The 55,081-nt window shown below is 67.1% G+C and carries 57 protein-coding genes and 4 tRNA genes (1 of these 61 cut by a window edge); 34 read left to right on the forward strand and 27 right to left on the reverse strand.

Annotated features, from left to right (window positions below; translation table 11 throughout):
- Positions 1-132 precede the first annotated feature (132 nt).
- From ABE422_RS16065 to ABE422_RS16110, 10 genes are all read right to left on the reverse strand, one after another.
- Positions 133-209: transfer RNA gene (locus ABE422_RS16065), tRNA-Arg, on the reverse strand.
- 82 nt (positions 210-291) lie between these two features.
- A tRNA-Arg gene (locus ABE422_RS16070) sits at positions 292-368 on the reverse strand.
- Between the two features lie 54 nt (positions 369-422).
- Positions 423-499 (reverse strand) — tRNA-Arg (locus ABE422_RS16075).
- Between the two features lie 62 nt (positions 500-561).
- Entirely contained in the window at positions 562-1,401 is an 840-nt protein-coding gene (locus tag ABE422_RS16080) for an alpha/beta fold hydrolase (RefSeq protein WP_346483318.1), read from the reverse strand.
- Positions 1,398-2,207, reverse strand: a complete 810-nt coding sequence (gene thiD, locus ABE422_RS16085; RefSeq protein ID WP_346483319.1) for a bifunctional hydroxymethylpyrimidine kinase/phosphomethylpyrimidine kinase — start codon at positions 2,205-2,207, stop codon at positions 1,398-1,400. The genes ABE422_RS16080 and thiD overlap by 4 nt, the downstream gene beginning before the upstream one ends.
- Positions 2,208-2,250: 43 nt before the next feature.
- Positions 2,251-2,922, reverse strand: a complete 672-nt coding sequence (locus tag ABE422_RS16090; RefSeq protein ID WP_313212560.1) for a YoaK family protein — start codon at positions 2,920-2,922, stop codon at positions 2,251-2,253.
- A 30-nt stretch (positions 2,923-2,952) separates the two neighbouring features.
- Positions 2,953-3,432, reverse strand: coding sequence for a hypothetical protein (locus ABE422_RS16095; RefSeq protein ID WP_313212566.1), 480 nt, complete (start codon positions 3,430-3,432; stop codon positions 2,953-2,955).
- 23 nt (positions 3,433-3,455) lie between these two features.
- Positions 3,456-4,853, reverse strand: a complete 1,398-nt coding sequence (locus ABE422_RS16100; protein ID WP_313212561.1) for a PhoH family protein — start codon at positions 4,851-4,853, stop codon at positions 3,456-3,458.
- Positions 4,854-4,934: 81 nt separating this feature from the next.
- On the reverse strand, positions 4,935-5,414 hold the full coding sequence (locus ABE422_RS16105) for a peroxiredoxin (protein ID WP_176989669.1): 480 nt from the start codon (positions 5,412-5,414) through the stop codon (positions 4,935-4,937).
- A 78-nt stretch (positions 5,415-5,492) separates the two neighbouring features.
- The gene (locus tag ABE422_RS16110) at positions 5,493-6,053 is read right to left on the reverse strand and encodes a glycine cleavage system protein R (protein ID WP_019183297.1); all 561 of its coding nucleotides are present in this window, start codon (positions 6,051-6,053) and stop codon (positions 5,493-5,495) included.
- A 163-nt stretch (positions 6,054-6,216) separates the two neighbouring features.
- Between ABE422_RS16110 and dapA the strand changes: the two genes are divergently transcribed.
- Together dapA and ABE422_RS16120 are read left to right on the forward strand one after the other, a co-directional pair.
- Positions 6,217-7,110: a 4-hydroxy-tetrahydrodipicolinate synthase gene (gene dapA / locus ABE422_RS16115; protein WP_346483353.1), complete on the forward strand. Its 894-nt coding sequence runs from the start codon at positions 6,217-6,219 to the stop codon at positions 7,108-7,110.
- Positions 7,111-7,136: 26 nt separating this feature from the next.
- Entirely contained in the window at positions 7,137-7,661 is a 525-nt protein-coding gene (locus ABE422_RS16120) for a hypothetical protein (protein WP_313212562.1), read from the forward strand.
- Positions 7,662-7,846: 185 nt separating this feature from the next.
- Here the strand turns inward: ABE422_RS16120 and fdxA are convergent, their stop codons facing one another.
- Positions 7,847-8,170, reverse strand: a complete 324-nt coding sequence (gene fdxA, locus ABE422_RS16125; protein ID WP_137189155.1) for a ferredoxin FdxA — start codon at positions 8,168-8,170, stop codon at positions 7,847-7,849.
- Positions 8,171-8,374: 204 nt separating this feature from the next.
- Entirely contained in the window at positions 8,375-9,283 is a 909-nt protein-coding gene (locus ABE422_RS16130; protein ID WP_313217902.1) for an SMP-30/gluconolactonase/LRE family protein, read from the reverse strand.
- Positions 9,284-9,611: 328 nt separating this feature from the next.
- On the opposite strand from ABE422_RS16130, the gene ABE422_RS16135 reads away from it, so the two are divergent.
- Positions 9,612-11,042: a sugar porter family MFS transporter gene (locus ABE422_RS16135; RefSeq protein WP_346481846.1), complete on the forward strand. Its 1,431-nt coding sequence runs from the start codon at positions 9,612-9,614 to the stop codon at positions 11,040-11,042.
- Positions 11,043-11,193: 151 nt separating this feature from the next.
- Here ABE422_RS16135 and ABE422_RS16140 read toward each other — a convergent pair.
- Positions 11,194-11,268, reverse strand: a tRNA-Glu gene (locus tag ABE422_RS16140).
- A gap of 50 nt (positions 11,269-11,318) precedes the next feature.
- Between ABE422_RS16140 and pcnB the strand changes: the two genes are divergently transcribed.
- The 6 genes from pcnB to pgi all read left to right on the forward strand — a co-directional run bounded on the left by pcnB (position 11,319) and on the right by pgi (position 16,962).
- Positions 11,319-12,686, forward strand: coding sequence for a polynucleotide adenylyltransferase PcnB (pcnB, locus tag ABE422_RS16145; RefSeq protein ID WP_070427115.1), 1,368 nt, complete (start codon positions 11,319-11,321; stop codon positions 12,684-12,686).
- 3 nt (positions 12,687-12,689) lie between these two features.
- A complete protein-coding gene (gene folK / locus ABE422_RS16150; protein ID WP_346483321.1) occupies positions 12,690-13,178 on the forward strand; it encodes a 2-amino-4-hydroxy-6-hydroxymethyldihydropteridine diphosphokinase in 489 nt (162 codons plus the stop codon).
- A 31-nt stretch (positions 13,179-13,209) separates the two neighbouring features.
- The gene (gene panB / locus ABE422_RS16155) at positions 13,210-14,025 is read left to right on the forward strand and encodes a 3-methyl-2-oxobutanoate hydroxymethyltransferase (RefSeq protein WP_121041839.1); all 816 of its coding nucleotides are present in this window, start codon (positions 13,210-13,212) and stop codon (positions 14,023-14,025) included.
- On the forward strand, positions 14,022-14,864 hold the full coding sequence (gene panC, locus ABE422_RS16160) for a pantoate--beta-alanine ligase (RefSeq protein ID WP_019183274.1): 843 nt from the start codon (positions 14,022-14,024) through the stop codon (positions 14,862-14,864). Before panB ends, panC begins: the two co-directional genes overlap by 4 nt.
- A gap of 206 nt (positions 14,865-15,070) precedes the next feature.
- Positions 15,071-15,451: an aspartate 1-decarboxylase gene (panD, locus tag ABE422_RS16165; RefSeq protein ID WP_019183273.1), complete on the forward strand. Its 381-nt coding sequence runs from the start codon at positions 15,071-15,073 to the stop codon at positions 15,449-15,451.
- Positions 15,448-16,962 carry a glucose-6-phosphate isomerase gene (pgi, locus tag ABE422_RS16170; RefSeq protein ID WP_346483322.1) on the forward strand — a complete coding sequence of 505 codons (1,515 nt, stop codon included), beginning with the start codon at positions 15,448-15,450 and terminating at the stop codon, positions 16,960-16,962. The genes panD and pgi overlap by 4 nt, the downstream gene beginning before the upstream one ends.
- Positions 16,963-17,308: 346 nt before the next feature.
- On the opposite strand, the gene ABE422_RS16175 is transcribed toward pgi, so the two are convergent.
- Together ABE422_RS16175 and ABE422_RS16180 are read right to left on the reverse strand one after the other, a co-directional pair.
- Complete coding sequence (locus ABE422_RS16175) at positions 17,309-17,893, reverse strand: response regulator transcription factor (protein WP_019183269.1); 585 nt, start codon at positions 17,891-17,893, stop codon at positions 17,309-17,311.
- Positions 17,890-19,116, reverse strand: coding sequence for an ATP-binding protein (locus tag ABE422_RS16180; protein ID WP_346483323.1), 1,227 nt, complete (start codon positions 19,114-19,116; stop codon positions 17,890-17,892). Before ABE422_RS16180 ends, ABE422_RS16175 begins: the two co-directional genes overlap by 4 nt.
- Positions 19,117-19,260: 144 nt before the next feature.
- Between ABE422_RS16180 and ispG the strand changes: the two genes are divergently transcribed.
- From ispG to ABE422_RS16195, 3 genes are all read left to right on the forward strand, one after another.
- Complete coding sequence (ispG, locus tag ABE422_RS16185) at positions 19,261-20,526, forward strand: flavodoxin-dependent (E)-4-hydroxy-3-methylbut-2-enyl-diphosphate synthase (protein ID WP_313212901.1); 1,266 nt, start codon at positions 19,261-19,263, stop codon at positions 20,524-20,526.
- Positions 20,507-21,214, forward strand: a complete 708-nt coding sequence (locus ABE422_RS16190) for a phosphatase PAP2 family protein (protein ID WP_313212900.1) — start codon at positions 20,507-20,509, stop codon at positions 21,212-21,214. Before ispG ends, ABE422_RS16190 begins: the two co-directional genes overlap by 20 nt.
- A 221-nt stretch (positions 21,215-21,435) precedes the next feature.
- Positions 21,436-22,083 (forward strand): response regulator, encoded by a 648-nt coding sequence (locus ABE422_RS16195; RefSeq protein WP_019183265.1) that lies wholly within the window; start codon positions 21,436-21,438, stop codon positions 22,081-22,083.
- Positions 22,084-22,137: 54 nt separating this feature from the next.
- Here ABE422_RS16195 and ABE422_RS16200 read toward each other — a convergent pair whose 3' ends face one another.
- The 5 genes from ABE422_RS16200 to zwf all read right to left on the reverse strand — a co-directional run bounded on the left by ABE422_RS16200 (position 22,138) and on the right by zwf (position 28,123).
- The gene (locus tag ABE422_RS16200; protein ID WP_313212899.1) at positions 22,138-22,797 is read right to left on the reverse strand and encodes a bifunctional 4-hydroxy-2-oxoglutarate aldolase/2-dehydro-3-deoxy-phosphogluconate aldolase; all 660 of its coding nucleotides are present in this window, start codon (positions 22,795-22,797) and stop codon (positions 22,138-22,140) included.
- Between the two features lie 201 nt (positions 22,798-22,998).
- Positions 22,999-24,915, reverse strand: a complete 1,917-nt coding sequence (gene edd / locus ABE422_RS16205; protein WP_346463688.1) for a phosphogluconate dehydratase — start codon at positions 24,913-24,915, stop codon at positions 22,999-23,001.
- A 45-nt stretch (positions 24,916-24,960) separates the two neighbouring features.
- The gene (gene pgl / locus ABE422_RS16210) at positions 24,961-25,683 is read right to left on the reverse strand and encodes a 6-phosphogluconolactonase (RefSeq protein ID WP_346483325.1); all 723 of its coding nucleotides are present in this window, start codon (positions 25,681-25,683) and stop codon (positions 24,961-24,963) included.
- Positions 25,680-26,687 carry a glucokinase gene (gene glk / locus ABE422_RS16215; RefSeq protein WP_313217922.1) on the reverse strand — a complete coding sequence of 336 codons (1,008 nt, stop codon included), beginning with the start codon at positions 26,685-26,687 and terminating at the stop codon, positions 25,680-25,682. The genes pgl and glk overlap by 4 nt, the downstream gene beginning before the upstream one ends.
- The gene (gene zwf / locus ABE422_RS16220; protein WP_346483326.1) at positions 26,684-28,123 is read right to left on the reverse strand and encodes a glucose-6-phosphate dehydrogenase; all 1,440 of its coding nucleotides are present in this window, start codon (positions 28,121-28,123) and stop codon (positions 26,684-26,686) included. Before zwf ends, glk begins: the two co-directional genes overlap by 4 nt.
- Positions 28,124-28,477: 354 nt before the next feature.
- Between zwf and ugpC the strand changes: the two genes are divergently transcribed.
- A complete protein-coding gene (ugpC, locus tag ABE422_RS16225) occupies positions 28,478-29,569 on the forward strand; it encodes a sn-glycerol-3-phosphate ABC transporter ATP-binding protein UgpC (protein ID WP_346483328.1) in 1,092 nt (363 codons plus the stop codon).
- 12 nt (positions 29,570-29,581) lie between these two features.
- Here the strand turns inward: ugpC and ABE422_RS16230 are convergent, their stop codons facing one another.
- A complete protein-coding gene (locus ABE422_RS16230; protein ID WP_346483329.1) occupies positions 29,582-29,791 on the reverse strand; it encodes a hypothetical protein in 210 nt (69 codons plus the stop codon).
- A 48-nt stretch (positions 29,792-29,839) separates the two neighbouring features.
- Positions 29,840-30,709 carry a folate-binding protein gene (locus tag ABE422_RS16235; protein WP_346463684.1) on the reverse strand — a complete coding sequence of 290 codons (870 nt, stop codon included), beginning with the start codon at positions 30,707-30,709 and terminating at the stop codon, positions 29,840-29,842.
- A gap of 39 nt (positions 30,710-30,748) precedes the next feature.
- On the opposite strand from ABE422_RS16235, the gene ABE422_RS16240 reads away from it, so the two are divergent.
- From ABE422_RS16240 to ABE422_RS16285, 10 genes are all read left to right on the forward strand, one after another.
- The gene (locus ABE422_RS16240) at positions 30,749-30,922 is read left to right on the forward strand and encodes a DUF1674 domain-containing protein (RefSeq protein WP_102788321.1); all 174 of its coding nucleotides are present in this window, start codon (positions 30,749-30,751) and stop codon (positions 30,920-30,922) included.
- 56 nt (positions 30,923-30,978) lie between these two features.
- The gene (gene sdhC, locus ABE422_RS16245) at positions 30,979-31,371 is read left to right on the forward strand and encodes a succinate dehydrogenase, cytochrome b556 subunit (protein ID WP_313211464.1); all 393 of its coding nucleotides are present in this window, start codon (positions 30,979-30,981) and stop codon (positions 31,369-31,371) included.
- Positions 31,368-31,754, forward strand: coding sequence for a succinate dehydrogenase, hydrophobic membrane anchor protein (gene sdhD / locus ABE422_RS16250; RefSeq protein WP_313211466.1), 387 nt, complete (start codon positions 31,368-31,370; stop codon positions 31,752-31,754). The genes sdhC and sdhD overlap by 4 nt, the downstream gene beginning before the upstream one ends.
- Before the next feature lie 31 nt (positions 31,755-31,785).
- Positions 31,786-33,576: a succinate dehydrogenase flavoprotein subunit gene (gene sdhA, locus ABE422_RS16255; RefSeq protein ID WP_121041870.1), complete on the forward strand. Its 1,791-nt coding sequence runs from the start codon at positions 31,786-31,788 to the stop codon at positions 33,574-33,576.
- A gap of 163 nt (positions 33,577-33,739) precedes the next feature.
- Positions 33,740-34,525, forward strand: coding sequence for a succinate dehydrogenase iron-sulfur subunit (locus ABE422_RS16260; protein ID WP_088432210.1), 786 nt, complete (start codon positions 33,740-33,742; stop codon positions 34,523-34,525).
- Between the two features lie 105 nt (positions 34,526-34,630).
- Positions 34,631-34,879 (forward strand): succinate dehydrogenase assembly factor 2, encoded by a 249-nt coding sequence (locus ABE422_RS16265; protein ID WP_019183252.1) that lies wholly within the window; start codon positions 34,631-34,633, stop codon positions 34,877-34,879.
- Positions 34,830-35,279: a hypothetical protein gene (locus tag ABE422_RS16270; RefSeq protein WP_313211471.1), complete on the forward strand. Its 450-nt coding sequence runs from the start codon at positions 34,830-34,832 to the stop codon at positions 35,277-35,279. Before ABE422_RS16265 ends, ABE422_RS16270 begins: the two co-directional genes overlap by 50 nt.
- Before the next feature lie 23 nt (positions 35,280-35,302).
- Positions 35,303-36,544, forward strand: coding sequence for a lipoprotein-releasing ABC transporter permease subunit (locus ABE422_RS16275; protein WP_088432207.1), 1,242 nt, complete (start codon positions 35,303-35,305; stop codon positions 36,542-36,544).
- On the forward strand, positions 36,537-37,250 hold the full coding sequence (lolD, locus tag ABE422_RS16280) for a lipoprotein-releasing ABC transporter ATP-binding protein LolD (RefSeq protein WP_121041874.1): 714 nt from the start codon (positions 36,537-36,539) through the stop codon (positions 37,248-37,250). Before ABE422_RS16275 ends, lolD begins: the two co-directional genes overlap by 8 nt.
- A gap of 105 nt (positions 37,251-37,355) precedes the next feature.
- Positions 37,356-37,820 carry a DUF6491 family protein gene (locus ABE422_RS16285; protein ID WP_088432205.1) on the forward strand — a complete coding sequence of 155 codons (465 nt, stop codon included), beginning with the start codon at positions 37,356-37,358 and terminating at the stop codon, positions 37,818-37,820.
- A gap of 63 nt (positions 37,821-37,883) precedes the next feature.
- Here the strand turns inward: ABE422_RS16285 and ABE422_RS16290 are convergent, their stop codons facing one another.
- The 3 genes from ABE422_RS16290 to ftsY all read right to left on the reverse strand — a co-directional run bounded on the left by ABE422_RS16290 (position 37,884) and on the right by ftsY (position 40,911).
- Entirely contained in the window at positions 37,884-38,153 is a 270-nt protein-coding gene (locus ABE422_RS16290) for an oxidative damage protection protein (RefSeq protein ID WP_019183247.1), read from the reverse strand.
- 4 nt (positions 38,154-38,157) lie between these two features.
- Positions 38,158-39,297, reverse strand: coding sequence for an A/G-specific adenine glycosylase (gene mutY / locus ABE422_RS16295; protein ID WP_346483330.1), 1,140 nt, complete (start codon positions 39,295-39,297; stop codon positions 38,158-38,160).
- Between the two features lie 132 nt (positions 39,298-39,429).
- Entirely contained in the window at positions 39,430-40,911 is a 1,482-nt protein-coding gene (gene ftsY, locus ABE422_RS16300) for a signal recognition particle-docking protein FtsY (RefSeq protein ID WP_346483331.1), read from the reverse strand.
- A 165-nt stretch (positions 40,912-41,076) separates the two neighbouring features.
- Between ftsY and ABE422_RS16305 the strand changes: the two genes are divergently transcribed.
- Positions 41,077-41,373, forward strand: a complete 297-nt coding sequence (locus ABE422_RS16305; protein WP_313211481.1) for a hypothetical protein — start codon at positions 41,077-41,079, stop codon at positions 41,371-41,373.
- 91 nt (positions 41,374-41,464) lie between these two features.
- Here ABE422_RS16305 and htpG read toward each other — a convergent pair whose 3' ends face one another.
- A complete protein-coding gene (htpG, locus tag ABE422_RS16310; protein WP_313217930.1) occupies positions 41,465-43,363 on the reverse strand; it encodes a molecular chaperone HtpG in 1,899 nt (632 codons plus the stop codon).
- Between the two features lie 445 nt (positions 43,364-43,808).
- On the opposite strand from htpG, the gene rsmD reads away from it, so the two are divergent.
- The 6 genes from rsmD to ABE422_RS16340 all read left to right on the forward strand — a co-directional run bounded on the left by rsmD (position 43,809) and on the right by ABE422_RS16340 (position 48,639).
- Positions 43,809-44,411, forward strand: coding sequence for a 16S rRNA (guanine(966)-N(2))-methyltransferase RsmD (gene rsmD / locus ABE422_RS16315; protein WP_313211486.1), 603 nt, complete (start codon positions 43,809-43,811; stop codon positions 44,409-44,411).
- A 7-nt stretch (positions 44,412-44,418) separates the two neighbouring features.
- Positions 44,419-44,928: a pantetheine-phosphate adenylyltransferase gene (gene coaD, locus ABE422_RS16320; RefSeq protein WP_313211488.1), complete on the forward strand. Its 510-nt coding sequence runs from the start codon at positions 44,419-44,421 to the stop codon at positions 44,926-44,928.
- Between the two features lie 47 nt (positions 44,929-44,975).
- Positions 44,976-45,467, forward strand: coding sequence for a hypothetical protein (locus ABE422_RS16325; protein ID WP_019183240.1), 492 nt, complete (start codon positions 44,976-44,978; stop codon positions 45,465-45,467).
- Positions 45,468-45,592: 125 nt separating this feature from the next.
- Positions 45,593-45,877, forward strand: a complete 285-nt coding sequence (locus ABE422_RS16330) for a YfhL family 4Fe-4S dicluster ferredoxin (RefSeq protein ID WP_070427136.1) — start codon at positions 45,593-45,595, stop codon at positions 45,875-45,877.
- Positions 45,874-47,610: a gamma-glutamyltransferase gene (ggt, locus tag ABE422_RS16335; protein WP_346483332.1), complete on the forward strand. Its 1,737-nt coding sequence runs from the start codon at positions 45,874-45,876 to the stop codon at positions 47,608-47,610. The genes ABE422_RS16330 and ggt overlap by 4 nt, the downstream gene beginning before the upstream one ends.
- A 96-nt stretch (positions 47,611-47,706) precedes the next feature.
- Positions 47,707-48,639, forward strand: a complete 933-nt coding sequence (locus ABE422_RS16340) for an MBL fold metallo-hydrolase (protein ID WP_346483333.1) — start codon at positions 47,707-47,709, stop codon at positions 48,637-48,639.
- 139 nt (positions 48,640-48,778) lie between these two features.
- On the opposite strand, the gene upp is transcribed toward ABE422_RS16340, so the two are convergent.
- On the reverse strand, positions 48,779-49,414 hold the full coding sequence (upp, locus tag ABE422_RS16345; RefSeq protein WP_070470290.1) for a uracil phosphoribosyltransferase: 636 nt from the start codon (positions 49,412-49,414) through the stop codon (positions 48,779-48,781).
- Between the two features lie 368 nt (positions 49,415-49,782).
- Here upp and ABE422_RS16350 point away from each other — a divergent pair, with 368 nt between their 5' ends.
- The 4 genes in view from ABE422_RS16350 to ABE422_RS16365 are tightly spaced (at most 49 nt apart) and all read left to right on the forward strand, a layout consistent with a single transcriptional unit that may run on beyond the window.
- Entirely contained in the window at positions 49,783-52,353 is a 2,571-nt protein-coding gene (locus ABE422_RS16350; RefSeq protein WP_346483334.1) for a TonB-dependent receptor, read from the forward strand.
- On the forward strand, positions 52,353-53,477 hold the full coding sequence (locus ABE422_RS16355) for a phytase (RefSeq protein WP_313211501.1): 1,125 nt from the start codon (positions 52,353-52,355) through the stop codon (positions 53,475-53,477). Before ABE422_RS16350 ends, ABE422_RS16355 begins: the two co-directional genes overlap by 1 nt.
- A gap of 32 nt (positions 53,478-53,509) precedes the next feature.
- Positions 53,510-54,859, forward strand: coding sequence for a metallophosphoesterase family protein (locus ABE422_RS16360; RefSeq protein WP_346483354.1), 1,350 nt, complete (start codon positions 53,510-53,512; stop codon positions 54,857-54,859).
- A gap of 49 nt (positions 54,860-54,908) precedes the next feature.
- A protein-coding gene (locus ABE422_RS16365) for an inorganic diphosphatase (RefSeq protein ID WP_313211503.1) crosses the window boundary here: on the forward strand, positions 54,909-55,081 show its start. It continues 463 nt past the right edge of the window; only the first 173 of its 636 coding nucleotides appear in the window; its start codon is at positions 54,909-54,911; its stop codon lies beyond the right edge, outside the window.

Consider the following 55,081-nt stretch of genomic DNA (forward strand, 5'->3'; position numbering starts at 1 on the left):
GGGCCCGCCGGCGGCCCCCCCGACCCCTACTCTTAGACCCCCCGCGCCCCCGCCGCCCCCCACTACCGCGTGACAGCTGGCACCCACGCAAAAAAAAACAGCAACCGATGGCTGCTGTTTTCGTCGATGCAATGGTGCGCCCGGAGAGATTCGAACTCCCGACCGCCTGGTTCGTAGCCAGGTACTCTATCCAACTGAGCTACGGGCGCATTTGCATTGTCTGGTTGTGTGTCCTGCCGCGCGTGTTGCCACGTTCGACGGGAAGGCAAGCAAGCTTGCCGTTCGATGTAATGGTGCGCCCGGAGAGATTCGAACTCCCGACCGCCTGGTTCGTAGCCAGGTACTCTATCCAACTGAGCTACGGGCGCATTTACATCGAATTTTTACTACTGATACCGACGGCGAAATCGATACCCTGTTGATGGTGCGCCCGGAGAGATTCGAACTCCCGACCGCCTGGTTCGTAGCCAGGTACTCTATCCAACTGAGCTACGGGCGCGTCAACAGGAGCGGAATTATGCGGATCGGCGTCGCATTCGTCAACGGTTTTTGTGAAGGTCTTCATTCAAATGAACGAAGAAGCTGCTCCACCACGGCTTCCGGCGTTTTCATCCAGGCGAAGTGATCGGCACGCGCACCCAGCATCTGCGCACTGACCACGCTGAGCTGCGCACGCATGCCCGGCATCTTGGCCAGCAGGCCCTGCATCGAGCCCGTCGGTGCCAACCAGTCGTGGTCCATCACCACGGCGGCCGCCTGGCCGCGCAGATCGCGCATCGCGGCCTCCAGATCGGTCGCCATGCCAGCGGCCGCGTAGTGATTGTTGAGGCCCACGCGCGACCAGTCGCGGATCAACCCGCGCGCCTCGGTGCCACCAAAGCCGAGCTTCTTGCCGTGCAGGACCCCTTGGCGCTGGGCCAGCCAGGGCAGGAAGCGATACACCAGCGGCAGGGTCCAGCCACGCGGGGCCGGGAAGGTGCGCCAGTACGGCGTGCCGCTGGCGACCAGCCACACGCGGGCGAAGCGCTGCGGATGCAGACCGGCGAAGCAGCAGGCCAGCTGACCGCCGAGACTGTGGCCGCCGATGATCAAGTGTGTTGCAGCGTCTCCGGCCACGTTTGCCAGGCTCGCCGGCAGGTCCTGCTCGAGGAGGTCGCGATAGCCCCAGTCCTGCGTGCGCGACGGGCGCAGGCTGCTGCTGCCGTTGCCGCGCCACTCGTGCAGGTACACCGCAATGCCACGCGCAGCGAGCGCCTCGGCGAACGGCAGGTAATGGCGCGCGGCCACGCCCAGCGCCGGCAGCCACAGCAGGCGTGCGCGTGGCTGCGTCGGCACGCGCGCCAGCAGTTCGAAGCGATGCCCGTCTTCGGCCTGCACAGGCAGGGGCGAGGCGTCGATCATGCCGGGCGTGCCGCACCGAAGTGGTCGATCACCAGCACCTCGCTGCGGCCCGGGTAATAACCGCTCTGCAGGCCACGCGCGACGTAATCGATGGCCGCTTCGCAGGCATTGGGCAATGACAGCCCCTGGCACAGCTGCGCGGCGATGGCCGAGGCCAGCGTACAGCCGGTGCCGTGCGCATCCACCGGCAGGCGGGTATGGATGAATTCTTCGCGGGTCACACCGTCGAAGTAGCGATCGATCACGCGACTGCCTTCGTCCAGATGCCCGCCCTTGAGCAGTACCGCGCCGGCGCCCAGCTCCAACAGCGCGTCGGCGGCATCTTCGGCCTCCTCGGCGGTGAAGATGCGGCGGCCGAGCAGCAGCTCCGCTTCGGGGGTGTTGGGCGTCAGCAGCGTCGCCAGTGGGATCAGGCGCGTGCGCATCGCCACCAGTGCGCTGTCTTCGAGCAGCTGGGCGCCGCTGGTGGCGACCATCACCGGATCCAGCACCACGTGCGGTGGGCGGTGCTTTTCCAGTGCGTCTGCCACCAGTGCGATCACCTCGGCGTTGGCCAGCATGCCCAGTTTCACCGCATGGATATCGAAATCGGCGAAGCAGGCATCGATCTGCGCCTGCAGGAAGTCCAGCGGCGGCACGTGTACGGCGGTAACGCCGCGTGTGTTCTGTGCGGTCAGTGCGGCGATCGCCGACAGGCCATGCACGCGATGGGCGGCGAAGGCCTTCAGGTCGGCCTGGATGCCGGCACCACCGCCGGAATCGGAGCCGGCGATGGTCAGGGCGGAAACGGGGCTGGAAGGCGTCATGCCCCAATTGTGCAATGTTTGTCGCGGCAGTGCTGCCGCGCCCTCAGCGCGCCCGAAGCAGTGCCCACTGCCGGTACAGCACGTAGCCCACCCCGGTGCCGCCGGTGAGCAGTGCCGGGGCGAGCAGGGCGTCGTAGCCGAAGCGCAGGAACAGCATGGCGCCCATCACGCCGCCGGCCAGGAAGCCGCTGACGATCAACCCGCTCAGGGTCAGTCGACGGATCGGCAGCGGCAGGCCGCGCATCAGGTGGCCCAGCCCGATCCCGAGATCGGTGAACATGCCGCTGAGATGGGTGGTGCGCACCACCGCGCCACTGAAGGTGGTGGCCATCGCGTTCTGCAGGCCGCACGCCATCGCCGCGGCCAGTGCCCCCCAGATCTGCTGCTGTTTGAACAGCGGGATCGCGATCAGCAGCAACAGCGATTCCAGTGCCAGCACTGCGCCATAGCGGCGGCCCAGTTGCAGGCCGCTGTCCTGGATGATCACTCCGCTGAGCGTGGCGCCCACGCAGAACGCGATCAACAGCCCCCACAGGTGCCCGACCACGCGCCAGTCGCGTTGGGCCAGCGCCATGCCGAGCTGGCTGGTGGTGCCGGTCATGTGGCTGACGGCCTGGTGTTCGAACCCCAGGAAGCCGACCACGTTGACCATCCCGGCCACGCAGGACAGGGCGATCGCCCCGATCCAGACCCAGGTGGGCAGCCGGATGCTCATCCGGCGTGCGCGGTGGTGGTCACGGCACGATCAACGGCCCGCGGGCGGGCCGTTGAACTGCACATCCGAGAAGCTGCCGCTGGCCGGATCGAACAGCGCGCCCCAGAACTGCGCACCGCCATCGCAGACCCGGATTGCATCGCGCGCTGGATCGATGTCGGCATCGTCAGGCAGATGGAAGGCGTTGAGATAGATCAGCTGCCGGCCGTCCATCTCGATGCCGACATATTGGCGGTCGAAATCGGCAGCCTTGGGCACCTGCGTCTCCAGCGACGGCAACCGGGCTTCCAGCTGCTCCACCTGTTGGCGGCTGGGCGCCCAGTAGCCGGTGACGCGCCCCGGCTCGCGGCCGGGGCTGGAACGCGAGCAGGTATCCAATACCTGGGCGGCGACGACGGGGCGGGTCACCACCCAGGACTGGCCGGTCTTGATCGCGGTCGGGACGCTGGCGCCCGGCCGCGTATTGGCAGGCGTGCAGGCGGCCGCCAGCGCAGCAAGCGCCAGCGGCAGGACGGCACGGGACAGGGAACGGCTCACAACACCTCCGAGGCGTAATCGGCCAGGCGCGAACGCTCGCCACGGCGCAGCGTCACGTGCGCGCTGTGCGGCCAGTTCTTGAAACGGTCCACCGCGTAGGTCAGGCCCGAGGTGGTCTCGGTCAGGTACGGGGTATCGATCTGTTCGACGTTGCCCAGGCAGACGATCTTGGTGCCCGGGCCGGCACGGGTGATCAGGGTCTTCATCTGCTTGGGGGTGAGATTCTGCGCTTCATCCAGGATCAGATAGCGCGACAGGAACGTGCGCCCGCGCATGAAGTTCAGCGAGCGGATCTTGATCCGGCTGGCGATCAGGTCGTTGGTCGCCGCTCGGCCCCATGCGCCGCCTTCCTGGGTATGCGTGAGCACTTCCAGGTTGTCGGTCAGCGCGCCCATCCATGGGGTCATCTTCTCTTCCTCGGTACCGGGCAGGAAGCCGATGTCCTCGCCGACGCTGACCGTCGCACGGGTCATGATGATCTCGCGGTAGCGCTGCTGGTCCATGGTCTGGGCCAGGCCGGCGGCCAGCGCGAGCAGCGTCTTGCCGGTGCCGGCGGTGCCGAGCAGGGTGACGAAATCGATCTCCGGGTCCATCAACGCATTGAGCGCGAAGTTCTGCTCGCGGTTGCGCGCGCTGATGCCCCAGACCGCATGGCTGCCGTGGCGGAAATCGTTGACCAGCGACAACGTGATCTTGTCGCCGTCCACCTTGGCCACGCGCAGTTCGACTTCATCGTCGCCCGGCAGGTAGGCGTACTGGTTGGGGTGCCAGCTCTCGTCTTCGCTGGCGATGATTTCGTAACTGGTGCGGCCCTTGTCGCTCCAGCTGCGCAGGTTGTCGGTGTGCTTCTTCCAGAAGTCTTCCGGTAGTTCGGTGGCGCCGGTGTAGAGCAGGCTGAAATCGTCCAGCGCGCGGTCGTTCTCGTAATCCTCCGAGACGATGCCGGCAATCGCCGCCTTGATCCGCAGGTTGATGTCCTTGGAGACGAACACCACCGGAATCTCGGGCACCTGTTCCTTCAGCGCCAGGATCGCGCCGAGGATGGCGTTGTCCGGAATCACCGCGCCGAAGCTCTTGCCCGCATCGAAATGACTGGTCTGGAATCGCAGCAGGCCCACGCTCTGCTTGCCGCGCAGCTGCAGCCCGTTCGGGCGTTGCAGCGGGATGCCGTCGGCCAGGTTGTCCAGGCCCGAGGCCTGCACCAGCTCATTGAGGAAGCGGCTGACCTGGCGCGCGTTGCGGCTGGCCTCGGTGGTGCCCTTCTTGCCGTTGTCCAGCTCTTCGATCACCTGCATCGGCAGGTAGACATCATGCTCCTCGAACTTGAACAGCGCGGTCGGATCGTGCATGAGCACGTTGGTATCCAGTACGTAGATGCGCTTGCCTCGGGTCATCGTCAATTCCTGGTGGCAGAACAGGGACAAGCCATCACGACCTGCGGGGCAGGGTGATGACCATTGGGGGTGCCGGATTGATCACTGGGTTTTCGCGGCCTTCAGGGCTTCAAGGACGGTGTCTGCGTGGCCGGCCACTTTGACCTTGCGCCACACCTGCACGATACGACTGTCCGGCGAAATGAGGAAGGTGCTGCGCTCGATGCCACGCACCTGCTTGCCGTACATGTTCTTCAGCTTGATCACGTCGAACGCGGTGCACAGCGCTTCATCGCCATCGCTGATCAGCGGAAAGGCGAAGCCCTGCTTGGCGCAGAAATTATCGTGGGATTTGACCGAATCGCGGGAGACGCCGAAGACGCGGGCGCCGGCCTTCGTGAACTGCGGGAGCAGCGCGTTGAAATCGATGCCCTCGGTGGTGCAGCCCGGGGTGCTGTCCTTGGGGTAGAAGTACAGCACCAGCCACTGGCCGGCCAGATCGCCGAGGGTGGTGGTCTCGCCGCCGGACAACGCCAGCGGCAGTGCGAGGGTGGTGCTGTCCAGGGTGTCGCCGTCGTTCATGGGTTCCTTTCCGGATCCTGGGGTAGATCTACTACAACTGCATGAAACCCCGCGCGCCCGTGACGAACGCGCGAAGCATCAGAACTTCATCGGGTCCATGATCGCATCGAGGTTGAGGTGATCGCAGAACTCGAGGAAATCATCACGCAGCGCGGCAATGTGCATGTTGGCCGGCACCCCGATCGTGACCTGCGCGGAGAACATTTCCGCACCGGTCTGCATCGCGCGGTAACGCGTGCTCTGCAGGTTTTCGATGGTGATGCCCTGGCGGTCGAAGAAATCGGCCAGCTGGAACAGGATCCCCGGCTTGTCGGCGGCGATCACTTCCACGATGTAGGGCAGCAGGTTGGACTGCGCCTGCTTGGCACCGGTGCGGTACCAGACCAGCTTCAGGCCTTCCTCGCGCTCCAGCCGGGTCAGCATCGCCTCCAGCTTGGCCACCGAGTCCCACGAGCCGGTGGCCAGGGCGGTGACGGACACGTCGCGCCCGACCGTGGCCAGGCGGGCATCGACCAGATTGCAGCCACTGTCGGCGATACGCCGGGTCACAGGCAGCAGGGGGGACTCCGGATGCGTCGTATAGGCGTTGATCAGGAGGTGGTTTTCGGTCGGCGCAGGCCGCGGCGTGGTGTCGGTCAAGAGGGTTCCGGGTGATGCAAGGTGAGTCTGAACGGCCGGCGACGGCACGTTCGCCGGAGTCCAGCATACTTGCCCGCGCTTTCGACCCGCAAGTAACATGCAACGTACATCTGGCCGGCGTTTACGCAGGCCCGGTGCCCCCTTTCTTCCGAGCACGATGTCCTTGTCCCTTTCCGGTCTCATCACCGCGCTGGCGACGCCCTTCCAGGCGAACGGCGCATTGGATCCCGACGGTTGGCAGCGCCTGCTGCACCTGCAACTGGAGGGTGGTGTTCACGGGGTGGTGGTGGCCGGTTCGACCGGTGAAGCCGCTGCCCTGTCCGACGACGAATACGACCAGCTGCTGCGCAGTGCGGTAAAAACCGTCGCCGGACGCATCCCGGTACTGGCCGGGACCGGCCTGTCGGGGACGGCCAAAACGATCGAGCAGACCCGTCGTGCGGCCGCCAACGGCGCGACCCATGCGCTGGTGGTGACCCCGCCGTACGTGCGCCCGACCCAGGCCGGCCTGATCGCGCATTACCGCGCGGTGGCCGACCAGGGCGGCCTGCCGGTCATCCTGTACAACGTGCCCGGCCGTACCGGCTGCGACATGCTGCCCGAGACCGTGGCCGAACTGGCGCGGCACCCGAACATCGTGGGCATCAAGGAGGCGGTCGGCGATGTGGGCCGCGTCAATGCCCTGCTGGCGCTGCGTTCGCCGGACTTCGCCATCCTCAGCGGTGACGACGGTACGGCCGCGCGTTCGATCCTGTCCGGCGTGGACGGCCTGATCTCGGTGGGCTCCAACGCCCTGCCGGGCGCCTACCGCCGGATGTGCGACCTGGCGGCAGCCGGGGAACGCGAGGCGACCGAGTCGTGGGATGCCCGTCTCGAGCCGTTCCATGAATTCTGCGGCGTGGAGTCCAACCCGATCCCGGTGAAGGACCTGCTGCGCCGGATCGGCATTGGTGATGGCCTGCGCCTGCCGCTGCTGCCCTTGTCCGCGGCCCATCACGCCGCTGCTGAACACCTGGCCACCGATATCGGTGCGCTGGAAGCACTATCCAACCACTGATGTCAGTGGTCACCCAGGAGATTCCCATGCGTCAATCCGTTTCCGCCTTCCGCGTGCTGTCCTTCGCGATCCTGGCTACCGCCACCCTCGTCGGCACCACCGGTTGCTTCAAGCGCGGCGCCAAGGGCGACTACGCCCTGGCCCCGGAAGTTCGCCCGCTGGAAGTGCCGCCGGATCTGAACGTCCCGGCCGGCCAGGCTGCCGCTACCGCTGCCACCAGCTCCTCGCTGGCCTCGCAGGCGGCGCGCCCGGCCCCGGCCGCGAACCCGGCGGCCGCCAACAATGCCGGCTTCACCGTGCCGGGCACCAAGGAAGAGGTGTTCGCCAAGGTCGGTACCGCCCTGGAGACCGTTGAAGGCGTGAAGATCGCCAGCAAGGCCCAGCTGCTGGGTTCCTACGATGTGGCCTTCGAAGGCAGCGACTTCCTGGTCCGCGTGGTCGCCGTCGATGCCGGTGCTTATGTGTCGGCCGTCGACCCGCGTGGCCTGCCGGCCACCGCGGCGGCCCCGACCAAGCTGCTGGGTGAGCTGAAGGCGAAGCTGGCCCCGTAAGGAGGCCTGCGGTAGGTCCGCTCGCTGGCCGGGCAGGCAGGCATGCATCCCGTGCCTGCCCGGGTCTGACGCTGATGGCGTTGGGGCGAAGGGCAGCCGGCCAGCGGCCGGCACTACCGGGGATCCGGTTGGGGAAACAAAAAGGGCGCCCTAGGCGCCCTTTTTCGTTTGCGACGTGCCGCGGCTCAGCGTTCCAGAAGGGGCAGCTTGTCCGGCTTGCCGTCCCATTCGCCGGCATCGGCGGGCGGGTCCTTGCGCACGGTCAGCACCGGCCAGGCCTTGGCCAGCTCGGCGTTCAGGGCGACGAACGCTTCCTGCCCGGCGGGCACGTCGTCTTCGGGGAAGATCGCGTTGACCGGGCACTCCGGTTCGCACAGGGTGCAATCGATGCACTCATCCGGGTCGATCACCAGGAAGTTGGGGCCTTCGTGGAAGCAATCCACGGGGCACACTTCCACGCAATCGGTGTGTTTGCACTTGATGCAGTTTTCGGTGACGACGAAAGGCATGGGGAAATCCGGCGTTAAGCCGACCAATTCTAGAACAGGTTGTGGCTGAATGCTGGCGTGGCGTGCTCAGACAGCGCGCCTCGATACCTGATCAAGTGCGGGCGGCCCTTGTGCAACAAGGCGTTGCGGGTGATGCGCGGCGCTTCCCTGTCAACGTGCGCCACCGCTGGCCAACCGCCCGGTGCATGCCCGGCCCGCAACCGGTCAGGCCACGTGGACCCGGCTCTCCGGCAGACCGGGGTGGTCCTGGCGCGCGCTGAACAGGCTGCCCGCATGCGGGCTTGCGGCCAGCGCCTCGGGCGTGTGGTCCAGCTGCGAACTGATCACGTACAAGGTGCGCAGGTCGGGGCCGCCGAAGGCAACGCAGGTGGGGTTCTTGACCGGCACCGGCTGCACCTGCAGCAGTGTGCCGTCGGCGCCATAGCAGCTCACCTGGCTGGCGCGCCATTGCGCGTTCCAGACCCGCCCGTCGGCGTCCACCGCCGACCCGTCGGGCTCGGCAGCGCGGTTGGCCAACGTGGCGAACACACGCACGTTGGCGGTGCTGGCGCGCTCGGGGTCGTAATCGCAGGCCATGATCTGTGGCGTCACCGAATCGCACCAGTACAGCGTGCGGCCATCCAGGCTGAAGCTGATCGCGTTGGGAATCACGATGCCCGGCAGCGGCAGTTCGCGCAGGCCGTGGCGGCTGGAGTACTGATAGAAGCGGCCATCGGCGGCGCGCGCCGGGTGTTCGTTCATCGTGCCGAACACGAAGTTGCCGTGACGGTCGGCGCGGCCATCGTTGCTGCGCGTGTATGCGTTGTGTGGGTCCACATCGGCCAGCCACTGCAGCGGCAGCGCATCGTCGGTGGCGGCAGCCAGGTCGGCGCGGTGCAGCGAACTGACCAATGCGACCAGCAGCGTGCCATCGTCGAACAACCCGATGCAGCCGGGGCGGTCCGGCAACACCCAGTGGCGCGTGCTGCCGCTGGCCGGCGTGTGCTGCCACAGCCGACGTTCGGCGATGTCGATCCAGAGCAGGCTCTGCCGCCGGTCGCACCAGAGCACGCCCTCGCCGTGGGTGCAGCGGCTGTCGACCGCCAGCGTGGCCGGCGCGCGTTCGAGGCTCATTGCGACGCACCGGTGGGCATCCGCACCATCGGCGTGGCGCCACAGCGGGATGGGGCGATCGGGCGAACGAACATGGGCATGGGCAGGCGCTCCTCGACAATGCCGCGCCACGCCCGGGAGTGGGCAGGGCGGCCAGGCGGGCATGGTCGCAGTGGAGGGCGTCGGTGATCAACCGGTGGTCGAGCGCGGCGATGCGCGCACGCCGCCGCGGGCCGCCGCCAGGTCCGGGCCCACCCGCCGCCGCCCAGCCGGCGCGAAAGGTATGAGAACCTGCGCCATCCGTCCCTGCTGCGGTCGTGCGCAGCGTCCCTTCAACCCAGGGTTTCCCATGACCAGTGCTTCGCTCAGCAGTACACGTGCCGGCAGCGGCGAGAACACCGGCTTCATCATCCTGATCAGCTGCGTGGCCACCATCGGTGGCTTCCTGTTCGGGTTCGACAGCGGCGTGATCAACGGCACCGTCGATGGCCTCAAGGACACCTTCCAGTCCAGCTCGGCCGGGATCGGCTTCGAGGTCGCCTCGATGCTGCTCGGCTGCGCGATCGGTGCGTTCTTCGCCGGCCGCCTGGGCGACCGGCTCGGCCGCCGCGGCGTGCTGATCATCGCGGCGGTGATGTTCCTGTTCTCGGCCCTGGGGGCCGGTGCGGCGCACAGCTCCACGGTGTTCATCATCGCCCGGGTGATCGGCGGGTTCGCGGTCGGCGCGGCCAGCGTGATGTCGCCGGCCTACATTGCCGAGGTGGCCTCGGCGCGGTACCGCGGCCGGTTGGCCACGGTGCAGCAGATCGCGATCATCAGCGGGTTGTTCTGTGCCTTCCTCAGCAACTATCTATTGGCCAAGGCGGCCGGCGCCTCCACCGAGTCCCTGTGGCTGGGCCAGGCGGCATGGCGCTGGATGTTCTGGATGCAGGCCATTCCCTCGCTGCTGTTCCTGTGCCTGTTGCTGGTGATCCCGGAAAGCCCGCGCTTCCTGGTGGTCAAAGGGCGCCGCGACCAGGCCCTGGCGGTGCTGACCCGTCTGTACGGGCCGGCCGAGGCCCAGGCGAAGATCACCGAGATCGAGGGTTCGCTGTCCCAGGACCAGCACCGCCCGACCTTCTCGGACCTGATCAGCAAGGCCACCGGCAAGCTGCGCCCGATCGTCTGGATCGGGATCGGCCTGGCGGTGTTCCAGCAACTGGTCGGCATCAACGTCGTCTTCTATTACGGCGCGGTGCTGTGGCAGGCGGTGGGCTTCTCGGAGAGCGACGCGCTGCTGATCAACGTGCTGTCCGGTGCGCTGAGCATCGGTGCCTGCCTGGTCACCGTGGTGCTGATCGACCGCATCGGACGCAAGCCGCTGCTGTGGGTCGGCTCGGTCGGCATGGCGATCTCGCTGGCGCTGGTCACCCTTGCCTTCGCCAGCGGCTCGCTGGATGCCGGCGGCAAGCTGCAGCTGTCCGACAGCATGGGCGTGCTGGCGCTGGTGGCGGCGAATGTCTACGTGATCTTCTTCAACATGTCCTGGGGCCCGGTGATGTGGGTGATGCTGGGCGAGATGTTCCCCAACCAGATCCGCGGCTCGGGGCTGGCGGTGGCCGGCGCGGCGCAGTGGACGGCCAACTTCGCCATCACCGTGTCCTTCCCGGTCCTGCTGGGCAGCATCGGCCTGGCCGGGGCCTACGGCATCTATACGGTGGCCGCGGTGCTGTCGGTGTTCTTCGTGCTGCGCTTCGTCAAGGAGACCAAGGGCAAGGAACTGGAGCAGATGGAGGGGTGAGCGCCGCTTCCGACATCCTCGTCGCGGGGCGCTTTGCCGGGTCGGGGGGTGCACTCCCCGACCCGGGCCTGGCAGGGCAGGCGCCGCACGCCCTGACCCTGAACGCAAAAAACCCCGCCGTGGCGGGGTTTTTGGCTTTCTGCACCGCGACTGGTGCTCCCTAGGGGACTCGAACCCCTGTTTTAGCCTTGAGAGGGCCACGTCCTAACCATTAGACGAAGGGAGCAGGCTTTGTCGCGAACTGCGCAGCGCGCTAGTATATGGACCTAGATGCCATTGGGCAATCCCGAAAACTCAACCGGAAGCGCCAACATCAATTCCTCTGCTACATCACCGTTCAGCCTGCGCGTGATCCCGCGCGATCAGCACAACATCTCCCGCAAGGACATCAGCCCCAACGCCCTGCGCGTTCTGTACCGGCTGCGTGATTCCGGGTTTGCCGGTTACCTGGTCGGCGGCGCCGTCCGCGATCTGCTGGTGAACGGCCACCCCAAGGATTTCGACGTCGCCACCGACGCGACGCCCGAGCAGGTCAAGCAGTTGTTCCGCAACTGCCGGCTGATCGGCCGCCGTTTCCGCCTGGCACACGTGGTGTTCGGCCGCGAGATCATCGAGGTCGCCACCTTCCGCGCCAACATCGACGATGGCAGCGGCGACCGTGAGATGGAAAACGGCATGCTCGTGCGCGACAACGTGTACGGCAGCATCGAAGACGACGCGATCCGCCGCGACTTCACCTGCAACGCCCTGTACTACGCGATCGAGGATTTCTCGGTGCGCGATTACACCGGTGGCTTTGAAGACGTGCAGGCCCGCCTGATGAAGCTGATCGGCGATCCCGAGCAGCGCTACCGCGAAGACCCGGTGCGCATGCTGCGCGCGGTGCGCCTGGCGGCCAAGCTGGGCTTCCAGATCGAAGAGGCGACCGCCGAACCGCTGCCGCGCCTGGCCAACCTGCTGGCCGAGGCCGCCCCGGCGCGTCTGTTCGAGGAAGTGCTCAAGCTGTTCCTGTCCGGGCACGGTGTGGCCAGCTTCGAGGGCCTGGAGCGGTACGGCCTGCTCGATGTCATGTTCCCGGAAAGCGCCGCGGCCCTGCGCAGCAATCGCAGTGGTGCGTTGCGCCGCATGGTCATCGAAGGTCTGCACAACACCGATCTGCGTGTGGCCAATGACGAGCCGGTGTCGCCGTCGTTCCTGTTCGCGCTGCTGCTGTGGCCGGCGTTCTGCCGCGCCCTGGCCAGCCTGCAGAAGCAGGGCGTCGCACTGGAAGAGGCGCAGCGCCGTGCGGCGGACCGCGTAACCCTGCACCAGCTCACCACGATCGCCCTGCCGCGCCGCTTCTCGCTGCCGATGCAGGAGATCTGGTTGCTGCAGGGGCGCTTTAGCTCGCGCCAGCGCAAGCGGGTGATCCGCACGTTGACCCATCCGCGCTTCCGCGCCGCCTACGATTTCCTGGTCCTGCGCCAGGTCGCCTCCAGCGAGCATGAAGCCGACGTGGCGTTCTGGCGCGAGGCCCAGCTGCAGTCCGGTACCGAGCTGGATTCGGCGCTGGATGCCGCCCAGGCCGACGGTGAGGGCGAAGACGGTGCACCGCGCAAGCGTCGCCGCCGCCGTCGTCGTCCCGGTGGAGTGGCAGGCGAGTAAGCCGTGACCCTGGCCTGTATCGGATTGGGCGCCAATCTCGGGGACGCCGCGCAGACCCTGCGCGATGCGTTCCAGGCGCTGGCGGCCCTGCCGCAGACCACACTGCGGGCGCGCTCGCAGCTGTACAGCACGCCGGCGTGGGGCAACCTGGATCAGCCGGCGTTCGTCAACGCCGCCGCCGTGCTGGAGACCCGGTTGCCCGCACCGGATCTGCTGGCTGCGCTGCTGGAGATCGAGCGCCGCTTCGGCCGCGTACGGGATCCTGCCGTGCACTGGGGGCCGCGTGCACTGGATCTGGACGTGCTGCTGTACGGCGAACAGAGCATCGATCTGCCGCAGTTGCAGGTACCGCATCCCTATCTGCATGAGCGCGCGTTCGCGCTGCTGCCGCTGTCCGAGATCGCGCCCGACGCCCTCATTCCCGGGCACGGCCGCGTGCGGGATGCTGTGATGCGGGTCGAGGCCTGCGGGATCGCTTCAATAGGAGGATAATGCGGGGCTTATCGCCACCGGTTATCAGCTCATGAGTACCCACGCAGACAGCAAGCCCTGGACCGTGCCCGCGTTGGCCGAGGCCAAGCGCAACGGACAGAAGCTGGTGATGTTGACCGCCTACGATGCCGGGTTCGCCCGCAGCTTCGACGCCAACGGCGTGGACCTGATCCTGATCGGCGACTCGCTGGGCATGGTGGTGCAGGGGCATGACTCGACCCTGCCGGTGACCACCGACGACATGGTCTATCACACCCGCGCCGTGGCCCGTGTACTGCAACGCGCGCTGCTGGTGGCGGATCTGCCGTTCGGCGCCGACGCTACCCCGGAGCGCGCGCTGGATGCCTCGCTGCGCCTGCTGCAGGCCGGTGCGGAGATGGTCAAGATCGAAGGTGCCGGCTTCAAGCTGGACATCATCCGTTACCTGGTCGAGCGCGAGATTCCGGTCTGCTCGCACCTGGGCCTGACCCCGCAGTCGGTGCTGCGCCTGGGCGGTTATCGCGTGCAGGGCCGTGGCGATGCCGCCCAGCAGCTGCGCGATGACGCCAAGGCCGCGGTCGCCGCCGGCGCCAGCCTGGTCGTGCTCGAATGCGTGCCCACGCCGGTGGCTGCCCAGGTCACCGCGGACATCAGCGTGCCCACCATCGGCATCGGCGCCGGCCCGCAGTGCGATGGCCAGGTGCTGGTGCTGCATGATTTCCTCGGTCTGGACAGCGGCCATCGCCGTCCCAAGTTCGTCAAGGATTTCCTTGCCGAAGGCGGGTCGGTTGCCGGTGCGGTCCGTGCCTACGCCGACGCCGTGCGCGACGGCTCCTTCCCCGACGCAGAACACGCCTACGCCTCATGATCGAAACCGTCACCGAACTGTCCCGTCTGCGCGCCGTCGTCAACGGCTGGAAGCGCGAGGGCCTGCGCGTCGCGCTGGTCCCGACCATGGGCAACCTGCACGCAGGGCATTATTCACTGGTCACGCTGGCCCGGCAGTACGCCGATCGCGTGGTCTCCAGCGTCTTCGTCAACCCGACCCAGTTCGGCCCGAACGAGGACTTCACCCGCTACCCGCGCACGCCCGAAGCCGACACCACCGGCCTGGAGCAGGCCGGGTGCGATGTGCTGTGGCTGCCCACCGTTGAATCGATGTACCCGTTCGGCGTCGAGCTGGCGGCCAGCGTCAATGTGCCCGGCATCAGTGGCCTGCTCGAAGGCGCGCACCGCCCGGGCCATTTCGATGGCGTCTGCACCGTGGTCTCGCGCCTGTTCAACCAGGTGCAGCCGGATGTGGCGGCCTTCGGCAAGAAGGACTACCAGCAGCTGGCGGTGATCCGCCAGATGGTGGAAGACCTGGCCTTCCCGATCCAGATCGTCGGGGGCGACATCGTGCGCGAAGACGACGGTCTGGCGATGAGCTCGCGCAACCAGTATCTCAACGCCGAGCAGCGCCCGGTCTCGACCACCATCCACCAGGTGCTGCTGGGCATGCGCGAAGGCTTCATTGCGGGCAAGAGCCGCAGCCTGATCGAGGCCGAAGCCGCCGCGGCGCTGCAGGCCGCCGGGTTCCAGGTCGACTACGCCGTGGTCCGCCTGCCGGACCTGTCCGAGCCGGCCGATGCCAACGACGGCACCCGCGTGGCCCTGATCGCCGCGCGGATCGGCAATACCCGGTTGATCGACAACCTGGAGTTCTGAGGGCTGCGCCCCGCCGGGTAGGGCCACCCCATGGGTGGCTGCTGGGCGATGCCGGACGTGCAGCCACCCATGGGGTGGCTCTACCGGGGCGGCGGGGCGGCCTGAAGATGCTGAACGGTGGGCAGCCCCCTCCCGCGACCGGCGCGCCCTGCCGCCGGGCCCCCGGGTGCTAGAATTTCCCTTTCCTTTACCGTTTCCCCGTTGCCATGCATCTGTCCCTGCTGAAGACCAAGATCCACCGCGCCACCGTCACTCACTCCGAGCTGAACTACGAAGGTTCCATCGCCATCGATGACAACCTGCTGGCTGCGACCGGCATCCGTGAGTTCGAGCAGGTACACATCTGGGATGTGACCAACGGTGCGCGTTTCTCGACCTATGCCATCCGTGCCGAAGCCGGCAGCGGCGTGGTGTCGCTCAACGGTGGCGCCGCGCGCCACGTGCAGGTGGGCGACATCATCATCATCGCGGCCTTCGCCAGCATGAGCGAAGAAGAAGCTGACAGCTTCAAGCCGAAGTTGGTATATGTGGACGGCAAGAACCAGATCTCCCACACCAACGACACGATCCCGACACAGGCCGCATGACACAGCACAACGGATTCGACCCGCTTCATTCCCATGCCCAGCGCCTGCGTGGCGCGAGCATCCCTTCGTTGATCGCCGCCGAACCGGGCCGCGCACAATCGCGGGGGCTGCGGGTCGGTCCGTTGTACGTCAATTTTGCGCGGCAGAAGTACGACCGCGCGGCGTTGGACGCACTGCTGCAGCTGGCCGCCGAGCGCGATGTCGCTGGCGGCTTCCAGCGCCTGTTCCGTGGTGAAACGGTCAATGTAACCGAAGGCCGTGCGGCGCTGCACACCGCACTGCGCGGCGATGCCAGCGGCGCTCCGGTGGCCGGTGAGGCCTTCGCCACCGCCGCGCAGGTGCGCCAGCAGATGGGCGAGCTGATCGCCGCGCTGGAAGCAACCACTATCACCGATATCGTCAGCGTCGGCATCGGCGGCTCGGACCTGGGTCCGCGGCTGGTCGCCGATGCGCTGCGTCCGGTCTCCGGGGCACGCTTCCGCGTGCATTTCGTGTCGAACGTGGACGGTGCCGCGATGCAGCGCACGCTCGCCACGCTGGACCCGGCGACCACGGCCGGCATCCTGATCTCCAAGACCTTCGGCACCCAGGAAACACTGCTCAACGGGCAGATCCTGCATGACTGGCTGGGCGGCAGCGAGCGCCTGTATGCGGTCAGCGCGAATCCGGAGCGGGCGGCCAAGGCCTTCTCGATCGCCGCCGGCCGCGTACTGCCGATGTGGGATTGGGTGGGCGGGCGCTATTCGCTGTGGTCGGCGGTCGGTTTCCCGATCGCACTGGCAATCGGCTTCACGCGCTTCGAGCAGCTGCTCGAGGGCGCGGCGCAGATGGACGAACACGCGCTGACCGCACCGCTCGCGCAGAACCTGCCGGTGCTGCATGCGCTGACCGACATCTGGAACCGCAACCTGCTCGGCCATGCCACGCACGCCGTGATGACCTACGACCAGCGCCTGGCGCTGCTGCCGGCCTACCTGCAGCAGCTGGTGATGGAAAGCCTGGGCAAGCGCGTGCAGCTCGATGGCAGCCCGGTCGCCAGCGACACCGTGCCGGTGTGGTGGGGCGGGGCGGGCACCGATGTGCAGCACAGCTTCTTCCAGGCGCTGCACCAGGGCACCAGCGTGATCCCGGCCGATTTCATCGGCTGCGTGCACAACGATGATCCCTATGTGGTCAACCACCAGGCGCTGATGGCCAACCTGCTGGCGCAGACCGAAGCGCTGGCCAACGGGCAGGGCAGCGATGATCCGCACCGCGAGTATCCCGGCGGCCGCCCGAGCACGCTGATCCTGCTCGACGCGCTGACCCCGCACTCGCTGGGTGCGCTCATCGCGATGTACGAACACGCCGTGTACGTGCAGTCGCTGATCTGGAACATCAACGCCTTCGACCAGTTCGGCGTGGAGCTGGGCAAGCAGCTGGCCAGCCAGTTGCTGCCGGCGTTGCAGGGTGAAGCGCATGCGATCACCGACCCGGTGACGCTGGAGTTGCTGGGCCGGCTGACCGCCTGACCACCGCGTAGATCCGACCGTTGGCCGGCTAAAAGGGCAGGTAGAGCCGACCGTTGGTCGGCTATCGCGCGCAGCGCGCGGTGTTGATCGTCGTGGTGAAGAGCAGCCGACCAACGGTCGGCTCTACCGGTTGATGCGCCCGTGTTTGAGCAGCCGACCAACGGTCGGCTCTACCGATGCAGGTTCAGTGCGGGTAGGGCCGACTAAAAAGGCAGGTAGAGCCGACCGTTGGTCGGCTATCACGCGCAGCGCGCGGGGTTGGTCGATGTGGCGAAGAGCAGCCGACCAACGGTCGGCTCTACCGGTTGTTGCGGCCGGTGTTTGCGCGGCCAGCCCGCGCCCGGCATTACCGACTCGGGTCGCGTTCCGGGCTGGGGCGCTTGGCCAGCTTGCGCTGCAGCGAGCGCCGGTGCATGCCGAGCAGACGCGCCGCGGCGGACACGTTGCCGCCGGTTTCATGCATCGCCTGCTGGATGTGCTCCCACTGCAGCCGGCTGATCGGGGTCATCGCATCCGGCGGCTCCATGTCGCCATCGTCGGCCGGGCCATCGTCTTCTTCGCCGAGCGCACGCAGGATCATCGGCACCGTGGCCGGCTTGGGCAGATAGTCGTCCGCGCCGAGCTTGATCGCTTCCACCGCGGTGGCGATGCTGGCATAGCCGGTCACCAGCAGGATCCGCATGTCTTCGCGCAGGGCGCGCAGCGGCTGGATCAGCGCCAGGCCGGATTCGGTGCCGAGCTTGAGGTCGATCAGCGCGTAGGCCGGCGGCTGCTGCCGGGCCAGCAGCAGGGCCGAGGCGGTGTCGCTGGCGGTGACGGTTTCCAACCCTTTGCGGGCCAGGCTGCGCTGCAGCGTGCGCAGGTACAGTTCGTCGTCGTCGACCAGCAAGCCATGGCTGGCCTGGCCGGGCGCGGGGGTGAAAGCAGTCATGTGGAAGTCTCCCGTGGGGACAAGGGCAGGCGGAAGCCGACGCGGGTGCCGGCGCCATTGGCCGGGCGCATCCACAGCTCGCCGTCCAGGCGTTCGATGGTGGCGTGGGACAGGGCCAGGCCCACGCCCATGCCATCGGTCTTGCCGCTGTTGAACAGGGTGCCGGGCAGGACCGCCTGGCGGGCATCGAAGCCGTGGCCGTAGTCGCGCACTTCGCCGATCAGGTCATCGCCCTCGATGCGCAGCGACAGATCCACTTGCGGCCGGTCGGCCTTCTCACCCGCGTCGGCGGCATTGTTGAGCAGCACCATCAGCAGGTGCCCGATGCCCGGGTCCAGCGGCAGGGTGAGCGGGGCATCCTCATTGCGCTTCAGCGCGATGGTCGGACGCACCAGCCGCCACTGTTCCAGCACCTGCGGCAACGTCACCGCATCGCGGCCGGGTGCATCGCCGGCGGCCGGGCGGGCGAGGGCGAGCACCCGCTCCCGGCACTGCACCAGCAGCTCGCGCAGGGTTTCCACGTCATCGCGGACCTCGCTGCTTTCGGTCTGGTCGGCGATATCGTCGGCGAGCAGGGTCATGGTCGCCAGCGGGGTATTGAGCTCATGCGCCACCGAGGCGGCATGGGTGGCCAGCGCGACGATGCCCTCATTGCGCACGAAGCGTTCGCGCAGCATGGCCAGCTCGCGTTCGCGCTGGCGCAGGGCGATCGCCAGTCGGGTCGCGAACACCAGCACCACCGTGGCCGACAGCAGGAAGTTGCAGACCACGCCCCACTGCTGCATCTGCGCACCGGTGAAATAGCCGCTCGGCAGCGGCAGGCCGAACACGCCGCTTGCTGCATAGCCGATCAGGCAGGCCGCGGCCACGGCGAGGGTCCAGCGCAGGGGCAGGGCGAGCGCAGCCAGTGCGATCAGGATCAGGAACAGTGAGCCGAAGGGATTGGCGATCCCGCCGCTCCAGCCGACCATCCAGGTCAAGACGGTGACATCCACCAGGATGTGGCAGAACGCGGTCAGCGGTGCGGTGTCGGCATCGTGTACGCGCAGTTGCGCATACAGATTGAACAGGGCCAGTGCAGCCACGCCGGCCCAAAGCGGCAGCTGCGGCAACTCCAGGCCCAGTACCCAGGTGGCGACCAGGATCGTGGCGGCCTGGCCAGCCACGGCCAGCCAGCGCAGGCTGCACAGGGTGCGGAGGAAGGGGGCGTCGGTACCGGTCATGTGCGCACATCGTATGCGCTCCGGCCTGGACCTGCCTGCGACAATAGGCCGCATCCGGGGTAGGCGGCGCGCGCGGGGCGCTGAACATGAGTGCCAACCAACGTTGGGCACCTACCCGTGCGCTGGGCGCGCTAAAATAGGCGGATGCATGACGCCGTGACCCGACCGACCCAACCCGCCGACTCCGCCGTGTGGGCCCGCCGCCAGACCCAGCCTGTCCATATCGGCGGCGTGGTCGTGGGCGGGGGCCATCCCGTGGTGGTGCAGTCGATGACCAACACCGACACCGCCGATGTCGCCTCCAGCGTGAAGCAGGTGGCCGAACTGTGGCGTGCGGGCTCGGAGATGGTGCGGTTGACCGTCAACAATCCCGAGTCGGCCGCGGCCATCCCGCGGATCGTGGAGAAGCTGCAGATGATGGGGATCGATGTCCCCCTGATCGGCGACTTCCACTACAACGGCCACCAGTTGTTGACCCAGGAACCGGCCTGCGCCGAGGCCCTGGCCAAGTACCGGATCAACCCGGGCAACGTCGGCTTCGGCAAGAAGAAGGACACTCAGTTCGCGCAGCTGATCGAGTTCGCGATCCGCTACAACAAGCCGGTCCGCATCGGCGCCAACTGGGGCTCGCTGGACCAGTCCCTGGCCGCGCGCCTGATGGACGAGAACAGCCAGCGCGCGCAGCCCTGGGATGCCGGCCGCGTGCTGCGCGAAGCGCTGATCCGTTCGGCGCTGGATTCGGCTGAAACCGCTGTCGAGCTCGGCCTGCCGCGCGATCGCATCGTGCTCTCGGCCAAGGTCAGTGGCGTGCAGGAGCTGATCGCGGTGTACCGCGACCTGGCCCAGCGCTCGGATTTCGCGCTGCACCTGGGCCTGACCGAAGCGGGCATCGGCAGCAAGGGCATCGTCGCCTCCTCGGCGGCGCTGGCCGTGCTGATGCAGGAAGGCATCGGCGACACCATCCGTATTTCGCTGACGCCGGAGCCGGGCCAGTCGCGCACAGCCGAGGTGATCGTGGCCCAGGAGCTGCTGCAGACCACCGGGCAGCGGGCCTTCACGCCGCTGGTCACGGCCTGCCCGGGCTGCGGCCGGACCACCTCGGAATTCTTCCAGGAACTGGCCAAGGTCGTGCAGAACCACGTGCGCGAGAAGATGCCGGTCTGGAAAGTGAGCCACCCCGGCGCGGAGAGCATGACCCTGGCGGTCATGGGCTGCATCGTCAACGGGCCGGGCGAATCGCGCCACGCCAACATCGGCATCTCGCTGCCGGGCACCGGCGAAACCCCGGCTGCACCGGTCTTCGTGGACGGTGAGAAGACGGTGACCCTGCGCGGCGACAACATCGCCCAGGACTTCGTGGCGCTGATCGACGCGTACGTCGAACGGACCTATGTCCGACGCGCGGGATAAGCCGGCAGTGCTGGCCGCCCCGGAGCCGGCGGCCGGTTTCCGCCACTGGATGGGCCGCAACGCCTGGCGCTTCGTGCTGCTGTTCGTGGGCGTGTTGCTGCCGTTGGCGGGCTTCGTCGCCCTGGCCGATGAAGTGCACGAGCTGGAGGCGATCTACTTCGACGACCTGCTGTTGTGGAAGCTGCACGCCCTGCATTCGCCGGGCCTGGACCGGTTCTTCGTGCTGCTGTCCAAGCTGGGCTACGAGTGGTTCCTGATTCCGGCCGACGTGCTGATCGTGGGCCTGCTTGCCTGGCGCAAACGCTGGCGCGAGGCCAGTTTCGTCGCGATCTGCTTTGCCGGCTCGGCCCTGTTGAACCTGGGCAGCAAGCGCTTCTTCCAGCGCGACCGGCCCAGCCTGTGGGAGTCCATCGCCCCGGAGAGCACCTTCAGCTTCCCCAGCGGCCATGCCATGGGCTCGATGACCCTGGCCGTCACGCTGGTGCTGCTGGCCTGGAACACCCGCTGGCGCTGGCCGGTGGCCCTTGCCGCGCTTGCTTTCGCGGTCCTGGTGAGCGTCTCGCGCATGTACCTGGGGGTGCATTACCCCTCCGATATCCTGGCCGGCTGGTGTGCCGCCCTGGTCTGGGTGGTAGGGTGCTTCCTGGTCATGTTCCGCCGCCGCCATCCGTGGCGGCATCGCCACTGAAACAAATACGGCGGTAAACTGGCCGAAAGCGGCATGAAAGCGGGCTGCACCCATAGGCTGCTCCATTGGATCAGGCAAGGGTGAGAGGCACAGGGGGAGGGCAGGACAGCATGTCTGTGATGCGCGGACCAGAACGCGATGATGGGGAACCCGGTTCCTTGTGATCGACACATCCCGCGGCTAGGCTTGCCCCCGTTCACAGTGTTTGACGAGGTTGGCGGATGACGATTCGAGTGTATCTGGTGGACGATCATGCCCTGGTGCGTACGGGCATGAAGATGATCCTCTCCAATGAAACCGACATCGAGGTGGTCGGTGAGGCGGAGAGTGGCGAAGATGCGCTGCCGGATATCCGCCGCCTGCGGCCCGACGTCGTGCTGTGCGATCTGCATCTGCCGGGCGTGAGCGGCATGGAAGTCACCGAGCGCGTGGTCCGTGGCGATCACGGCACCCGCGTGGTGATCGTCTCCGTCCTTGAAGATGGTCCGATGCCCAAGCGCCTGCTCGAAGCCGGTGCTTCCGGCTACATCGGCAAGGCCTGCGATGCACAGGAACTGCTGCGCGCGGTGCGTGATGCCGCACTCGGCCGCCGTTACCTGGGCAACAGCATCGCGCAGAACCTGGCGCTGTCGAACGTGGAAGGCAACCATTCACCGTTCGACACCCTGTCCCCACGCGAACTGGAAGTGGCGCTGCTGCTCACCCAAGGCCTGCGCCAGGAAGACATCGCCAAGCGCCTGAGCCTGAGCGCGAAGACCGTCAATACGCACAAGGCCCGCCTGTTCGAGAAGATGGGCATCAACGACAACATCGCGCTGGCGCGCATGGCCAGCCAGTACGGCCTGGTGGATCCGGCACGCCCGATGTAACCCGCCTTCTGGCGGCGGATGGAAAAACGCCCGGGCATGCCCGGGCGTTTTCGTTCAGTGCGCGCGGACCCGCGCGACGATCTTCGCGGCCTGGGCCGCACTCTCGCGCACCTTGTCCCACTCGCCGCGCTCGATCCAACCGCCCGGCACCATCCACGAACCGCCGATGCAGACCACGTTCTTCTGCTCCAGGTACTCGGCTGCCGTGTCTTCGGTGATGCCACCGGTCGGGCACAGCTTCAGATCCGGGATCGGACCGGCCAGACCCTTGATCATCGCCAGCCCGCCCACGGCCGAGGCCGGGAACAACTTGCACACCCGGAAGCCGCGCGCATACAGCGCCAGCATTTCCGTCGGCGATGCCGCACCCGGCACCACCGGCAGCGGTGCCTGCGCCAGCGCATCGGCCATGTGCGCCGGCGTACCCGGCGTGACCAGGAAATCCGCACCCGCATCGATCGACTGCTGCATCTGCTCCACGGTCAACACCGTGCCCGCACCCACCACCACATCCGGCAGCTCGCGCTTGAGCATGGCGAGCGCGTCCATCGCCACCGGCGTACGCAGCGTCAGCTCGATCGCCGGCAGCCCGCCCTCCAACAACGCCGCGCTGACCGCACGGGCCTGATCCAGCGTATGCACGGTCACCACCGGCAGAATGCCGGCGGCCTTCAACAGGGTTTCAGCGCGTTTCTGATACTCGGCGATGCTCATGCGTTTTCAATCCTTATTCCAAAAAGTACGACGCCAACAACGCGCCGATAAGTGTCGGGAGGCAGCGGATGGCCCCAACCAGGACCGTTACAGCGCCATGGATGGCGCTGACGAGCGCCCATGGATGGGTTCACGGCGCGTCCTGGTTGGGGCCATCCCGCTGCCTCAACCAGAACATCCGGCCGCCGCGTTTGCGTCAGCTCACGCGTCCTTACCCTCATGCGGGGCATCCGCCGCCGCGGCATCATGCCCAAGCTCGTACTCCGCATCGTAATTCCAGATGCTGCCGTCATCGGCCGCCGGCCCGCACGAAATCGACATCGCGCCCTGATCGGCTGGACCCACCAGGCGGCGGCTCATCGCGAACAGATTGCGGCCCAGATCATGCGCCGCCGGTGCGGTGTTCGGCGCCGGCTCACGTGCCGCGAACTCGGCCGCATCCACCAACAGCTCCAGCGTGCCGGCCTCACCATCCAGACGGATGATGTCGCCCTCGCGCACCCGTGCCAGCGGACCGCCACGCGAGGCTTCCGGGGTCATGTGGATCGCCGCCGGGAACTTGCCCGACGCGCCCGACAGACGACCGTCGGTAACCAGCGCCACGCGACGGCCCTGGTTCTGCAGCAGGCCCAGCAGCGGCGCCAGCGAATGCAGCTCCGGCATGCCGTTGGAGCGCGGACCCTGGTAACGGACCACCGCCACGAAATCGTGCGGCAGCACACCGGCCGCGTGCAGCTTGTTGAGGACCTGCGGCGCATCGACCACCACCGCCGGCGCTTCGATCGTGCGGAACTCCGGCTTCACCGCCGACAGCTTGATCAGCGAACGGCCGAGGTTGCCGCGCAGCAGGCGCAGGCCGCCCTGGGATTCGAACGGATTGGCCACGCCACGCACCACATCCGGATCGGCGCTCTCGCGCACACCGTCGATGTAGGTCAGCTTGCCGTCGCGCAACGCCGGCTCCTGGCCGTACTGCGGCATGCCGCCTTCGGCCACGGTCTGCAGGTCGGCGTGCATCAGGCCGGCCTCCATCAGCTCACGGAACACGAACGCGGTGCCGCCCGCGGCAGCGAAGCGGTTCACGTCGGCTTCGCCGTTCGGATAGACGCGGGCCAGCAGCGGGATCAGCTGCGAGAGCTGGTCCATGTCGTCCCAGGTCAGCACGATGCCGGCCGCACGCGCCACTGCGATCCAGTGGATGGTGTGGTTGGTCGAGCCGCCGGTGGCCATCAGGGTGACCACGGCGTTGACGATCGCGCGTTCGTCGATCAAGCGGCCGAGCGGTCGGAAGTCGTCGCCCAGCGCGCTGATCTCCAGCGCACGCACAGCTGCCTGGCGGGTCAGTGCATCGCGCAGCGGCGTATCCGGATTGACGAACGAGGCGCCCGGCATCTGCACGCCCATCGCCTCGAGCAGGGTCTGGTTGGAGTTGGCGGTGCCATAGAAGGTGCAGGTGCCGGCGCCGTGGTACGAGGCGGCTTCGGCTTCCAGCAGTTCTTCGCGGGTCGCCTGGCCGGCCGCATAGCGCTCGCGCACTTCGGCCTTCTGCTTGTTCGGAATGCCCGGGGTCATCGGGCCGGCCGGCAGGAAGATCGCCGGCAGGTGGCCGAAAGCGAGCGCACCGATCAGCAGGCCCGGCACGATCTTGTCGCAGACGCCGAGGTAGACGCTGGCATCGAACATGTCATGGCTCAGGCCGATCGCGGTCGACTGGGCGATCACATCGCGCGAGAACAGCGACAGCTCCATGCCGCCGCGGCCCTGGGTGACGCCGTCGCACATCGCCGGCACGCCACCGGCAACCTGTGCGGTCGCGCCGAGTTCGCGCGCGGTTTCGCGCAGGATCTCCGGGTAGTGCTCGAACGGCTGGTGCGCCGAGAGCATGTCGTTGTACGCGGTGATGATGCCCAGGTTGGGCGTCACGCCGCCGCGCAGGCGCGACTTGTCGGTCGGGCCGCACGCGGCGAACCCGTGGGCGAGGTTGCCGCAGCTCAGGCGCGAACGGAACGGACCGTCGCGCAGCGCCGCGTCGACACCGGCCAGGTAGGCGGCGCGGGAGGCGACGCTGCGCTGGACGATGCGCTCGGTGATGGCATGGAGTTTGGGATGCAGGCTCATTGGCTACCGGCTATGAGAAGGCGAACGGAACAACACCGGGGCAACTCAGTCACACCAGTGGACGCGCAGTTTCGCGCCGTCGAGATCGATCGCGTTGAGGATGGGATACAGCTGCGGATTGTTGCTTTCCAGCGCGTGCTTGAGCACTTCCAGCTTCTGCTTGCCACGCAGCAGCAACAGGCGCTGGCGGCTCTGCTTCAGGCCATGCGGCGTGAGGGTGATGCGCAGCGGCCACTGGTTCGCACCGGGGCAGCCGGTGGCATCCAGCGCCGCGTAGGGCAGGGTGCTTTCCAGTGCGCGGGTCAGATCCTTCGAACCCGGGAACAGCGAGGCGGTGTGGCCGTCATTGCCCATGCCCAGCACGCTCACGCAGGGCCGCTGGCTGTGCCGGGCCTGCAGGTTGGCGCTGTAGACGCACTCGGGCAGCGGCTTGCCGACCCGCACCAGCGGATCGAAATGCGCGCCTTCGGCACGGGTGAGAAAGCTCTCCTTCACCAGCCATGCATTGCTGTCGCGATCCTGCGGCGAGAGCCAGCGCTCATCGGCCAGGCTCACTTCCACCCGGTCCCACTGAACGTCCAGCTCGGCCAGCGCCTGGTAGACCGGCGCCGGCGTGGTGCCGCCGGAGAGCAGCATGCGCGCCCGGCCGAACTCGGCGATGTCGCGGTTGAGCTCGGCGGCCATTTCGGCGGCCACGGCCTCGATCCAGCCATCGGCATCGCCATGGCGGATCAGGGTGAAACGATCGGACGTATCCAGGGTATTCATGCGGTGCCTCCCGGCAGATCGCGTTCCACATCCGCCGCATACGCGGCCGCGCCGAGCAGGCCGGGGCTGGGGTGCATCACCGCCAGTGACGGCACCTTGGACATGATCGAAGAGAAGCGGCCCTTGTGTTCAAAGCGCTGGCGGAAGCCGGAGTGCTGCAGCGAATCGAGCATCTTCGGCACCAGGCCGCCGGTCAGGAACACGCCATCCCAGGCGCCCTGCATCAGCACCAGGTCACCGGCGATCGCGCCGAACACCGCACAGAACACATCCACGGTCCGCATCGCCTGCGGGTCGCCATGCAGCGCACGCGCGGTGACGTCCACCGGCTGCAGCTGGCCCGGGTCGATGTCGGCCATCTCGCACACGGCGCGATGGATGTTGACCAGGCCGGGTCCGCAGATCAGGCGCTCGTTGGAGACACGGCCGAACTGTTCGGACAGGATTTCCAGGATGCGGATCTCTTCCGGCGTCCCGGGCGGGAAGCTGACGTGGCCACCCTCGGTTTCCAGCGGATAGCAGCGGCCGTGGCGCAGGATCAAGCCGCCCACGCCCAGCCCGGTGCCGGGGCCGATCACCGCGTAGTTGCGCGGCTGGCCCGGCTTGCCCGGCACCCACGCCGCGCCGCCGACCTGGATCACATCGTGCGGCTGCAGCAGCGAGATCGCCATCGCCTGGGCGGCGAAGTCGTTGATCAGGTGCAACTCATCGAAGCCGAGCATGTGCGCGGTGCGCATGCGCGAGATCACCCACGGGTGATTGGTGATGCGCGCTTCGTCACCGTCCACGCGGCCGGCCACGGCGAACACGCCGCGCTTGGCTTCCGCGCCGATCTGTTCGAGATAGTGCCGTGCGGCCTCGCCCAGTGAAGGGAACTCAGCGACGGCGAATTCGCGGATGCTGTCCTGCTGCAGTGGCGCGGCCAGCGAGGTGTCGGCGAGCGCGAAGCGAGCGTTGGTACCGCCGATATCCGCGACGAGGACCGGCTGGGACAACACCGTCATGCCTGGCCACCACGGGCAGCGTCGGCGTCGGCATCGGCGGGCAGGAAGCCGGCCGCTTCTTCCGGACCCCATTCACCGGCCGGGTAGGGCTGCAGCGGCAGCTTGGCTTCCTTCCATGCGTCGCTGACGCTGTCGATCCAGGCCCAGGCCGCGCGCACTTCGTCATCACGCACGAACAGCGCGTGGTTGCCGTTGAAGGCATCCAGGAACAGGCGCTCGTAGGCGATGCGGCGGTGCAGGCCGGTGGGTACGGACAGTTCCAGTTCCAGCGGGTGCAGTTCCAGCGCGCCCCATTCCGGGCCGGCCAGCGAACTCATCAGGCCCAGCTCGATGTTTTCCTGCGGCTGCAGCTGGAAGGTGATCCGGTTCGGGGTGGCGTTGCCGCGGTGCGGTCGTTCGAACAGCCAATGGGTGACCGGCTTGAGCGTGACCACCACGCGGGTGGTGCGCTCGGCCAGGCGCTTGCCGGTGACCAGATGGAACGGCACGCCGGACCAGCGCCAGTTGTCGATATGCGCGGTGACGCCGGCGAAGGTTTCCACATCGCTGCCTTCCGGCGGCTGGTAGGCCTGCGCGGGCTGGCCATTGATGGTGCCGGCGGTGTAGCGGCCACGCACGCTGTCACGCGCGGCGTGCTTGGCATCGAGCGGGCGCAGGGCGCGCAGCACCTTGACCTTCTCATCGCGGATGCGATCGGCTTCCAGCGAGGCCGGCGGCTCCATCGCGACCAGGCACAGCAGCTGCAGGATGTGGCTCTGGACCATGTCGCGCAGCGCACCGGAGCGGGCGTAATACGCATCGCGGCCGTCCACGCCCTCGCTCTCGGCGACCAGGATATGCACCGATTCGATGTAGTTGCGGTTCCAGACCGCCTCGAGCAGCGTGTTGCCGAAGCGCAGCGCGATCAGGTTCTGCACCGCGGCCTTGCCCAGGTAGTGATCCAGGCGGAACACGCGGTCTTCGTCGATCCACTGGCCGATGGTGGAGATGATCTCCTCGGCGCTGGCGCTGTCGCTGCCGATCGGCTTTTCCAGCATCAGCCGGTGCGGTGCGGCCAGGGCGCCGCCCTTGGCCAGGCCTTCGCAGGTGGAGATGTACAGGCCCGGCGGGATCGCCAGGTAGCTCACGCACTTGCGGTCGACCAGGTCATGGACCGATTCGGCCACGGACTCGGGATTGCGCAGATCCACCGAACGGTAGTCGATGCGCTGCAGCAGCGAGTGGATGTCGTCCTGGGTGGCCATGGGCATGGCCTGCTGCAGGCGCGGGCGCAGGATCTCGCGGAAGGCCTCGGTATCGTGCGGCGACAGCGCCAGCGCACGGACCTTGAAGTCTTCGGGGAGCAGGCCGTCGCCCAGCAATCGCAGCAGCGAGGGGAACAGATAGCGCTGGGCCAGGTCACCTGTGGCGCCAAACAGGAAGAGGGTGTCGTGCATCGCTCGAGTTTCAGATCCGGGTGACATCGTTGTCAATCGCTTCTCGTCTATGTTCTCGGGGGTCGGGCGGGGTCCGTTGTCTGCTTGTTGCAGGTGCAGCACGCCCCATGGATTCCGCCCGGCATGATGGCCTGCCGACCGGGTGTCGTGGGAGATATCGCATCCTCCCCGGCATCCCGATCACGGCCGACCATCGGATAGTGCCACGTGAAAACGTTTACATGGCAGAATGCGCAGACTGTATTCGATTGCAGTGGTCGCCGTCATGCGGCACCACGCCATCGACCTGCCATCGGGAGGGCCGAAGGCAGTTCCGCATAACAGCCCGGAGACCGGGCGGACTGGAATGGTGATATGGCAAAAGTGCAGTTGCAGGGCGTTCGCAAGGTCTACGACAACGGTCAGGTGGCCGTGCAGGGCGCGACCTTCGAAGTGGCCGATGGTGAATTGATGGTGCTGGTGGGGCCGTCGGGGTGTGGCAAGTCCACACTGCTGCGCATGGTCGCCGGCCTGGAGGAGATCAGTGGCGGCACGCTGACCATCGGCGAGCGCGTGGTCAACGACGTGGCGCCGAAAGATCGTGACATCGCCATGGTGTTCCAGAGCTACGCGCTCTACCCGCACATGACCGTGGCCGAGAACCTGGCCTTCGGCCTGAAGCTACGCGGCCACGACAAGGCGACGATCAGCAAGCGGGTCAGCGAGGCGGCCGAAACGCTGGGTCTGACCGACATGCTCGACAAGCTCCCCAAGGCGATGTCCGGCGGCCAGCGCCAGCGCGTCGCGCTGGGCCGCGCCCTGGTGCGTGAGCCGGCGGTGTTCCTGCTGGATGAGCCGCTCTCCAACCTGGATGCGAAGCTGCGCCACAGCGTGCGTACGGAAATCGCGCAGCTGCACCGCAAGCTCGGCACCACGATGATCTACGTGACCCACGATCAGGTGGAAGCGATGACCCTGGGCCAGCGCATCGTGGTGCTCAAGGACGGCGTGATCCAGCAGATCGATACCCCGATGGCGCTGTATGACCGTCCGGCCAACCTGTTCGTGGCCGGCTTCCTCGGCAGCCCGGCGATGAACGTGCTGCGCGGCACCCTGCAGCGCACCGACAGTGGCTATGCCGTGCAGGACACCGGGCTGACCGCGCCGCTGGGCCAGGCCCGGATCGATCAGGCGTGGGTCGGCAAGGCGATCGCCGTGGGCGTGCGCCCGGAGCATCTGCAGCCGGTCGCCGCCGGGGATGCGACCGCGTTCGAGGCGATGATCGATGGCATCGAGCCGGTCGGCAACGAGATCTTCGTCAACATGACCAGTGGCGGCCAGCCGTTGGTGATGCGCGTGGCGCCGCAGGCGTTGCCCTCGGTGGGCGAGCCGATCCGTGTGGCGATCCACCCGCAGGGCCTGCATTTCTTCGATGCAGAGACCGGCGAGCGGTTGAACGACGCGTAACACGCGGCCGGGTTACGGGGTTGCCGGCCAGCGGCCGGCACTACCCGTGCCCGAATCCGGCAGTGCCACCAGATCCGGCAGTGCCACCAGATCCGGCAGTGCCACCAGATCCGGCAGTGCCACCAGATCCGGTAGTGCCACCAGATCCGGTAGTGCCACCAGATCCGGCAGTGCCACCAGATCCGGTAGTGCCGGCCGCTGGCCGGCTCCCCGTACACCCATCAACGTTCATGGCGTGCCGCATCGATCAACGGTCGATGCCTACCGGGTCTACCGCGCCAGACCGTCCAGCAAGGGCAGGTGAGCGGCCTGGACCCCGCCGACGCTCAACGGCTCCGGCGCGATCTCCAGCGGCAGTACCGCCAGGGCCAGGTCACCGGCCACCGACGCGACCGTGCCGATCGCCGCCTCGTTCTGATGTACCTGCGTGCCGCTGGTCGTGCCCTCCACGACCCGCAGCAGCTGCAGGGCGCGCTTGGCCTTGCCCAGGAAATGGGTGCGGGCCACGATTTCCTGGCCCGGGTAGCAGCCCTTCTTGACGCTGTACCCGTTCAGGCGGTCCAGCCCCAACTGCTGTGGCGTCCACTGCTCGCGCTGATCGGCGTCCAGTCGCGGCAGCCCGTAGCGCAGGTCGGACTGGCGCCAGGCCAGCGCGATATCCGCACTGTCGGCCGCAGCGGCCACGGCATCGGCCGCGCCGATCCGCAGGCTGCGCGGAAGCACATCGCTGCCGAGGTCCAGTTCGAGGTTTTCGCCGGCAAGTTGCGCAATCGCGGCCCCGGAGGCCGCTTCCGGCGCGGTGAAGCTCGCCACCACGGCCAGGTCGTTGCGCACCTCGATCCGGACCTTGCGGCGGAATACAAAACGCTGCAACTGCGACGCAATCGCATCGGCGTCGCCGTCGGCGAGCAGCAGCACGATGCGCTCCTCCTCCAGCCGCAACAGCTGGAACACAGCAATGGTGCGGCCCTTGGCCGTCAGCCAGGCACTCCACTGCCAATGCCGCAGGGGCAGGGCGGTGACATCGCTGGAGAATTGGGCATGGGCAAAGGCGGCCGCATCGGCACCGCTGAGACTGAGCAGCTGGTGACCGGAAAGGCGCGAAAAGCCGGCGAAATCGGAGGGCAGGTTGTCAGGCACGTGAACGGGGTCTAAAATTTGTGCGTTGCGAGAACACCCATGATAGGCCAAACAACCCCCACTCCAGATTCTGAAGCTGAAGGCACGCTGGTACCGGAGGAGCAACCGCTCCCCGCGACGCCGGCAGTGCCTTTGGAAATCGGCGGCCGCGGCGGACTTGATCCGGTGCGGTACGGAGATTGGGAAAAAAACGGACGCTGCATCGATTTTTGATCAGCATTGAGCCAACGCGGCATTGCGCCGCCCAGCCGAGATAACGAGCCCAGCGAATGGCCGCCAGAGAACGTCCCCTTTCCCCGCACCTTCAGGTGTATCGCTGGCAGATTCAGATGGCCACCTCGATCCTGCATCGAGCGACCGGCATCTTTCTGTCTGTTGGAGCCCTGATCATTGCCGGCGGCCTGCTCGCCCTGATGATGGGTCCTGAATCCTGGAACTGCTTCACCGGCCAGGCCGGTAGCTGGTACGGCAAGCTCTTCCTGTTCGCCTGGACCTGGTCCTTCGCCTACCACCTGTGCAATGGCATCCGCCATATCGTGCAGGACTTCGCGATCGGCTTCTCCATCCCCGCCTTCGTGCGCAGCAGCTGGGTCTCGGTGTTCGCCAGCCTGGTGATCACCGCCCTGATCTGGGCCTATGTCTTCATGGGAGCGGCCGCATGAACAAGTACCGTACCCCGCTGAAGAACGTGCGTGGCCTGGGCGCCGCCAAGACCGGCACCGAGCACTTCGTGATGCAGCGCCTGACCGCCACCGCGCTGGTCGGCCTGAGCATCTGGTTCCTGGTGTTCGTGCTGAGCCTGATCGGCGCCGATTACGTGACCGCCACCGACGCGGTGTCCAAGCCGTGGAACGCGGTGCTGCTGGTCGGCTTCCTGGTCGCGATGTTCTGGCATGCCCAGCTCGGCCTGCAGGTCGTGCTGGAAGACTACATCCACAATTCGCTGCTGGCCCTGGCGCTGCAGACCACGGTGAAGTTCATCGCCGTGCTCGGCGGGATCGTCAGTGTTTTTGCGGTCGCCCGCATCGCGCTCGGCGTCGCCTGAGTCCAGGCACCAAGACAGGAATCCAGATTAGATGTCCGCTTACAAGATTACGGAACACAAGTACGACATGGTCGTGGTCGGCGCCGGCGGTGCTGGCCTGCGCGCCACGTTCGGTCTTGCCGCCAAGGGCCTGCAGACGGTCTGCCTGACCAAGGTCTTCCCGACCCGTTCGCACACCGTGGCCGCGCAGGGCGGTATTTCCGCCGCGCTGGGCAACATGGGTGAAGACGACTGGCGCTACCACTTCTTCGACACCATCAAGGGCTCGGATTGGCTGGGTGACCAGGACGCCATCGAGTACATGTGCCGCGAAGCGATCCCGGCCATCATCGAACTGGAACACTATGGTGTGCCGTTCAGCCGTACCGAAGAAGGCAAGATCTACCAGCGCCCGTTCGGCGGCATGACCACCAAGTACGGCGAAGGCCCGTCCGCGCAGCGCACCTGCGCCGCGGCCGACCGTACCGGCCACGCCATGCTGCACACGCTGTACCAGCAGTCGCTGGCGCACAACGCGCGCTTCATGATCGAGTACTTCGCGCTCGACCTGATCTTCGATGACGAAGGCGTCTGCCGCGGCGTGCTCGCGCTGGACATGGCCGACGGCTCGCTGCACCTGTTCCGCGCCCATGGCGTGGTGCTGGCCACCGGCGGCTACGGCCGCGCCTACTTCAGCGCCACCTCGGCCCACACCTGCACCGGCGACGGCGGCGGTCTGGTCATGCGTGCCGGCCTGCCGATGCAGGACATGGAGTTCGTGCAGTTCCACCCGACCGGTATCTACGGCGCGGGCTGCCTGATCACCGAAGGCGTGCGTGGCGAAGGCGGCATCCTGCGCAACAGCAACGGCGAGCGCTTCATGGAGCGCTATGCACCGCACTACAAGGATCTGGCCTCGCGCGACGTGGTGTCGCGCTCGATGACCATCGAGATCCGCGAAGGCCGCGGCGTCGGCGAGCACAAGGATCACATCCTGCTCGACCTGACCCACCTCGGCCCGGGCGTGATCGACGACAAGCTGCCGGGCATCGCTGAAAGCGCCCGCATCTTCGCCGGCGTGGACGTGCACAAGCAGCCGATCCCGGTCATCCCGACCGTGCACTACAACATGGGCGGCATCCCGACCAACTACCACGGCGAAGTCGTGCGCAAGGTCGGCGACAACCCCGATGCGGTCGTGCCGGGCCTGTACGCCATCGGCGAAGCGGCCTGCGTGTCCGTGCACGGCGCCAACCGCCTGGGCTCCAACTCGCTGCTGGATCTGGTCGTGTTCGGCCGTGCGGTGGCCAACCGCTGCGCCGACACCATCAAGTCCGGCGCACCGCACAAGACCCTGCCGTCCGATGCCTGCGACAAGGCCCTGGGCCTGCTCGACAAGCTGCGTTACGCCAACGGCGACACCCCGACCTCGGTCATCCGCGATCGCATGCAGCGCACCATGCAGAACGACGCGGCGGTGTTCCGTACCAGCAAGACGCTGGAAGAGGGCTGCACCAAGATGGCCGAGATCTTCGACTCCTTCCAGGACGTCAAGGTCTCCGACCGTTCGCTGGTGTGGAACTCGGACCTGATCGAAACCTACGAGCTGAACAACCTGCTGCTCAACGCGGTGGCGACGATCAACTCGGCCGAACAGCGCAAGGAAAGCCGCGGCGCGCATGCGCATGAGGACTTCCCGGACCGCGACGACGTCAACTGGCAGAAGCACACGCTGGTCAACGTCGACGAGAACGGCAAGTGCGAGTTCGACTACCGTCCGGTCCACATGTACACGCTGAGCAAGGACGTGGACGTCGTCCCGCCCAAGCCGCGCGTTTACTAAGAGACCTGCGGCATGACCTCCGTCCACGCAGCGCTCGCCACCGCCACCTCCCGCACGGGTGGGGTGGTGCGTGCGCCGCGGGCCGGTGGTGTCGACTTCCTCATCTTCCGTGCTACCCGCGCCTGCTCTGCAGCGCGAGCCGCCTGAGCCAACGAGAACAGCCATGGCCGAGTTTTCCCTCCCCAAGAATTCCAAGATCGGAAAGGGCAAGCACTTCCCCGCCCAGACCGGTGCGAAGAACACCCGCACCTTCAAGATCTACCGCTGGAGTCCCGACGACGACAGCAATCCGCGCACCGATACGTATGAGATCGATCTGGACGCCTGCGGCCCGATGGTCCTGGACGCGCTGATCAAGATCAAGAACGAGATCGATCCGACCCTGACGTTCCGCCGTTCGTGCCGCGAGGGCATCTGCGGTTCGTGCGCGATGAACATCGACGGCACCAACACGCTGGCCTGCACCCGCGCGATTGCCGATTGCGGCAAGGCTGAAGTGCCGATCTACCCGCTGCCGCACATGAGCGTGGTCAAGGATCTGGTGCCGGACCTGACCCACTTCTACGCGCAGTACGCCTCGATCAAGCCGTGGATCCGTACCCAGACCCCGCCGCCGCCGGATCGTGAGCGCCTGCAGTCGCCGGAAGACCGCAAGAAGCTCGATGGCCTGTACGAGTGCATCCTGTGCGCCTGCTGCTCGACCAGCTGCCCGAGCTACTGGTGGAACGGCGAGCGTTACCTGGGCCCGGCCATCCTGCTGCAGGCCTACCGCTGGATCATCGACTCGCGCGATGAAGACACCGGTGCGCGCCTGGACGAGCTGGAAGACCCGTTCAAGCTGTACCGCTGCCACACCATCATGAACTGCTCGCGGACCTGCCCGAAGGGCCTGAACCCGGCGCTGGCCATTGCCGAGATCAAAAAGCTGATGATGGCGCGCCGCGCCTGATCCACGTATGTCCTGTAGAGCCACGCCATGCGTGGCTTCGCAGAAAAAGATCGAAACAGTAGAGCCACGCCATGCGTGGCTTTGCCTTATCTGGAAACGCAGAAAATGGACGAAGCAACCGAACTGAAAAAGCTGCGCTGGCGTTGCCGCCGCGGCATGCGCGAGCTGGACCAGCTGTTCGGCCGTTATCTGGACCGTTGCTGGCTGCAGGCACCGACAGACGAGCGCGAGGTTTTCCTGTTCCTGCTCGAGAGCGAGGACGATAAGTTGTGGCGCTGGTTCATGGGTTACGAGGAGTGCCCGCATGCCGCGCCCGCCGCCCTCATCGCCCGGATCCGCGCCCTTCCAGCGTGAGTGGTATCCCTCGCGCTGGCAGTGCCGCGCGCTGATCGCCATGGGCGCTGTGATGCCCTGGGCAGTGTGGGCGACCGATCTGCCCGCGCCGTGGGGCGTGCCGCTGGGCATGGTGGCGATGGCCGGCACCTGGTGGGAGGCGTGGCGATATGCGCGCCGCCCGGGCTGCGTCTTCGTGATTCCGGCGGACGAAGACCCGGTGCAGGTGGATGGCGAGCCGGTCGAGGCGCTGCAGATGCGGTGCCGCGGCCCGCTGGTGCAGCTGGGGTGGCGCCAGGACGGCCGCCGCCATTGGCGCCTGTTCTGGCCCGATACCCTTCCCCCGGGGCAGGCACGTGAACTGCGACTAGCCGTCCGGGCACACTGCATTTCCCGTTCACCCCCTGCAGTGGCACCATAGCCTGAATTGTCCGGCGTACCTGCATGTTCAAACCCATACCTGTCTCGATTGGCCTGCGCTACCTGCGCGCCAAACGCCGCAACGGCTTCATCTCCTTCATCTCCATGGCCTCGATCCTCGGCATCGCCCTGGGCGTGACCGTGCTGATCACCACGCTGGCGGTCATGAGCGGTTTCCAGAAGGAAATCCGCGATCGCCTGCTGCAGATGACCGCGCATACCACCATCACCACCGACGGCGCCCCGATGGCCGATTGGGCGCATGCGGTGGAGGTGGCCAAGAAAGATCCGCGGGTTGCCGGCGCGGCGCCGTACATCGAAATCCAGGCCATGCTCAGCGGTCCCCGCGTTCAGGGCGCCATCGTGCAGGGCATCGACCCGGCGCTGGAGCCGAACGTCTCGGTGATCAACCAGAAGGTCAAGAAAGGCAGCTTCGACAGCCTGACCGCGGGCAGCTACAACCTGCTGGTCGGCCAGGAACTGGCGATCTACCTCGGTGTCGGCGTCGGCGATACCGTGCTGGTCACGTTGGCCGAAGTGCAGGGCACGCCGATCGGCGCGATCCCGCGCATGAAACGCTTCACCGTGAGCGGCATCTTCGAAGCCGGTTACAACGAGGTCGACCGCGGCGTGGCCTACGCCAACATGGCCGATCTGGAAAAAGTACTGCGCATCGATGGCGTCACCGGTGTGCGCCTGAAACTGCATGACATGGACAAGGCGCTGGATGTCGGCGTCGATCTGGCCCACAACCTGACCGGTGCCTACCGGGTCAGCGACTGGACCCAGCAGAACGCCAACCTCTACCACTCGCTGCGCATGGAGAAGGTGGTGATGGGCATTCTGCTCTCGCTGATCATCGCCATGGGCGCGTTCAACCTGGTCTCCTCGCAGGTGATGCTGGTCACCGACAAGCAGGCCGACATCGCGATCCTGCGCACCCTGGGCCTGACCCCGGGCGGCGTCATGCAGGTGTTCATGGTGCAGGGCTCGCTGATCGGCATCTTCGGTACCGTGCTCGGCGTGATCGGTGGCATCACCCTGACCTTGAACCTGGAGCGCATCCTCGGCGCGATCGAGACGCTGTTCAACGTCAAGCTGCTGCCGGAGGACGTTTACTACATCACCGGCCTGCCGACCGACATGCAGACCCCGGACATCATCGTGATCACCGCCGTGGCGCTGGTCATGAGCTTCCTTGCCACCCTGTATCCCGCCTGGCGCGCGGCACGTACCCAGCCGGCGGAGGCCCTGCGTTATGAATGAAGCACTCACCCTGGGCCAGGAAGTCATCCGCGCCGAAGCGCTGGCCAAGACCTATGCCGAAGGCCGCATGCAGACCCCCGTGTTCAACGGGCTGGACCTGCGCGTGGCGGCCGGCGAGACCGTGGCCATCATCGGCGCTTCCGGCGCCGGCAAAAGCACCCTGCTGCATCTGCTCGGTGGCCTGGATACGCCGACGGCGGGCGAGGTCTACGTGGCCGGCCAGCGCATGTCCGGCCTTTCCGACAGCCAGCGCGGCCAACTGCGCAACCGCGCGCTCGGCTTCGTCTACCAGTTCCATCACCTGCTGCCCGAATTCACCGCGCTGGAAAACGTGATGATGCCGGTGCTGCTGGGTGGCGAAGAAGTGGTCGACGCGCGCACCCGTGCGCAGGCGCTGCTGGAATCGGTCGGCCTGGGCCATCGCCTGGACCACAAGCCGGGCGAGCTGTCCGGCGGTGAACGCCAGCGTGCGGCCGTCGCCCGCGCCTTGGTCAACCGCCCGGCCTGCGTGCTCGGTGATGAGCCGACCGGCAACCTGGATGACAAGACCGCTGCGACCGTGTTCGAGCTGATGCTCGAGCTCAACCGCGCGCACCACACCAGCCTGGTGCTGGTGACCCACGACCGCTCCCTGGCGCGCAAGCTGGACCGCGTGCTGGAGTTGCGCGAAGGGCGGCTGCACAGCCTGGCGCACAGCGAGGTCTGAGCAGGCAGCAGCGCCTGCCTGGGCGCTGAACACCCGGCGGGTTCCTCTCGCCGGGACCACGCCGGGCGGCGCATGATCGGCGCACAGTCCCCAGCAGGAGGCGTCATGAAGCAGACCCTTGCCATCGCGGCCCTGTGCCTTGGGCTGGCCGCGTGCGCCAGTACCGGCCGCCTATCCACCGCGCAGAAGCTCGATCTCTACCGCGCCCACGCCGGGCCGCCGCAGCAGGACATGCCGCTGTACGGCTCGCTGTCGGGCTGGACGGCTCTCGGCGACAGTGCGCTGGCGGTCTGGACGCGCCCGAGCGAGGGCTATCTGCTGGATCTGGCCGGACCGTGCCAGGGGTTGGACTACGCCTCGGCGATCGGCCTGACCAGCCGGATCGGGCGCGTTTCGTCACGCTTTGACAAGGTGCTGGTGCGCGACCCGACGGCCGGCCCGGTGAATCTGCCGTGCTTCATCAGCAGCATCCGCAAGCTGGATACCAAGGCGTTGCGGGCGTCCGAGCAGGAGCTGCGCCAGGCGCAGGTGCAGGAGCGCGAAGAAGGCCAGCAGGCGCCGACCCCGTAGTGCCGGCCGCTGGCCGGCAACCGGATCCCGACCATACCGACCGCTGGTCGGTATCACCGGCGATCAGGCCTCCGGTACGAACCCGGCCGGCTTCTCCGCGCCACCGCTGAACAGGTATTTCACCAGCTCTTCTTCCAGGAACGCGCGGTGCTTGGGATCGCGCGGCGACAGCCGGTTTTCATTGATCAGCATGGTCTGGTGCGCCAGCCACGCGGCCCACGCCGGCTTGCCGATGTGGTTGAAGATGCGCTGGCCCAGTTCGCCGGGGTAAGGCACGAAGTCCAGGCCTTCGGCGTCGCGTTGTTCGTACTGGCAGAAAACGGTGCGGGGCATAGCGTTACTCGTTGTCTTGGGATGTTGCTGCGCGCCGCATTGTACGGCGCTTGGGCTGAGCGGGCGGTGCACCCGTTTCCAGCAGCTTGCGGATCGGCGCGGGCAGGCCGAGCGTGGCCAGTTCCTCGGCGGCGACCCAGCGCCGCCCTGCATCGTTGCCGCGCGCGCCCTGTACGGTTGCCACCAGCACCTGCAGATGCAACCGGTAGTGGCTGAAGGTGTGTTCCAGCAGCGGCAGCGGCTCGGCATCGTCCAGCGAGCCGTCGATGTGCGCGTCGAACCAGTCCTGCAGGGCGATCCCGCTGTCGGCCTGGGGCAGGGTCCATAGCTGCGCCCAGATGCCGGTGTCCGGCCGTTTCTGCAGTAGTACGCGGCCGCGTGCATCGCGCAGCAGCAACGCTACCGCCTCGCGCTCAGGCAGGGTCTTGCCCGGTTTGGGCGTCGGCAGCTGATCGGTGCGGCCTTCACGACGGGCAACGCAGGTCGCCTGCAGCGGACAGATCACGCAGGCGGGCCTGCTGCGGCTGCAGACGCTGGCGCCCAGGTCCATCTGCGCCTGGGTGTAATCGACCATGCGCGTGCCAGGCACCTGCGCTGCGTGCGCCTCGGCGACCGCCCACAGCTGCTTTTCGATCGCCGGCAGGCCGGGAAAGCCCTCGATGCCGTGATAGCGGGTCAGTACGCGCTTGACGTTGCCATCGAGAATCGCGAACCGGTCACTCCAGGCCTGGCTGAGGATCGCGCCCGCAGTGCTGCGGCCGATGCCCGGCAGCGCATGCAGTGCATCGAAATCACGCGGCAGCTCGCCGCCATGCAGGTCCACGCAGCGCTGCGCGGCGGCATGCAGGTTGCGTGCACGGGCGTAGTACCCCAATCCCGCCCACTGCGCCATCACCGCGTCATTGCTGGCGGCGGCCAGGTCGGGCAGGGTCGGGAACGCCGCGAGGAACTTCAGGAAGTACGGGATGACCGTGCTGACCTGGGTCTGCTGCAGCATGATCTCCGACAGCCACACCCGGTACGGCGAGCGCGGGTGCTGCCACGGCAGGTCATGCCGGCCGTGATCGTCGAACCAGTGCAGCAGCCGCGAGACGAAGACATCGTCGGTCGGCAATACGGCGCTGGCGGGAGGCTGGCGGGTCATGCAGATTCCGGAGAAGGACGGGAGCCACGCCATGCGTGGCTGCATCGGCAGCCGGGGAGACCGGTCACGGAGGTGAAGCAGCCACCCATGGGGTGGGTCTACAAGTGAAGCCGCTGCCTGGCCCGGCGGTGATCAGGCGCCGAGTGCTTCGGGCAGCAGGGCGTCTACAAAGGCTTCCGGGTCGAACACGCGCAGGTCTTCCGGGCGCTCGCCGATGCCGCAGAAGCGGATCGGAATGCCGAACTCGCGGGCGAGCGCGAACACCACGCCGCCCTTGGCGGTGCCGTCCAGCTTGGTCACCACCAGGCCGGTCACGTTGACCGCCGCGTGGAACTGGCGCAGCTGCGAGAGCGCGTTCTGGCCGGTGGTGCCATCGATGACCATCAGCACTTCATGCGGCGCATTGGCATCGATCTTGCCGAGCACGCGGCGGATCTTGCCGAGCTCGTTCATCAGGCCGGCCTGGGTATGCAGGCGGCCGGCGGTATCGGCGATCAGCACCTCGGTGCCGCGTGCCTTGCCGGCCTGCAGTGCATCGAAGGCGACCGAGGCCGCATCGGCGTTCTGACCCTGCGCGACCACGGCCACGCCGTTGCGTTCGCCCCAGGCCTGCAACTGCGCGACGGCAGCGGCACGGAAGGTATCGCCGGCGGCCAGCATCAGGCTGTGGCCGTCGTCCTTGAAGCGCTTGGCCAGCTTGCCGATGGTGGTGGTCTTGCCGACGCCGTTGACGCCGACGGTGAGCACCACGAACGGCTTGGCGGTGCGGTCGATGACCAGCGGCCTGGCGACCGGCTGCAGGATCGCGATCAGCTCGGCGCGCAGCGCGGTGAGCAGCGCATTGGCATCGGTGAACTCGCGCGCCTTCATGCGCTTGCGCAGGCCTTCGACCAGCGCCGTGGTCGCGCCGACGCCGACATCGGCGGTGATCAGCGCGGTTTCCAGTTCGTCGAGCAGGTCGTCATCGAGCTTGGGATTGCGCGAGAACAGGCCCCCGAAACTGCGTGCGATCACGCTGTTGCGCAGGCGCTCGCGCCAGCCGCTCTTGCCGGCAGCGGCGGGGGCCATGTCCTGGGAGGTCGGTCGCTCGGTCACGATGGCCGGGGCGACCGGGTCAACCGTAGTGATCGGAGCTGGAACAGCCGACGGCGCAACGACGGCCGGCGCCGGGTTGCTCACGGGAGCGGCCGGAACCGGGGTGGGCGCGGCGGGCGCGACACGGGCCTCCAGGGGCGGCTCTTGAACCGGTGCAGCTACCGTCGGGGCAGGGGAGATAGGCTCCTGAACAACTGGCGCGGCCACCGCGGGTGCAGGGGCTGCCGGCGCCGGGGTCACCGGGGCAGGCACCACAGGTGCAGCCACCACGGGCGCGGGAATGACCGGCTTGGGAACCACTGGGGTCGGCGCGATCACGCGCTCCACCGGCGCGGCTGGCTCGGCAGCGGGAACAGGGGTTTCCACCACGGGCGGCAGCGGCGCAGGCGCCGGCGGTGCAGCAGGCTCGGTCCTGGCCTGCGGGAACGCGGCAGCCAACTCCTCGGCGGAGTAATGCTGGGTCTTGGCCGCCTCTTGCGGGGCGTCCTGGGGCTTTTTGCGACGGAAGAAGCTGAGCATTGGCAAAAGACGCTGAAATCAGAGGGCTATGCTACCACTGCGCCCCGAATGCCCATGGGCGTGCAGGTGCGGTGGGGCGGGACTCAAGTAATGGCCGATGCGGCCGTTACCGGTTGTGAAGGGCTGCGCCATGCGGGCGCGGCCGGGACCGCGAAACGGTGAACGATGAGCGTGATGTCCATTGCCAGCGCCGGCATGCGTGCCGCTTCGCTGGGCGTACAGGCGGCCGTCTCCAACGTGGCGCGATTGCCGGTGGCTGATTCCACGCGGCTGGGGATCGCGCAGGCCGCAACGGCAGGGGGCGGTGTCACCGCCACCGTGGTCGCCGCACCTGACGATGCCAACGCGCCCATCGCGGATCTGCTCACCGCCAAGCAGGCTGCGCTGGCGTTTGCCGCCAACGCCACCGTGATCCGGCGTCAGGACGAGATGCTGGGCACCCTGCTCGACCGCTGGGCCTGACCCGAGCGCACGCGCTGACCGCCGCGCGGCGCCATGCACCATCAACCGCGGCGGGCGCCGACCCGTGGCCGGCACCCACCTGCAGCACGACTTACGCCGACAGCTCCAGCAACAGCTTGTTGAGCCGGCGCACATACGCTGCCGGGTCCTTCAGCGTGTCGCCCGCGGCCAGCGCGGCCTGATCGAACAGCACGCGGCTCAGGTCGTCGAAGCGCGCGGCATCGCCTTCCTGATCCAGCTTGCCGATCAGCGGATGGGCAGGGTTGAACTCGAACACCGGCTTGCTGTCCGGCACCTTCTGCCCACTGGCTTCCAGGATCTGGCGCATCTGCAGGCCCAGATCCTGCTCGCCGATCGCCAGGATCGCCGGGGAGTCGGTCAGGCGGTGCGAGACGCGCACGTCGGCGACGTCATCACCCAGCGCGGTCTTGATGCGGTCCACCAGCGCCTGCTTGTCCTTGGCGACGGCTTCCTGGGCCTGCTTGTCTTCGGCGCTTTCCAGCGCGCCCAGGTCCAGGTCGCCACGGGCGACATCGACGAACGACTTGCCATCGAACTCGGTCAGGTACCCCATCAGCCATTCGTCGATGCGGTCGGTGAGCAGCAGCACTTCCACGCCCTTCTTGCGGAACACTTCCAGGTGCGGGCTGTCCTTGACCTGGGTGTGGCTGTCGCCGGTCAGGAAGTAGATCTTGTCCTGGCCCTCGATCATGCGGCCCACGTAGTCGGCCAGCGAGACGCTGGGCTCGCCACTGGCATCATGGGTGGAGGCGAAGCGCAGCAGGCCGGCGATCTTTTCGCGGTTGCCATAGTCTTCGGCCGGGCCCTCCTTGAGCACCTGGCCGAACTGCTTCCAGAAGCCGGCATAGACCTCCGGCTTGTCCTTGGCCAGCTTCTCCAGCATGTCCAGCGAGCGCTTGGTCAGCGCCGACTTCATCGAATCGATGACCGGGCCGGACTGCAGGATTTCGCGCGAGACGTTCAGCGACAGGTCGTTGGAATCCACCACGCCCTTGATGAAACGCAGGTACAGCGGCAGGAACTGCTCGGCCTGGTCCATCACGAAGACGCGCTGCACGTACAGCTTCAGGCCCTTGGGTGCGTCGCGGTGGTACAGATCGAACGGCGCATGGCCGGGCACGTACAGCAGCGAGGTGTACTCGAGCTTGCCTTCGACCTTGTTGTGGCTCCACGCCAGCGGATCCTGATGGTCGTGCGCGGCGTGCTTGTAGAACTCCTGGTACTCGGCGTCGCTGATCTCGGTCCGCGGGCGCGTCCACAGGGCGCTGGCACGGTTGACGGTCTCCCATTCAACCTCGGCCGGGGCGTCGTCGCCGTGGTGTTCCTTGACCATCTGGATCGGCAGGCCGATGTGGTCGGAGTACTTCTTGATGATGCCGCGCAGGCGCCAGCCGTCGGCGAAGTCGCGCTGGTCGTCCTTCAGGTGCAGCACGATGCGGGTGCCGCGCTCGGGCTTGTCGATGGGTTCCACGTCGAACTCGCCTTCGCCGCGCGAGGACCAGTGCACGCCCTCGCTGGCGGGCAGGCCGGCGCGACGGGAATAGACGTCGACCTGGTCGGCGACGATGAAGGCGCTGTAGAAGCCGACGCCGAACTGGCCGATCAGCTGGGAGTCCTTCTTCTGGTCGCCGGAGAGCTGGCGCAGGAAGTCGCCGGTGCCGGATTTGGCGATGGTGCCCAGGTGGGCGATCGCTTCATCCCGGCTCATGCCGATGCCGTTGTCGTCGATGGTCAGGGTGTTGGCCGTGGCATCGAAACTGACGCGGATGCGCAGGTCGCCGTCGTTTTCGAGCAGGGCCGGCTGGGTCAGCGCTTCGAAGCGCAGCTTGTCCGAGGCGTCGGCCGCGTTGGAGATGAGCTCGCGAAGGAAGATTTCCTTGTTGGAGTACAGCGAGTGGATCATCAGCTGCAGCAGCTGTTTGACTTCGGTCTGGAAGCCCAGGGTTTCTTTTTGGGTCTGCACGGTCATGGGTCGTGTTGCTCCTTGGGACATTGCCGCGCCCGGCGCGGCGGCTGGCTCAAGGGGTAGGGGTGGATTATCCCGAATTCAAGAGTGTCGGCAGCTTCGGGGGCTGAATCGCAAGCAGGAGCGCGGCGCCTGCATGTCCGTGTGGGAGGGCGGCGGGTACGGGGGGCCGGGACGCGGCGTGAACCCATCCATGGGGCCTCGTGGGCAGCATCCATGCTGCCCAACGGTCCCGGCCCCCGTACCCGCCACCCTCTACAAGGTGGGTCGGACGTGCGACAGGTAGAGCCACGCCATGCGTGGCTGCATTTCATTCCAGCATCGGGATGCCTGGCAGAGACAGCGACCGGACCGCCTAGAATGTCGTCCTGAACCGCCTGCCATCCGTGCCCATGACTCTCTTCCGACCGTTCGCCCATCCCGCTTCCATCTGTCTCCGGAGCCACGCATGAAGCCGCGTCAGCCGGCGGGGGCCGTGGGCCAGGTGCGGATCATCGGGGGCAAGTGGCGCAATACGAAGCTGCCGGTGCCGCTGTCACCGGGGCTGCGGCCCAGCAGTGACCGGGTGCGGGAGACGCTGTTCAATTGGCTGATGCCGCGGCTGGGTGGGGCGCGGGTGCTGGATCTGTTCGCCGGCAGCGGGGCGCTGGGTCTGGAGGCGGTGTCGCGAGGGGCGGCGCAGGCGACGCTGGTGGAGCGCGATGTCGCATTGTCCCGCCAGTTGCGCGAGTCGGTCGCCAAGTTGGGCGCGCAGGAGCAGATCGCGGTGGTACAGGCCGATGCGCTGCAGTGGCTGCGTCAGCCGGCCGGGGCGCTGGCGGATATCGTGTTCATCGATCCGCCGTTCGCCGATGGGCTGTGGGAGGCGGTGATCACCGGGCTGCCGTCACATCTGGCCGCCGATGCCTGGCTGTACGTGGAGTCCCCGGCCGATCAGGCGCCGAGGATGCCCGCGCCGTGGCTGCTGCACCGCGAGGGGGGGACCCGGGAGGTGCGTTTTGCCCTGTATCGCCGCGCCACTGCTACACTTTCACCAGACCAACACGCGTAGCTGACGTATGACCGTGGCCAACCGCCGCATTGCCGTGTACCCGGGCACCTTCGATCCGATCACCAACGGTCACATCGATCTGGTGAACCGCGCTGCGCCCCTGTTCGAGAAGGTGGTGGTGGGCGTGGCGCAGAGTCCGTCCAAGGGGCCGACCCTGCCGCTGGAGCAGCGTGTGCAGCTGGCCCGCGATGCGCTGGGCCACAACCGCAACGTGGAAGTGCGTGGTTTCGATACCCTGCTGGCGCATTTCGTGCGCTCGGTGCAGGGCGGCATCCTGCTGCGCGGCCTGCGCGCGGTGTCCGATTTCGAATACGAATTCCAGATGGCGAGCATGAACCGCCATCTGATCCCGGAGGTCGAGACGCTGTTCCTGACCCCGGCCGAGCAACACAGCTTCATTTCGTCTTCGCTGGTCCGCGAGATCGCCCGTCTGGGCGGCGACGTGTCCGGCTTCGTGCCGTCCGCTGTGCTTGAGGCGCTGCGCAAGGTCCGTGAAGCGAAGTCGGGCCAAGCGTAGTACCTGTCAGACCCATACATACCAAGAATCACCAAGGGAGGAATTCCATGAACAACACCATGCGTGCCATGTTGATCGCGTCGTTCGCGCTGGCCTTCACCGCCTGCAAGAAGGAAGAGGCCGCACCGGTCGTCGAAGCCCAGCAGGCGCTGGTCGCCCCGGCTGCCGATGACGATGCCGGCTGGAAGAAGTACCTGCAGGCCGTGGCCGTGCAGAACATGGGCAACATCAGCAACAGCCCGTACCTGTACTACCTTGCCCCGGAATCGGATCCGGAATTCGCGGCCAAGTATGAGCGTCAGGTCGAAAGCGCCACCCAGGCCGTGGGCCGTGGCGTGCAGCCGGGCAACATGCTGGCCTTCGGTTCTTCGGCCTCGGCCAAGATGGCCGACATGATCCAGGCCGTGTTCAAGGACGTCTCGCCGGACTCGATGAAGGGTGTGCGCGTGGTGTTCATCGGCAAGGCCGCCGACAACGCCCGCGTCCAGTCGATCATCCAGCCGACCGGCGCCGAGTACATCTTCGTCGAAGCCAAGTAACCCGTGCAGTGGCGGCTGCGCCTTGTGCGCGGCCCGGGTGGCGCCCGCAGGGGCGTCACCGATGATCGGCCCGCGCGCCCGCGTGGGTCGGTTCTCATCCGCCGGCGCGGGCGTGGAGTAACGCCATGTCGCTGAAAATCAATGAGCTCTGCGTCAATTGCGACGTCTGTGAGCCGGCCTGTCCCAATCAGGCCATTTCGATGGGTGAAACCATCTACGTGATCGATCCGGCCCGCTGCACCGAGTGCGTGGGGCATTTCGACGAACCCCAGTGCGTGGTCGTCTGCCCGGTCGAATGCATCGATCCCGATCCGGACATTCCGGAAACCCAGGACGCCCTGCTGGCCAAGCTGCACGGGCTGCAGCGCGATCATCCCGAATTGTATGTCACGGAGTTTCTGCCCAAATGAGAACGCTGTCGCGTCGTTGGTTGCTGCTCGTCCTGCTGGTCAGCCCGAGCGTCTGGGCTGCGGAATCCCCGCAGGTGGCGCTGGCCAAGCATCCTGACGGCGCAGCCGTCGCCAGTGGCCATCACCTGGCCACCGAAGCCGGTATGGAAATCCTGGCCAAGGGCGGCAACGCATTCGATGCGGCCGTGGCCGTGTCCGCCACGCTGGCGGTGGTCGAGCCGATCAGTTCCGGCCTTGGTGGCGGCGGGTTCTTCCTGCTGCACGATGCGGCCACCGGCAAGGACGTGATGCTGGACGCGCGCGAAACCGCGCCGCAGTCCGCCACGCCCGAAGCGTTCCTGGACAAGAAAGGCGAGCTGGACCGCGACCGTTCGGTCAATGGCGCCTGGTCGGCCGGTATCCCGGGCCTGCCGGCAGCACTGGTGGAACTGTCCTCCAAGCACGGCAAGCTGCCGCTGAAGACCTCGCTGGCGCCGGCGATGCGCATCGCGCGCGATGGCTTCCCGGTGTATGCGCGCATGTCCAAGGGCTATCAGTCCCGGCGTGAGGTGATGCAGCGCTATCCCGGCACGCGCGAGGTGTATGAGCGCAACGGCAAGCCGATCGCCGAGGGCGACCTGTTCCGCCAGCCGGAACTGGCCAGGACCATGGAGCGTCTGGCCGACCAGGGCTTCGATGGTTTCTACCGGGGCGAGACCGGCAAGCTGCTGCTCAAGGGCGTGAAGCAGGCCGGCGGCCATTGGACCGCCGAGGAACTGGCCGGCTATCGGGTCAAGCTGCGCGAGCCGATCGCCTTCAAGTACCGCGACTGGACCATCACCACCGCCTCGCCGCCGTCTTCCGGCGGCATCGCGCTGGCGGCCATGCTGCAGATCCTGGAAGGCTGGGACCTGAAATCGCTCGACCAGGCCCATCGCACCCACCTGGTGGTGGAAGCCATGCGCCGCGCCTACCGCGACCGCACCTTCTTCCTGGGCGATCCGGACTTCGTGGATATCCCGCAGAAGGTGCTGACCAGCAAGGATTACGCGCAGGGCCTGCGTGCCACCATCCATCCGGAGAAGGCGACCCCGAGCGATCTGCTCTCGGGCAACCCGACCCCGCTGGAAGATGACGAGACCACGCATTTCTCGATCATCGACCGCGAGGGCAACCGCGTCGGCGCGACCCAGACCGTGAACCTGCTGTACGGCTCGGGCCTGATTCCGTCGGGTACCGGCGTGCTGCTGAACAACGAAATGGACGATTTCGCGCTGAAGCCGGGCACGCCCAATGCCTTCGGCGTGATGGGCTATGCGGCCAATGCACCCAAGCCGGGCAAGCGCATGCTCAGCTCGATGACCCCGACCTTCATGGAGTCCGCCGACAAGGTCGTGGTGCTCGGCACGCCCGGTGGCAGCCGCATCATCACCATGGTGCTGCTGGGCATCCTCGGCTACGACGATGGCCTGACCGCCCAGCAGGTCGCTGCGTTGCCGCGCTACCACCACCAGTGGCTGCCGGACCTGATCGAGGCCGAGAGCAGCACCTTCGATGCGGGCACCATCAAACAGCTGCAGGCGATGGGCCACAGGATCGATCTGCCCGGCGACACCGCCGCGGGTGGCCGCGGCTCCAGCCATGTCTGGGGCAACCTGCAGACCGTGGAATGGGACCGCCGCAGCAATGTCCTCAGCGGTGGCAGCGACCCGCGCAATCCGGTCGGCAGCGCCGCGGTCAGCCAGGCGCACTGATTGACCGCAGAAACGAGAAACCCCGTCCCAGTGGCGGGGTTTTTTCATGGGCGATGGCTAGCGAATATTTAACAGGGGCGCGACGATAATTTGCCAATGAAACTATGGTCCATCCGCGGTAACTCGCAGAAACTCGACGGCGGCGCGATGTTCGGTAATGCGCCGCGCGCGGTCTGGGAAAAATGGGCAGTGCCGGACGATCTCAACCGGATCGAACTGGCCTGCCGTGCACTGCTCGCCAGCCCACTGGCCGGCAAGACGGTGCTGTTCGAAACCGGGATCGGGGCGTTCTTCGAGCCGAAACTGCGGGACCGATACGGCGTGCAGGAGCCCAGCCATGTGCTGATCGAATCCCTGCGCGAGGCCGGGTTCGAGCACGAAGACATCGACGTGGTGGTGCTGAGCCATCTGCATTTCGATCATGCCGGCGGCCTGCTGGCACCGTGGAGCGAAGGGCGCTCGCCGGAACTGTTGTTCCCGAATGCGACCTTCCTGGTCGGGGCCGAGCACTGGGCACGTGCGCTGCATCCGCATCCGCGCGACCGGGCCAGTTTCATCCCGGAACTGCCCGGCCTGCTGCAGGCCAGTGGCCGTCTGGAGATCGTCGACGGTCCATATTCCACCACCCTGGGCGACAGCGTGCGTTTCAGCTTCAGCGACGGGCACACGCCCGGCCTGATGCTGGCCGAGATCATCGGGCCGGAGACGGTGGATGGCCAGGCGCGGGGCGGCGTGGTGTTCTGTGCGGACCTGATCCCGGGCCGCTCGTGGGTGCATGTGCCGATCACCATGGGCTACGACCGCAACGCCGAACTGCTGATCGACGAGAAGCGCAGCTTCCTGGAAGACAAGCTGGCCCGTAACGTCCATCTGTTCTTCACCCACGACCCGCAGTGCGCGCTGGCCCAGGTGTCACGCGATGAAAAGGGCCGCTTCGGCACCGTGCACGAACAGGGCGAACTGAAGGCCCGCGCGCTGGCGAAACCATCCGGTGGGCCGGGCGCCGACCCGCCCGCCCCACCCCCCTGACCACCAACACCGTCTGGGCCCACCCTCGGCCGCCACGGCACCCCCCGGCACCGGGCATCAACCCGGTGCGAGGCCAGGGCATGGCCAGGCCATGTGAAGCACCGACGGCCGTTGAGGGCCGCCGGTCAGAACGAGCGGATCAACCGACCACGCGGGTCCCGAAGATGCGGTCGCCCGCATCGCCCAGGCCCGGCAGGATGTAGCCCTTCTCGTTGAGCTGGGCATCGATGGCGGCGGTGAAGATCTCCACGTCCGGGTGCACGGCCTGCACGGCGGCGATGCCTTCCGGTGCGGCGACCAGGAAGATGCCCTTGATCCGGCGTGCGCCGGCGCGCTTGAGCATGTCGATGGTGGCGATCAGGGTGCCGCCGGTGGCCAGCATCGGGTCCAGGATCAGCGCGTCGCGCTCTTCCAGGCGGCCGGTCAGGCGCTCGAAGTAGGGCACCGGCTGCAGGGTTTCCTCATCGCGCTGCAGGCCGACCACGCTCACCCGCGCGGCGGGGATCAGCGAGAGCACGCCACTGAGCATGCCCAGGCCGGCGCGCAGGATCGGCACCACGGTGATCTTGGCCCCGGCAATGCGCTGCACCGTCACCGGGCCCGCCCAGCCGGCCATGGTGTGGGCTTCGGTCTCCAGGTCGGCGGTGGCCTCATAGGCCAGCAGCCCACCGAGTTCATTGGCCAGCTCGCGGAAGTCCTTGGTGCTCAGGGACGCATCGCGCATCAGGCCGATCTTGTGCTGCACCAGCGGATGGCGCACTTCGACGATTTTCATGGGGGAATGACTGGCAAAGGAGAGGCCGATAGTGTGCCGCAACACCCCACCGAAGCCAAAAGCCGAAGCCGCCACGCCCGGTAGTGCCGAGCCATGCTCGGCAGGCCCGCCAATGCCGAAGCCGACGCTCGGCAGGCCCGCCAATGCCGAAGCCGACGCTCGGCAGGCCCGCCAATGCCGAAGCCGACGCTCGGCAGGCCCGCCAATGAAGAAGCCGATCACCGGCGCACCCGTCAACCCGAGGCAGCCGAGCATGGCTCGGCTCTACCCAGACCCCGATCTCCGCGCTCGATGTCCCCGGTGTCATCCTCATGCAACCTCCCGGACATACCGTGCTGACCCATTCTTTACACAGATTGGGGAATGCAGTGCAGAAGAAGCGTCCGTTGGGCCTGGCGATCAGCCTTTCGTTGCTGGCGGTGATCACCCCGTCGGCCCATGCCGCCGATACGCCCGATGGCAGCACCGTGGCCGGCAGCGCCGCCGCCGGTGCCGCCGCCATCGATCTGGACCGGGTCGAAGTCCGCCCGCAGCTGGAGTCGCAGACCCGCGCGGTCGACCTCAAGCGCAGCAGCGATGCGATCGAAGATGCGGTGTCCTCCGATGCCATGGGCGTCTATCCGGACCAGAACGTGGCCGAATCGCTGCAGCGCCTGCCGGGCGTCAGCGTCACCCGTGACCAGGGCGAGGGGCGCTTCGTGGTCATCCGTGGCCTGGATGCCAACCTCAACAGCGTCAGCGTCGATGGCATCGCGATTGGTACGCCGGAGGATTCCAGCCGCGCTGCACCGCTGGACGTGATTCCCTCCGACTCGACCGAGCGCCTGCGCGTGGTCAAATCGCCCACCCCGGACATGCCCGGCGACGCGATCGGCGGTGCGATCCTGGTCGAGTCCGCCTCGGCGTTCGACCGCGAAGGCCGCAACCTGCGCGGCAAGATCGAAGCCAGCCATCAGCAGCTCTCCGGCAACACCAGCCCCAAGGCCGCGATCAACTACAGCGAAGTGTTCGCCGATACCTTCGGCGTGGCGTTGGGGGTGAACTACCAGAACCGCAAGTTCGAATCGGACAACACCGAAGTGGAGTACGGCGAGTTCGACGGCGGTGCCGAGGACGACCTGTTCGCCACCAGCCTGCAGCAGCGCAAGTACGAGATCGAGCGCAAGCGCATCGGTGCGAACCTCAATCTGGATTGGCACCCGGATGACGACAATCGGTATTACCTGCGCACGCTGTACAGCCAGTTCGACGATGCCGAAACCCGCCAGCGCACCATCTTCAACTTCGGCGATGGTGACGTCACCGCGCTGGGCAGCAACCAGTACCGCGTCGATGACTTGCCGGCCGATGCGATCCAGAAGCGCATGCGCTACCGCACCAAGAAAGAAAACACCTTCACCACCAGCGCCGGCGGCGAGAACCGCCTGACCAATGCGGTGGTCGATTACAAGGTCGGTTACACGCGTACCGAAGAGCGCGTCAACGATGAGATGGAGGCGCGTTTCGAGTACAACGGCGATGACCTCGGCGCCAGCGTCGATCAGAACAGTGGCATTCCGCGTTACACCCTGACCAGCGCGCAGTGGATGGACAACGGCAACTACGATTTCGATCGTTTTGTGGTGTCGTCCAAGCAGGTCAACGACAGCGAGCGCAGTGCGCAGATCAACGTGCGCTTCGATGGCGATGCCTCCAGCATCAAGATCGGCCTGCTCGGCCGCTGGCGCGACCGCGACGTCAATGTCGATGAGCGCGAACTGCGCGTTGGTCCGGACGTGGCGCTGTCGGACTGGGCCACCTCCACCCCCGATCACCGCGGCGGCAGCCTCGGCCAGGGCATGAGCTCGGATGCCATGCGCCGCTACTGGGCGCAGTCCGGTGGCCAGTACAGTGCCCGCCCGCAGGATGCCGGCGGCAATGCGCTGACCTCGCTGGAAGAGGATTACACCGCCAGTGAGGACATCTTCGCCAGCTACGTGATGGGCACCTGGGATGTCGGCGCGCTGCGCATCATCGGTGGCGTGCGTGTGGAGAACACCCAGTTCAGCGCCACCGGCAACAGCGTCGAGGTGGCCGGTAACGGCCGCAGCTTCACGGTCACCCCGTTGAGCGTGAGCCGCAGCTACACCAACGTGCTGCCCGGCCTGCACCTGCGTTATGACGCCGGTGATGACTGGGTGCTGCGTGCGGCCGCCAACAAGACCGTGTCGCGCCCGTCGTTCGGCGATGTGGCGCCGCGGGTCGGCCTGAGCCGCGGTGACGAGGAAGTCCGGATCGGCAATCCGCAGCTGGATCCGTATGAGTCCAGGAACATCGACCTGTCGCTCGAGAAGTACATCGGCAGCACCGGCATCGTCTCGCTGGGCGTGTTCCACAAGTCGATCGACGGCTACATCGTCAACACGGTGAGCAACAACGATCCGGCGTATCCGGACTTCGAGGTCACCCGGGTGATCAACGGCAACCAGGCCACGGTGAAGGGTGCCGAGTTCAACTGGCAGCAGCAGCTCGCCTTCCTGCCGGCCGGTTGGGATGGTCTGCTGGTCGGCGCCAGCGGTACCTGGCTGGATACGGATTTCGATCCGGGCGTGGCCGGCCGCGAGCGCGACGACTTCATGCTGCCGCGTGCCTCCAAGCACGTGTACAGCGCGCACATCGGCTATGAAAAGGCCGGCTTCAGCACCCGCGTGGCCGCGGTCTACCGCAGCGAGTATCTGGATTCACTGGGCGACAGTCGCGCCTATGACATCTATGTGGCGCCCAACACCCAGCTCGACTTCAGCATGGACTACAAGATCACCTCGAACGTGAGCGTCTACTTCGAAGCCCAGAACCTGCTCGACAAGCCGCTGGAGCTGTACCAGGGCGTGCGCTCGCGCACCCTGCAGAACGAAGAATACGGCCGCACCTACGCCCTCGGCCTGAAGGTGGCCCTGTGATGCGCGCGTCCCATGGTCTGAGCCTGCTCGCACTGGCGCTGTTGACCGCCTGCCAGCCGGCAGCCGCGCCCGAGCCAGCGGCGCCGGCCCCGGGGGTCGCACCGACCGGCACCGACGCCTCCACGGCACGTGATGTGGCCACGGTCGCCGAGGCGTTCCTCACCCCGATGACCCCGGACGACAACATCGACTCGCCGGCCAGCTGGACCACGCCCGAGGGCCAGGTCTGGTTGATCGCCACCGCCAAGGCCACCGACAAGCTGGTGGTCTACGACGGGCAGACCGGGGCGAAGCTGCGTGACGTCGGCAGCCTCGGCACCGCGCCGGGTCAGTTCGATCGCCCCAACGGCATTGCCGTGGTCGATGACCTGGTGCTGATCGTGGAGCGTGACAGCCACCGTGTGCAGGTGCTGCAGCTGCCGGATTTCAGCCCGCTGGGCGTGTTCGGCGCCGATGATCTGCGCAAGCCGTACGGGCTGTGGGTGAACAAGCTCGGCAACGGCTACGACGTGTACGTCACCGATTCCTACGACGCCGGCGAAGACGCGCAGGGCAACGACGTGCTGCCGCCGCTGGCCGAACTGGACAAGCGCGTGCGGCGTTACGCGCTCACCGTGCAGGGCGGCAAGGCGCAGGCTGCGCTCACCGCCAGCATCGGTGACACCACCGAAGCGGGCGCGCTGCGGGTGGTCGAATCGATCTGGGGCGACCCGGCCAACGACCGCCTGCTGATCGCTGAAGAAGACGAAACCTACGCCAGCGAGTTCAAGGTCTATACGCTGGAAGGCCGCTTCAGTGGCACCACGTTTGGCCGCGATGCCTTCCAGGCCCAGGCCGAAGGCGTGATGCTGCGGACCTGCGGCAAGGACGGTTGGTGGATCACCACCGAGCAGGGCAAGCAGCGCAGCGTGTTCCATCTGTTCGACCGGCACAGCCTGAAGCATGTCGGTGCGTTCCAGGGCAACACGGTGGCCAACACCGACGGCATCTGGTCGATGCAGGCACCGTCCGCGCGTTTCCCGCATGGCGCGCTGTATGCCGTGCACGATGACCAGGGCGTGGTCGCCTTCGACTGGGCGAGCATCGCCAAGCAGTTGTCGCTGCCGCTGGAGTGCGGCGCGTGAGCCGCGTTCCTGCCGCCCTGACCGCGCTGACGATGGCGCTGCTGCTGTGCAGTGGCAGCGCCTCGGCAAAGAAGAGCCCCGAGACCGGTGCCGAGCCCAACACCCAGGTGCCGGCCGGCAACCGCCACTACGCGGCGACCGGCTTCCCGGACCGCCTGGTCGCCTCGCCGGCGCAGGACGCCGCACGGGGCTTCTCGGTTGCGTGGCGCACCGACACCTCGGTCAAGGCGCCGGTGCTGGAGTGGGTCGCCGCCGGCGACTCGCCGGATGTGGGCACGCCGACCCGGATCACCGCCACCACGCAGGCGCTGACCACCGAACTGGGCGCGTCCCATCATCACCGTGCCGACATCACCGGCCTGCAGCCGGATACGCTTTACCTGTGGCGCGTGCAGGGTCAGAACACCTGGAGTGCATGGAACCAACTGCGCACCGCCGGCCGTGCCGAGCAGCCGCTCACGTTGTTGTACTTCGGTGATACCCAGAACAAGAACCTCAGCCACGTCTCGCGGGTGATGCGGGCCGGCATCAAGGCCGCCCCGGACGCGCGCCTGAGCCTGTTCGCCGGTGACCTGGTCAGCGGGGGCGACGGGCAGGACGACAGCGAGTGGGGCGAGTGGTTCGCCGCTGCCGGCTGGCTGCCGCAGGAGACCGCCGTGGCCCCCGCGATCGGCAACCACGAGTACTTCGAGGAGTTTGAAGACACCCCGCAGGAGCGTCGCGTGCTCGGCCGCCATTGGCCGGTGACGTTCGCACTGCCGCGTAATGGTGTGGACGCCGCGGATACCAGCACCTACTGGTTCGACTACCAGGGCGTGCGCATCGCCGTGCTCGACGGCACCTCCGCGCTCGATCTGGGCACCGCCAAGGCGCAGGCCGCCTGGCTGGACACCGTGCTGGCGGAGAATCCGCACCCGTGGAGCATCGTGCTGCTGCACCAGCCGTTCTATTCCCCGCGCGAGGGCCGCGAGAACACCGAACTGCGCGATGTGCTGCTGCCGGTGGTGCGCCGCCACCAGGTCGATCTGGTCCTGCAGGGCCACGACCACACCTACGGCCGCCGTGGCGAAGGCCAGGGCGCGACGCCACAGTTCGTGGTCACCGTGGCCGGGCCGAAGCAGTACCGGCTGTCCGATGAGGCCCGCGCCACCATGGCGCCGGTCGGCGAGGACACGCAGCTGTTCCAGGTGCTGAAGATCGATCCCAGCCACCTGCGTTACGAGGCGCGCACCGTCACCGGCCGCCTGTACGACGGCTTCGAGTTGACACGCGGCACCGATGGCCGCAAACAGAAAGCCGAACTGACGCAGGGACGCATCGCCCCCCGTGACTGCACGCGCGCCCAGACCCTGAAGGGCCGCGCCGACCGTTGCTGGGAATGACCGACCGGCCGGGCCGCTGCGGCGCGCCCGGCCATTCGTGGAGACTGAGATGATCCATCGCCGTTCCCTCGGGCTGGCCGTATTGGCCGCCTCGCTGCTGCTGCTCGCCGGTGCCAGCGTCGCCGGCAACGCCGTCCTGCACCCCTTCCTCGCCGCGCAGCCGAAGAACGCGCCGGACGAAGTGCATCTGGCCGTGGAGATCCCGGCCGGCAGCTTCACCAA

It is taken from the genome of Stenotrophomonas sp. TWI1151, assembly GCF_039673135.1.
Classification (GTDB): domain Bacteria; phylum Pseudomonadota; class Gammaproteobacteria; order Xanthomonadales; family Xanthomonadaceae; genus Stenotrophomonas.

Coding starts and splice junctions, on each gene's coding strand:
- ABE422_RS16355 (WP_313211501.1), top strand. CDS start 52,353: ATGCGCGCGTCCCATGGTCTGAGCCTGCTCGCACTGGCGCTGTTGACC.
- ABE422_RS16105 (WP_176989669.1), bottom strand. CDS start 5,414: ATGAACGACGGCGACACCCTGGACAGCACCACCCTCGCACTGCCGCTG.
- coaD (WP_313211488.1), top strand. CDS start 44,419: ATGACCGTGGCCAACCGCCGCATTGCCGTGTACCCGGGCACCTTCGAT.
- ABE422_RS16360 (WP_346483354.1), top strand. CDS start 53,510: ATGGCGCTGCTGCTGTGCAGTGGCAGCGCCTCGGCAAAGAAGAGCCCC.
- ABE422_RS16325 (WP_019183240.1), top strand. CDS start 44,976: ATGAACAACACCATGCGTGCCATGTTGATCGCGTCGTTCGCGCTGGCC.
- ABE422_RS16240 (WP_102788321.1), top strand. CDS start 30,749: ATGATAGGCCAAACAACCCCCACTCCAGATTCTGAAGCTGAAGGCACG.
- pgl (WP_346483325.1), bottom strand. CDS start 25,683: ATGAATACCCTGGATACGTCCGATCGTTTCACCCTGATCCGCCATGGC.
- ABE422_RS16290 (WP_019183247.1), bottom strand. CDS start 38,153: ATGCCCCGCACCGTTTTCTGCCAGTACGAACAACGCGACGCCGAAGGC.
- sdhA (WP_121041870.1), top strand. CDS start 31,786: ATGTCCGCTTACAAGATTACGGAACACAAGTACGACATGGTCGTGGTC.
- ABE422_RS16330 (WP_070427136.1), top strand. CDS start 45,593: ATGTCGCTGAAAATCAATGAGCTCTGCGTCAATTGCGACGTCTGTGAG.
- ABE422_RS16265 (WP_019183252.1), top strand. CDS start 34,631: ATGGACGAAGCAACCGAACTGAAAAAGCTGCGCTGGCGTTGCCGCCGC.
- edd (WP_346463688.1), bottom strand. CDS start 24,915: ATGAGCCTGCATCCCAAACTCCATGCCATCACCGAGCGCATCGTCCAG.
- ggt (WP_346483332.1), top strand. CDS start 45,874: ATGAGAACGCTGTCGCGTCGTTGGTTGCTGCTCGTCCTGCTGGTCAGC.
- ABE422_RS16270 (WP_313211471.1), top strand. CDS start 34,830: ATGCCGCGCCCGCCGCCCTCATCGCCCGGATCCGCGCCCTTCCAGCGT.
- ugpC (WP_346483328.1), top strand. CDS start 28,478: ATGGCAAAAGTGCAGTTGCAGGGCGTTCGCAAGGTCTACGACAACGGT.
- pgi (WP_346483322.1), top strand. CDS start 15,448: ATGACACAGCACAACGGATTCGACCCGCTTCATTCCCATGCCCAGCGC.
- ABE422_RS16190 (WP_313212900.1), top strand. CDS start 20,507: ATGTCCGACGCGCGGGATAAGCCGGCAGTGCTGGCCGCCCCGGAGCCG.
- ABE422_RS16080 (WP_346483318.1), bottom strand. CDS start 1,401: ATGATCGACGCCTCGCCCCTGCCTGTGCAGGCCGAAGACGGGCATCGC.
- ABE422_RS16195 (WP_019183265.1), top strand. CDS start 21,436: ATGACGATTCGAGTGTATCTGGTGGACGATCATGCCCTGGTGCGTACG.
- glk (WP_313217922.1), bottom strand. CDS start 26,687: ATGACGGTGTTGTCCCAGCCGGTCCTCGTCGCGGATATCGGCGGTACC.
- fdxA (WP_137189155.1), bottom strand. CDS start 8,170: ATGCCTTTCGTCGTCACCGAAAACTGCATCAAGTGCAAACACACCGAT.
- ispG (WP_313212901.1), top strand. CDS start 19,261: ATGCATGACGCCGTGACCCGACCGACCCAACCCGCCGACTCCGCCGTG.
- sdhC (WP_313211464.1), top strand. CDS start 30,979: ATGGCCGCCAGAGAACGTCCCCTTTCCCCGCACCTTCAGGTGTATCGC.
- ABE422_RS16340 (WP_346483333.1), top strand. CDS start 47,707: ATGAAACTATGGTCCATCCGCGGTAACTCGCAGAAACTCGACGGCGGC.
- ABE422_RS16285 (WP_088432205.1), top strand. CDS start 37,356: ATGAAGCAGACCCTTGCCATCGCGGCCCTGTGCCTTGGGCTGGCCGCG.
- ABE422_RS16200 (WP_313212899.1), bottom strand. CDS start 22,797: ATGAGCATCGCCGAGTATCAGAAACGCGCTGAAACCCTGTTGAAGGCC.
- ABE422_RS16090 (WP_313212560.1), bottom strand. CDS start 2,922: ATGAGCATCCGGCTGCCCACCTGGGTCTGGATCGGGGCGATCGCCCTG.
- htpG (WP_313217930.1), bottom strand. CDS start 43,363: ATGACCGTGCAGACCCAAAAAGAAACCCTGGGCTTCCAGACCGAAGTC.
- mutY (WP_346483330.1), bottom strand. CDS start 39,297: ATGACCCGCCAGCCTCCCGCCAGCGCCGTATTGCCGACCGACGATGTC.
- rsmD (WP_313211486.1), top strand. CDS start 43,809: ATGAAGCCGCGTCAGCCGGCGGGGGCCGTGGGCCAGGTGCGGATCATC.
- ABE422_RS16130 (WP_313217902.1), bottom strand. CDS start 9,283: ATGAGCCTCGAACGCGCGCCGGCCACGCTGGCGGTCGACAGCCGCTGC.
- panB (WP_121041839.1), top strand. CDS start 13,210: ATGAGTACCCACGCAGACAGCAAGCCCTGGACCGTGCCCGCGTTGGCC.
- ABE422_RS16275 (WP_088432207.1), top strand. CDS start 35,303: ATGTTCAAACCCATACCTGTCTCGATTGGCCTGCGCTACCTGCGCGCC.
- ABE422_RS16260 (WP_088432210.1), top strand. CDS start 33,740: ATGGCCGAGTTTTCCCTCCCCAAGAATTCCAAGATCGGAAAGGGCAAG.
- zwf (WP_346483326.1), bottom strand. CDS start 28,123: ATGCACGACACCCTCTTCCTGTTTGGCGCCACAGGTGACCTGGCCCAG.
- ABE422_RS16100 (WP_313212561.1), bottom strand. CDS start 4,853: ATGACCCGAGGCAAGCGCATCTACGTACTGGATACCAACGTGCTCATG.
- ABE422_RS16120 (WP_313212562.1), top strand. CDS start 7,137: ATGCGTCAATCCGTTTCCGCCTTCCGCGTGCTGTCCTTCGCGATCCTG.
- sdhD (WP_313211466.1), top strand. CDS start 31,368: ATGAACAAGTACCGTACCCCGCTGAAGAACGTGCGTGGCCTGGGCGCC.
- ABE422_RS16305 (WP_313211481.1), top strand. CDS start 41,077: ATGAGCGTGATGTCCATTGCCAGCGCCGGCATGCGTGCCGCTTCGCTG.
- ABE422_RS16230 (WP_346483329.1), bottom strand. CDS start 29,791: ATGGGTGTACGGGGAGCCGGCCAGCGGCCGGCACTACCGGATCTGGTG.
- panC (WP_019183274.1), top strand. CDS start 14,022: ATGATCGAAACCGTCACCGAACTGTCCCGTCTGCGCGCCGTCGTCAAC.
- upp (WP_070470290.1), bottom strand. CDS start 49,414: ATGAAAATCGTCGAAGTGCGCCATCCGCTGGTGCAGCACAAGATCGGC.
- lolD (WP_121041874.1), top strand. CDS start 36,537: ATGAATGAAGCACTCACCCTGGGCCAGGAAGTCATCCGCGCCGAAGCG.
- ABE422_RS16180 (WP_346483323.1), bottom strand. CDS start 19,116: ATGACCGGTACCGACGCCCCCTTCCTCCGCACCCTGTGCAGCCTGCGC.
- panD (WP_019183273.1), top strand. CDS start 15,071: ATGCATCTGTCCCTGCTGAAGACCAAGATCCACCGCGCCACCGTCACT.
- ABE422_RS16135 (WP_346481846.1), top strand. CDS start 9,612: ATGACCAGTGCTTCGCTCAGCAGTACACGTGCCGGCAGCGGCGAGAAC.
- ftsY (WP_346483331.1), bottom strand. CDS start 40,911: ATGCTCAGCTTCTTCCGTCGCAAAAAGCCCCAGGACGCCCCGCAAGAG.
- ABE422_RS16175 (WP_019183269.1), bottom strand. CDS start 17,893: ATGACTGCTTTCACCCCCGCGCCCGGCCAGGCCAGCCATGGCTTGCTG.
- thiD (WP_346483319.1), bottom strand. CDS start 2,207: ATGACGCCTTCCAGCCCCGTTTCCGCCCTGACCATCGCCGGCTCCGAT.